Below are 56406 nucleotides of genomic sequence, written 5' to 3' on the forward strand. Positions count from 1 at the left end.
GTGAGCCGAATAGCTCACACAATCGGCTCATCAAATGAGCCGAATAACCTCCTTATTCGGCTCACACTCAAGAGCCCTTCCCCATGGACCATCCTCGTTGGATCTGGCAGCAGCCCGATTGGCCGCACTTTCACTGGCAAGCCGCACGTTTGGCGCCGCTGGTGCGTGAGTGCGTGCAGGCGCAAGGTCGTCTGCTGGGAATGTCCAGTTCGGCGGGGGGAGCGCTCAGTGCGCAAAGTGAGCTGGACTCGCTGCTGCAGAACATCGTGACCTCATCCGCCATCGAAGGCGAACAGCTTAATGCAGGTTCGGTGCACTCTTCGCTGGCCCGACGTCTGGGCCTGGAAAACGTAGGCGACAGTCGCGTGAGCAAGCGCAGTGAAGGGTTGGCGGAGTTGATGCTGGACGCCACCCAGCATTTCGCCGAGCCGCTGAACCTTGAACGTCTGCTGCGCTGGCATGAGTGGTTGTTCCCTGCTCAGGAAGAAGACTTCAGTGCACGAAATATCCGTGTCGGCGCCTTGCGTGGAGATGAGCCGATGCAGGTGGTTTCTGGTCGCCTGGACAAGCCGACCGTTCATTTCGAGGCCCCTGCGCGAGACGGCCTTGAGCAGCAACTGGATGCCTTCCTCGACTGGTTCAAGAGCAGCCATGCTGACACGCAACTCGATCCGCTGCTGCGTGCAGGCATCGCGCACTTCTGGTTTGTGACGCTCCATCCGTTCGACGATGGCAACGGTCGTTTAACCCGTGCCCTGACTGACTTGGCGCTCGCTCAAGGCGAGAACCAGGCCATCCGTTTCTACGCCATGTCCGCCAGTATCCTGGATGATCGCGCCGGTTATTACCGGGTGCTGGAGACCTCTCAGAAAGCCACGCTTGATATCACCGAGTGGCTGGAGTGGTTTCTGCAAACACTATTGCGCAGCCTTCAACAGGCTATGGTTCGTATCGACCGCGTGCTCGGCAAGGCGCGTTTCTGGCAGCAGCATCGAGAACATCCGCTGTCTTCAGAACAAGTCAAAGTACTCAATCGCTTGCTCGATGGCGGCGAGAACGGCTTTGAGAACGGCATCAGCGCCGCCCAGTATCAAGCCGTGGCAAAAGTATCCAAAGCCACCGCAACCCGACACTTGACGGAGTTGCTGGAGAAAGGCTGCCTGATGCGTTTGCCAGGGGGTGGTCGTAGTACTCGGTATCAGATCAGCTACCCTCCCCCTCACGGATAACTAAACGCCCGAACCAGCGTCAACTCCCCCACTGCCCGCATCGGCACGACAAACGTCTGCATCTTCTCGTCAGGCGTTCCCTCTTCTGTAATCACCGTCACCTGCGCCGTCGTCAGCGGCTGAACAGCATTCTCCTGGCCCTCCTCACCACTGCGATACCCGCCTCCAAAGTAATTCACATACACCAGGTATTGCCCCTTGATCGGCGCAGGCATGGAAAAAATCTCCGGTCCGTATCCGGTGGTGACGTCGACATCCAGCGCCGCACCGTTGGCCGCCACGCGATCGCCGTACCAGATGTGCGCGCCATCAGGGGTGATCAGGTGCAAATCCAGATCAGTGTTATCGCTGTCCCAGGACAACAGGACCCGCAGTTTGGCCGGGGTCGCACCGCCGCTGATGTGGAGGAATTGAGTGCGGTGGCGTTGTTGACCGTCCGGGCTGCGGACTTCGACGCTATTGCTGCCACTGGGGAATGAAAACGGGCGGTCGAAATGTCCGGCGGGGTCGAGCTTCAGCGGCATGCTGACGCCGTTGACGATGAGTTTTCCGGGCTCGTTGCGCTTGGGAGTGGCTTTGATTTGACCGGTAATGCGAGCGGTGTTGGCCTGGCCCACCGGGGTGTTGACCGAGGAAGCCGGGTAGTTGACGGTCTGACGGAAGTTTTCGCCTTCGCCTTCGGCGGCACCGATGCGCCAGCCGCCGACAGGGGTGTCGAGTTTGACGGCGTCGGCTGCCATCGCCATAGGCAACGCAGTCAAAGAGCAGAGGAACAGGATGACCTGTGGATAACAATGTTTCATGGCCTATTCCAGTAAAAGGTGGCGGGCGAGCCCTTCGATGTAGGTTTCGTCCTGGCCGTTGGGGTGTGCATCGAAGGCCAGGTGCAGGTATTCGTGAGTCAGGTCTAGGCGATCCTGTAGCGACAGCACGCCGCGCACGTAAATGCGCTGGCGTTCGCGGTCGACATAAGGGTGACCGAAAGCGAGGCGGCAGACCGCGAAGGTGCTGACTTCGTTGTAGCCGACTTCGCTTTCAAGGCGTTGGCGCCAGCCGCGGCGTTGGTTCTGTAGCCAGTCTTGCGCGGCGGGCAGGGCCTCGCAGGAGGCGACGGGATTGTCCCAACGGCTGAGGCTCGCGCGCGGGTAGGCGTGAAGCAGGATCGCGTCATAGCGCTGGCCGGCACTGGCTTGTTCAACGGCTTGCTGCCAGGAAAGTTTGTCTGTGCCGGGCTGATCGGAGTGGTAAGTGACGGTGCTGCCGGCGAGGACCAGGTCGCTGGTCCAGGCGGCAATGTTGCGCGACTCCGCCGCGGCCGGGCGTGGGGCGACGCGCTGACGGCTGCTGCTGTCGTCGATGCTCAGGCAGTCACCACTGCGGGTGGCATTTTGCAGCAGGTAGGTGCGGATCGCGACGGCCAGGGCTTTGGCAGCTTCGGCGGGCTCGGGCCTGGCTTCGCGCTGGAGGACGCGAGCGACGTATTCTTCGCGGTCCAGACGGGCGACCAGCTTTTGTGAAGGGCCGTCCTTCAATAGAAACAGCTCGCCATCGCTGTGGATGTCGAGTTGGTTACCGTTGACGAACTCGACGCGGTAGTCGCCCTGCAAGGGGCCGGGGGGCGCGACACGATCACCTGAGAGCACGCGTTGCAGTGGATAGCGGGAGAACAGGCTGACTTCGACGCATCGCCCCGCTTGCGCAGGCCAAGTGGACGGCAACACGCTGGACAGCGCCTCTGCGTAGTTGCGCAGGACCCTCTGGCTGGTGCCCCGCCCGCCGGCCCAGATAGGCGTTCCGTCCGCCAGCCATCCGGCGAACCCGCCCTGACGCGACGAAGGGTCCCGATCCCCCAGCCAACTCCAGGTTTTCACTCGCAGGCGGCCACCGAGTTCACCCACGGCATTGCCGTCAGCGGCGTTCAACACCACATCCAGCAACACTTGACGGGCCTGATCCTGCGCCGGCATCAGCGCCAGTGCCTTTAACAACTCAGCCACCGAAACCTGAGTTTGCGGCTGCAACGACGGCAGATCCAGCAACCACTCCGGCGCCTGACGCGTCTGCCAATATTCCCGCCAACCGGTGCCAGTAATGCCCAACCGCTGTGGATCGAAATACAGTCCGCAGGATTTCACCAACGCCTGATCCCGCCCAATACTCCCGCCAGCGGTGCAGCAATACACTTCTTCCTTTGACTGCCCGCGACACTCATAAACCGGCTCACGAGCGCCGGTATCGACCAGCCACCCATAAACGAACAGCTTCCACACACTACCCAGCGGTGTCTGCAACGTCTGCGGCAACGGCTCGCGCTCCATCACCTGGGTCCGACTCAAATGCAGCAACTCACCCTTCCAGGCCAGGCGCAGCGGTTTGTCCTGCGCCGTGGCCAGCGCAGGGATCAGGCACAGCAGCCACCAGACCAGAAGCCGGGTCATGTCATTTGACCGTGATCTGGCCGAGCGCCGGTTTCTGTTCCAGGGCCTGGTGCTGTGGCGCATAGACCTGTGTGAAGCGTACCGGCGGCAGGTTGAACTGACCTTTTTGCGAGAAACGCACCAGATGACGCAGACGCAATTCACCGCTCAGGGCATCCACCGGAATCGCGTAGGCCAATTGTCCCGGTTCGAAACGGGCCTTTTCCAACGCGCTCGGCTCGCTGCCGGCCTTGCCCACGAGCTTGATGCCCCAGGTCGTACGCTCAACATCCGCACCCGGTGGCAGCGGCACTTCGAGCATGCCGTAGCGCAGTGGCTTCGCGGCGTTGCTGGCGATGATCACTTCGTCCAGGTACAGACTGTCACTGGACAATGGCTGGGTGCCGACCGTTTCCAGCTTGAAGCTGAAGGCTTCGTCACCCGGCACCAGCCGCGACAGGCGACGTGTGATGGTCACAGCCATCGGATCGAATGCCGGTTGCTTGCTCTGGAAGCTCAACGCGGCCCGCAGCGGACGCTCCTGGGCGCCGGTCAGGGACAACATGCCAGGCACTTGCGCACCTTGCCACTGCCAGTAGATTTCGCCCGTAGCGCCCTGCTCTTGCTTCCAGCCCTCACCCGGTGTCAACGCAACGGCGGGTGAAGCCTGTTCGATGCTGCGTTGCAGCCAGGTCAGCGCCAAAGCACGCTCCAGAGTCGATTGCTGCGGCAACAGACGTTGCAACAACGCTGTCGCATGTGCCTGATCGAAGGGTTGCAGCGACAGGTTCAAGGCCTCGACAAACGACTGGGAGCTGACGGCCAGACGTTGCCTGGCATCCGCCAGTTGCCGATTGAAAGCGTCCGGCAGATTGACCTTCGCCTGCATGGCCATCGATGCGGTCAGCACGCGAGCACTGGCCAGACCCAGCGCCGAGTCCGGATCGCTCATGACAATGCTGTCTTCACCCTCGTCCATCAGGTTTGCAGCATTGCCCTCGCCTGCTTTCGCCAGATCATCCATCAAACCGCTGAGCAACGTGTTCACCGGCAAGTGCATCTGCCTGGCGAACGACACAATCAGCGCTCGCTGCAACAGCGGCGTGTCCTTCGCCTGCTTTGCGTAGATCTCCAGCACCTGCTGCCAGTGCTCTGGCGGCAGACTCAGATCCAGCGCCTTGCTGGCGTACCAGTCGGCGTAGTAGGCATACGCGGTGAGGAACGCATCCGGTTCGCCGTCCTGCCCCCACCAGGTGAAGCACGCAGAAGGCCCGGCCATTTGCACCAGTCGCAGACGGCTGTTCTGCATGATCAGCCGCAAGCGGTCGCGAATCCTCGGGGTCGACGACAAGGTCGGGTAAGCGATGCTTAGCGGCAGCAAACGACTGGCGGTCTGCTCGACGCCACCGTACGGGTAGCTCAACAGGTCGTCGAGGGCCGAACGGAACATCGCTTGCGGGCTGTCATCCAGCCGCAGGCGAATATCGCTGGCATCCGCCGGCAGGGTCAGCGGTGTATCGCCGCTCACCACATCCAGACTTTGGCTTTGAGTCACTTGCCAACCTTCGCCGGTCGCGGTCAGGCGCACGGCCAGGGCGTCTGCGGCTTTACCATCCTGCACCAACTCGGCGGTCCACTCGCCACTGGTCAATGCGAAGGCGGGTAGCGCGATGTAGTTGATGCCGTTGTTCAGGGTCACCGGCACACGCTGATCGACGCCGCCGTAATGGCTCACCAGCTCGGCCTTGACCGGTTTCTCGGACTGGCTGAAAGCGAACACCCCGAGATCCGGTTTGTCGCCGATGCGGAATTTGCTGGGGCCGCTCCATTTCAGGTACAGCGGTTTGTCCGAGCGCACGAATTGCTTCTTCTGACCGACCTGACCGTCATCGGCAATGGCACGGGCGGTGATGCGCCAGCGGGTCAGGGAGTCAGGCATCTTGAAGGTGAAGCGGGTCTTGCCGCTGGCGTCGGTCATCAATTCCGGCTGCCACGCTGCCGTATCAACGTCTTCGCGGCGTGGTCGCTCCAGCACTTTCACCCCGCGCTCGCTACGGTTGGCCTTGCCTGGTGCTCCAGGGCTGCCCGGCAAGGCCACGTCGTAGCTGATGAACGACAGGCTGGCGCTGGTGCGCACGTTGTTGCGCCGTGGGTGGTAGAAGAACTGGTCGATGGTCGGCGCGACTTCCGGTTGCAACGCGTAAACCATTTCATCCACCACGCTGACCGTCAGGTGCGCCGGAACAGGCTTGCCGGCGAAACGGGTGGTCAGGTCCACCGACACGGTATCGCCCGGCTGGTAGCTATCCTTGTCGGTGGCGATGGCCAAGTCGATCTGTGGCGCAACGACTTTGATGCCGATGTTCTGGAAGCTGTACTGGCCGCCCTTGGTGTAGAGCACGGAGAAGGTCAGGTTCGGGGCGAACGTGTCCTTCACCGGAATCCGCGCGCGGTACTGCGTGGGGCTGAGTTTTTCCATTCTCAGCCAGTCGCCGCCCTTGGACAGCAGCGCCGTGGCCTCGACTTTGTCGCGCTCCAGAGACAGCAGGGCATCACTGACCGGCTCAGGGAACGTAATCAATGCCAGCGCTTCATCGCCAGCCTTGTACTCGGGTTTGTCGAGAACGATTTCCACAGTGCCTGGCACGGCTTTGACGCCGTCGCCGGTGACCGAGTGGCCGGTGCCACCCAGCGCACGACCGTGGTCATCCTTCAACGTCAGGTTGTAGGTACCCGGGCGATCGAACGCCAGTTCAAAGCCTTTATCCGCGGCCGCGAGTTTGCCCTCGCCCTGGCTCTGGTCTTCCAGGCGCACCCAGCTGTAGGTGCTCGGGCTCAGCGCTTTGCTCTGCTCGCTGCCACCCTCGTTGACGTAGCTGAATGCAACCTTGTCGCCGACCGCACTGAAGCGCTGTGGCGCGCTCAAGCGGAAACTTGCGGCGCCGCGATCGATGAGGATTTCCTTGGTGGTCTTGACCCGATACGCCGCACCATCGCTGGCGAACACCGTGAGCATGTAGCGACTCGGTTTCTCGGCGGCCGGTAGGTCGAGTGTGGCGTTGCCCTTGGAATCGGTGGTCAGTTCGGTGCTGGTCAGCTCCACCGGGAATTGCCCGAGGTATTGCAGTTCGTTGTCGACCATCGACAGTTGCTGGGCACGCAGGCTCAGGCTCAACTTGGCGTTGGCCACGGGCTTGCCGTCCGGGTACAGCAACACGAGGCTACCCTTGACCGGTTCGCCGGTGCGGTAATCCTGTTTGGCCAGGTTCAGGGAAATTTCGAAGTGCGGCTTGATGTATTCCGCAACGCGAAAAGCACTGCTGTAAGCCTGATCCTTGTAGCTGAAGCGCAGCTCATAACCACCGGCCACGGCGTTTTCCGGCAACTGGAAGCGGCCCTGCGTACCGGCCTTGGAATCCAGCTTCAGCGCCAACGATTGCAGCGCGGTGCCGGTGGCATCCAGCACGCTGACGTTGACGTCGGCAGCAGCCGGCAGCACCGAATCCCGGGCGTTCTTGAACTCGCGACCAACGATTTTCAGCGACACCCAATCCCCCGGCCGATAGAGCGGACGGTCGGTGAATGCATAGAGTTTGGTGTCGTAGATCTCACTGTCGTAATAGAAGTTCTCGGAGACAAACACCCCGCCCTCTTCGTCCTCGCCGATCACGAAGGAACGCTCCGGGCTGACGTGCTTCAGACGCAGCAAACCATCGGCATCCGTGGTGCCACTGCTCATGACACCCAGGCCATCGGTCCACAGCACATTGACCTTGGGCACTGAACTACCTTCATGTTTGCGTGCGGCCCAGACCAGCAGTTCATCACCAGCAATCTTGCTCACGGCCACGGTGTTGGAGACGAACACCATGGTGGTCGCACGGTACTTGCCGATCAGGGCCTCCACCAGATACAGCCCCGGCTTCAGATGACCCAACGGGATGTAGACGTTACCCGGCGCGACACTGATGAACTCGCTGGAAGAACCCGCCAGGTTCACACCCGCAGGCGGCTGTATCGGCTTGGCCTCCCACAGCGGATAACGAAACTGGCTGACCACCGGCAAACCCGGAATCAGGGCAAATTGCGGCTGCGCGTCGTAAGGCGTTCGCGCGACGATGGCGGTGCCCATCTTCAGTTCCGGCACTTCCTCGGTGACCTGTTTGCGAGACTCGTAAGAAAACGCTCGCTGCATCACCCGACGGGATTTGCGGTACCAGCTGTCCCACAGGTAGGCGAGAGTGTTCGACAGGCCTTCGCCCTTGAACTGGCCGTCGCTGACCACGCGGTGCAAGTTCTTCTGACGCTTGAGGAAATCCAGCGGCTTGTCGATCCGATAGACCCGAATGTCCGCGCCGCCGTAGGGTTCCATGCGATACCGGCGATAGTCGCGGCCCGGCGCTTCGAGGCGAACCATCGCCTGCTCATCACTGGCAAAACTGCTGTCGGCCAGCAGGAAAAAACTTTCACCGGCCACCGCCGTATAGCCGCTGGGTTCGATGGAATCATCAGCATTGACCGTGGCCAAAGGGGCCAGCAATGCCAACAACAGAGGCAATCTTGAACACATGCGCAACATGCGGGCACCGATCATTGGGAGAGAAAGTTCAGTCGATAGACGCCGATGAAGTTGGGGTTGGCTGCGTCGGGAATCCATCGGGTGTCCTTCCATGTCATGAGTTGCTGCAGGCTTGCGGAGCGCATGCCGTTGTCGGTAGGGGTGGTGGTGCCGGTGTGATAGGCGATGTAGCGGCCCATCCAGATCATCAGGTGCTGGTCGTCGCCCTGATCGAAAAACATCAGATCACCAGGCCGGGCCTGGGCCAGGTCGCGGCCCACCCGATGGCTGTTGTACTGGATCAGCTTGATGGCGTTGACGTAAGGCCCGACCTTGCCGCCGCCCTGCTGCCATTGCTGGGCGAGGCCACGCTGGGCGTCGCTCAATTGCAGTTCCGGCGGCAGGTAGCGATTGGACAGGCCATTGCTACGCAGCCATTTGTCATCGTGGACTTTCAACGCTTCGTTGGCGGCGAAGCGCACCAGCCCGGCGCAGTCCTGCTGATACCAGCGCGGGCTCGGGCCCTGGGTCAATTGTTCCTGGGCGATGCGCACAAACCAGGCGCGAAATACCTGGGATTGCTGCGGGTCAAGCGGCGCGGCTTCGCTGGCAAATGCCCGCGTGCCGAGCAGCAGTGCCAGCAGGCCAAGGCCTCGGATGAGTGCCGTCACAGGGCTTTCCATTCCAGCGGAAGCCATTGCCAGTGGCCATCGGGCTCGCTGCCTTTGGGCAAGGTCAGGGCGTATTTTCCGTAGCCGCCGAGTGTGCGCAGTTTCGGAATCAGGTAGGTTTGCGCGGCGTTGTAGAAAACCGGCTCCATGTCTTGCGGCAGGCTATCCAGGGTTTCCCGTTGCATCAGTTGTGCCATGGAATCCGGGCCGAAGTAGAGCGGCGTCAGCTGATCTTTCGGCAACACGTCGGCCAGTGGCGGGAAACGTTTGTCGAGGGTGCCCAGGGCCTTGTCCACCAGTGTGTCGTCGAGGGAGAACAACAGCGTCGAGCCGTGGCGCGCCAGACTCACCCGCAGGAACGCCTTGCCGGTGATTGCTTCAGGCTGCTCGGCAGCCTTGGCCGGGTATTGGCCAAAGTTGGAGCTGACCTGGCGCTGCCACCGATGGGTTTCGCCTTGCTGTTTCTCGACCACTGCAAAGGCGTGTTCGGCGACATTGCTTTCATAGGCGCCCACCATCGAGCCAAACAGCTTGCCCAGATCGCCGTCGAGCTTGGCACTGCCCTTGTCATTCAGACTGGCGACCAGCAACGGCGTGTACAGCCGTGAGTCGGCGTACCAGCAGAGGCCGGCGGCACCGGCCACATGGTCGGTCAGGGCCTGGGCCACCGCTTCGTCGGCGCCGAGTTTCACCAGCAGCGGTTTTTGTTGTTCGGCGGCCAGCGGCAGGGCCACGCAGGCGCTGGCGCCTATGGGCATGGCTTGCCAGATCGGTTTGAAATCGAAGTCCGGCTGGTTTTCCAGTTCATCCATGGCCAGGAAACTGTGCCAGCCCTTATCGTCCATGTCGAAACGCAACCCGGCGAAGTTCGGGATGAAGCGCTGGTAACCCATGGCTAATACGCTGGAATTGACCGAGAGCCGTTGTTTGACCTCCGGGGCTTTAGGTTGCAGGCCGAAGGCTTCGGGGAAGAGCTTTTCGCCACCCAGCAGTGCTTCCAGCGCCTGGGTCGAGACCATGCCGTGCTCGTCGGTCGGACCATGGCCCATGTCATACAGCTTGCGCGGGTTGGACAGCACCACCAGTTTGTCGCCGTGAGAAGCGAACACCAGGGCTTTGCTGGCGTTGTAGGTGAGTTGATAAACCGGCACCACATCGCCGGCGACGCTAATCTCGCCAAGCTGGCTCAACTGCGAATCATCCAGCGCTACTTTAGCCAACGGCTCCAGTACCTTGGCCAGGCCACCGCGATCCATCACCAGCAGAAAGTCCTTCAGGCGACCATCCGCCCCACGCCACAGCGCCACGTCCGCCGGCTGATCGAATAGCTGTTCGATCAGGCTGTCCTGCAACTTGAGGTCATGCTCGTAAATGATCCGGCGCAGACTGCCGATCAGCCCGAGGCGATCCGCATGGGCTTCGTAGTAGAAGACGAAATCTTCGGTCAGGGTTTCCTTGAGAAATGGCACCGTCAGCAAGTCCTTGGGCAACTGGCTCAAGGAACGGGTTTCGAGCAAACCGTCCGGTCGGCTCATGCCCAGTTTGTCACTGGCCAACTGCTCAGGCGGCGCCTTGGGCTTGTGCATGAACCAGCCCAACCCGCCCGCCACGCCGACCACCAGGCACAGCCCGATCAGCAGCGCCGGCCAACGACGGGAGGCTTTAGCCGCGGGCGCGTCGGCGGCCGGGGAATCGGCCGGTGAAATCGTGTTATCGCTCATGTTCACGCTCATGTTCCCAAAGCTCAGCAATTCATCCGTGGTGCGGGATGTTCAATAGTTGAAAGTCTTGACCAGCAGCAGATCACCGATAGCCCGCAAGGGCACGATGAATGTTTCGCGTTTTTCGTCGACGGTGTTTTCGTTGAGCACCAGGTTGATTTGCGAGGTGATCACCTCGTTCTGATTGCTGGACTCATCGAAGTTATAGCCACCACTGCCGAAGTTGCCCCAATAGTTCACGTAAACCAGATAGGTGCCATGCATCGGTGCGGTCATGGTGAACATTTCCGGGCCCGGGCCATCGACACCATCCGGGTCGAGGCCGCCGCCGTTGGTCAACGTCGTGTGGGCGAAAAACGCATGCTGGCCGTCGGGGGTAATGATGTGCAGATCGAGTTCGGCCTTCGGATCGTCCCAACCCAGCACCACGCGAATCCGCGCCGGGGTGCGCAGGTTATTCGCCTCATAGAACTGCACGCGCTTGAGCGACTTACCTTCGGAACTGCGGACTTCGACGCTGTTGGAACCGGCGCCGAACGCATACGGCCGGGTGAAACGCCCGTTGTCATCGGTGTACAGGTTCAGGGGATTGCCGTTGACCGCGAGGGTGTGAGGCCCGCGCAGCGTGCCAATGGCCTTGAGCTGACCCTCGATCATCGTGCGATTGCGCTGCACGCCCCGATCGATGGGCGGTGTGGGGTAGGCGACTTGAGGGTTTTCACTGCGGTCCAGCAGGCCGTTATAGCGCCAGCCACCCACCGGTTCCGACACTTCGGCCGTGGGCCCCGCCCAGGCAGCCGATGCGCAGACCAGTGCGACCAGCAGTGAAAGAAAACAACGCATGTGACGCCTCCTGCCATGCATAACGAAACCTTGCGCCCGATCCTCGGCGCGTTACAGATCAAAAAACTGCGTTTCGTCAGAAAGACCCGTGGTTATTGGGTCGTAGAAAGCGCGAAGGTTAGCGATATGGACGGTTTTTAACAATCAGATACAACTAAATTTGCGGCGAGAATCACGCCCGCTGCCGGACGGTGAGCCTGATAGCGAGCTTATTTGGCCCACGAAAAGAGCCGAATAAGGGATAGATCGTCAGAGGGTCCTGACATCAACGTGGTTTCGCCCCATGACGGCGGCGCCAAATGCCCCCTCCATTTGCCCCTCTCCCCCCTATCTGCTAGTGTCGCGCCGGTTTAACGTCTACCGGAAATCGCCGCCATGGCCCGCAAAAAAGCTGCACTGGATTTCGAACAATCCCTCGCTGACCTGCAAACGCTGGTCGAGCGCCTGGAGAACGGCGAGCTGTCGCTGGAAGACTCGTTGACCGCTTTCGAGCAAGGCATCGGTTTGACCCGCGATTGCCAGGCTGCGCTGGCGCAGGCCGAGCAGAAGGTTCAGGTGCTGCTTGAGCGTGATGGCGAGCTGACCGAGGCTCCCTTTGACGCGGAACAGCCAGAATGATCGCGGCGTATTCGGCCAGCAGCCAGGCCCGAGTCAACGCGGCACTCGAAACCCTGTTCAACGCGCCGAGTGCTGAACTCGCACGCTTATATGAAGCGATGCGCTACAGCGTGATGAATGGCGGCAAACGCGTTCGTCCGTTGCTGGCTTACGCTGCGTGTGAAGCGCTGGGCGGTGACGTGGAGCAAGCCAACGGCGCGGCGTGTGCGGTGGAGTTGATCCATGCGTACTCGTTGGTGCACGACGACTTGCCGGCGATGGACGATGACGATCTGCGTCGCGGCCAGCCGACCACGCATAAAAAATTCGACGAAGCCTGCGCGATTCTCGCCGGTGACGGCCTGCAAAGCCTGGCTTTCAGCGCCCTGCTCGACCCGCATCTGAATGGCGCCGACACTGAAATCCGCCTGCAAATGGTCAGTGCCCTGGCGTTGGCGGCGGGCCCGGCCGGGATGGTCGGCGGTCAAGCCATCGACTTGGGTTCGGTCGGTTTGAAGCTCGATCAAAAAGCCCTCGAATACATGCATCGGCACAAGACCGGCGCGTTGATCGAAGCCAGCGTCAAACTCGGAGCCCTGGCCAGTGGCCGCGCCGAAAAAGACCAACTCAAATCCTTGCAGACGTATGCACAGGCCATCGGCCTGGCGTTTCAGGTGCAAGACGACATTCTCGACGTCGAAAGCGATACCGAAACCCTCGGCAAACGCCAGGGCGCCGATATTGCCCGGGACAAACCGACTTACCCGGCGCTGCTCGGCCTCGACGCGGCCAAGGCCTATGCCCTGGAACTGCGCGATCAGGCCCTGCACGCACTGCGACCGTTTGACGCGTCGGCCGAGCCGCTGCGTGACCTGGCGCGCTATATCGTCGAACGCCGCAGCTGATCACAGGCTCGCTGCCCACCGCATTTCGGCCAAGTTCCGAGCTCTGCGTGGGCAGCGTGCGATGCATCAGGTAAACTGCCGCATCTTTTATACCTATAACGATTCGCCTGATGCCCACGACGTTTCATGAGATTCCCCGCAAGCGCCCGACCACGCCCCTGCTCGACCGTGCCAACACGCCGGACGGCCTGCGCCGGTTAGGCGAAGCCGAGCTGGAAACCCTGGCGAATGAGTTGCGCCTGGAATTGCTCTACACGGTCGGTCAGACCGGTGGGCATTTCGGTGCCGGCCTGGGTGTTATCGAGCTGACTATCGCGTTGCATTACGTTTTCGACACCCCGGACGACCGGCTGGTGTGGGACGTAGGTCATCAGGCCTATCCGCACAAGATCCTCACCGGTCGCCGCGAGCGCATGGGCACCCTGCGCCAGAAGGACGGCCTTGCGGCTTTCCCGCGTCGTTCCGAGAGCGAGTACGACACCTTTGGCGTCGGCCACTCCAGCACCTCGATCAGCGCGGCGCTGGGCATGGCGATTGCTGCCCGCCTGCAAAACAGTGATCGCAAGGCGATCGCAGTAATCGGCGACGGCGCACTGACCGCGGGCATGGCGTTCGAAGCACTGAACCACGCGCCGGAAGTCGACGCCAACATGCTGGTGATCCTCAACGACAACGACATGTCGATCTCGCGCAACGTTGGCGGGCTGTCGAACTATCTGGCGAAGATCCTTTCCAGCCGCACGTACGCAAGCATGCGTGAAGGCAGCAAAAAGGTCCTGTCGCGCCTGCCCGGCGCCTGGGAAATTGCCCGTCGTACCGAAGAATACGCCAAAGGCATGCTGGTTCCCGGCACCCTGTTCGAAGAGCTGGGCTGGAACTACATCGGCCCGATCGACGGCCATGACCTGCCCACCCTGATCGCCACCCTGCGCAACATGCGTGACCTCAAGGGCCCGCAGTTCCTGCACGTCGTGACCAAAAAAGGCAAAGGCTTCGCCCCGGCGGAAGTCGACCCGATCGGTTACCACGCGATCACCAAGCTCGAACCGCTGGACGCTCCGGCTGCCGCGCCGAAAAAAGCCGGCGGGCCGAAGTACTCCGGCGTGTTTGGCGAGTGGCTGTGCGACATGGCCGCTGCTGACCCGCGTCTGGTCGGCATCACCCCGGCGATGAAAGAAGGCTCCGACCTGGTGGCTTTCAGCGAGCGCTTCCCGCTGCGCTATTTCGACGTGGCGATTGCCGAGCAACACGCTGTGACCCTCGCGGCCGGCATGGCCTGCGAAGGCGCCAAACCGGTGGTGGCGATTTACTCGACGTTCCTGCAGCGCGGCTACGACCAGCTGGTTCACGATGTCGCAGTACAGAACCTCGACGTGCTGTTCGCCATCGACCGTGCAGGTCTGGTGGGCGAAGACGGCCCGACTCACGCGGGCAGTTTCGACCTGTCGTTCCTACGGTGCATCCCCGGTATGGTGGTGATGACCCCGAGCGACGAAAACGAGCTGCGCAAAATGCTCAGCACCGGCCATCTGTACAACGGCCCGGCAGCAGTGCGTTACCCACGGGGTACGGGGCCGAACGCGACCATCGAGAAAAACCTCGAACCGATTGAAATCGGCAAAGGCGTGATTCGTCGTCAGGGCAGCACAGTCGCCCTGCTGGTGTTCGGCGTGCAATTGGCCGAAGCACTGAAAGTCGCGGAAAAAATCGATGCGACCGTGGTCGACATGCGCTTCGTCAAACCGCTGGATGAAGCATTGGTACGCGAGATCGCTGGCAGCCACGAGTTGCTGGTGACTATCGAAGAAAACGCCATCATGGGCGGTGCCGGTGGCGCCGTCAGCGAGTTCCTCGCCCGCGAAAACCTGCTCAAGCCTGTTTTGCACCTGGGCCTGCCGGACGTTTACGTCGAGCACGCCAAACCGGCGCAAATGCTCGCCGAATGCGGTCTGGATGAAGCGGGTATCGAAGCGGCTGTGCGTAAGCGCCTGCAGTTGCTGGGCCTCTAAACCCCTGATTCATGCAATACCCCTTGTGGGAGCGAGCCTGCTCGCGATAGCGGACTTTCAGTCAACTTAGATGTTGGCTGACGTACCGTCATCGCGAGCAGGCTCGCTCCCACATTTGTTTTTTGTGCCCTTCAAATTGTGTTCGCCCAAAATGCCAATGGACTGCCCATGAACTTCCCTCGCCTCGCTCTGACGTTGAGCCTTTTGCCTGCCGGACAGCTTTTGGCCGACACCTTCGAACGCGAGCAAGCCCTGAAACTGCCCGACGTGCTGATCAGCGCCAACCGCCAGGTCGAAGCACGCAACGACAGCAGCGCCGCCAACACCGTGTTCACCCGTGAAGACATCGACCGCCTGCAACCGAGCAGCGTGACAGACCTGCTGCGCCGGGTGCCGGGTGTACAGGTTGCGCAAAGCGGCGGACGCGGCAGCCTGCCGGGGATTTACATTCGCGGCACCAACTCAGCGCAGACTCTGGTGTTGGTGGACGGTCAGCGCATCGGTAACTCGACGTCCGGCGACAGCAACCTGCAACACCTGAATATCCAGCAGATCGAGCGCGTGGAAGTGCTGCGCGGTTCGCGCTCGGTGATTTACGGCAGTGATGCGATTGGCGGCGTGATTCAGATCTTTACCCGTCGCGGTACCGAGTCGGGTCTGCAACCGCGCTTGCACATGGGGTTTGGCAGCAACCAGACCTGGGAACGCAGCCTGGGCTTGTCCGGGGGGGATGCGCAAACCCGTTTCAACCTCGGTGCCAGCCTCGATGACAGCGCCGGAATCAATCGCACTCACCAGTCATACCCCAGCGATGACGACCACGATGCCTATCGCAACAACTCCGTCAGCCTGAGCCTGAGTCATGCCTTCAATGACGATATCGAGGCCGGCCTGAATATCCTCGATAACCGTGGCAAAAACGAGTTCGACAACCCGTTCGGTCGCTACGACATGAGCACCGGCAACAGCGTCCAGCAAAAGCCCTACAACGACTTCACCGTAAGCAGCGTCAGCAGCTATGTCGACGCCCACATCAACGATGCGTGGAAATCCCGCGTAGAGCTGGGCCATAGCGAAAACCGCGAAGAAACCTTCGACAAGCTCAGCGACGATCACAGCGTGTTCAATACCTACCGCAACTCGCTGAACTGGCAGAACGATCTGACGCTGAACCCGCAGAACAGCCTGATTCTTGGCGGTGATTGGTATGAAGATCGGGTCAACAGCAGCACGCCATTCGATGAAGACAGTCGCTGGAACCGCGCGGTGTTTATCCAGCATCGTTTCCAGGCTGAGAGTTTCTCCACCGAACTGGGTCTGCGTCGCGACCAGAATCAGCAGTTCGGCGGCCAGAACAGCTGGAGCGGCACCTTCACCCTGCCGCTGAACCCGGACAACGACGTGTTGCTGAGCTACAGCGAAGGTTTCCGCGCACCGACCTTCAACGACCTCTACTACCCGGATTTCAGCAACCCGAACCTGAAACCCGAAACCTCGAAAAGCTACGAAGTGCAGTGGCGCAGTCAGCTGAGCGAAACCAGTCGTCTGGAAGCCTCGCTGTACCGCACCGACCTTGAAGACGCGATCATCTTTGGCAGCCACTCACGTCCGGAAAACATCGCGTCGGCGCGGATCAATGGTTTCGAAGCGGCCCTCAAACAGGAGTTGTTCGGCTGGCAGAGCAACCTCGGTGTTGCGATCATTGACCCGCGAGATCGCGACAGCGGCCACACCCTGACCCGCCGCGCACGACGGACCTTGAGCCTGGATCTGGACCGTCAGTTTGATCGGCTTGGGCTCGGCGCCAGTTGGCAGGCGGTGAGCAGCAGCTATGACGACAAGGACAACCGTCAGCCGCTGGGCGGTTACGCCCTGCTCGGGTTACGCAGCAGTTGGGCGCTGAATCACCAGGTCACGCTGGAGATGAAAGTCGATAACCTGCTGAACAAGGATTACAGCCGCTCACTCTACGAACATGACGGTAGCCAGTACGGGTATCGCGAAGAAGGCCGGGCGTTGATGTTTGGCGCGAGCTGGATACCACAGATCTAACCAGAGATTGGCGGTGCTTAGACTGGCCCCATCGCGAGCAAGCTCGCTCCCACATTGGCTCTATGTCGAGCACAAAATGTGTGGCTGAACTCGATCTACTGTGGGAGCGAGCTTGCTCGCGATGGTCACGCCTCGGTCTCAGTGGTCCGGCGCGATTAACCGACATAACTTGGCGGTCGCCGCGATCATCTGCCCGCTCGGCCGCTCCAGGCCTTTATCCGTCACCAGCAGCAATTGCCCTTGAGCCACCGCCGTCACCTGCGGCCAGGCTTTCCAGGCGTCGAGCTGTGCCTGGCTGCTGGCGAGAATCGCCTGGGGATTACGCGAAAGCACTGACTCCACACTGACCTGCGGCGCCGGCAAGGTCATGTCGGCAAACACGTTGCGCGCACCGCACACCTCAAGCGCATCGCTGATGATCTGCCCGCCGCCCACGGTGTAGAGCGGTTGATCCCAGACCTGATAAAACACCCGAAGCGGTTCTGCTCGTTGATAGCGTTGGCGTAAATCGTCGAGTTGTTTGCGTAGATCAGCCGCAAGTGTACGCCCACGCTCCGGCCGGCCTAGCTGCTTGGCTATCGCTTCGATTTGGCGGGTCAGTTGTTTGAGGTTATGCGGTTCGGCGACGTAGGTCGGGATACCCAATCGACTCAGTTGCTCACGCTGCGCCGGGCCGATGCTGCCGGGCCAGAGCAACAGCAAATCCGGTTTGAGACTGAGCAGGCGCTCCATATCCAGCTGACCGTAACGGCCAACGGAAGGGATGGACTTGAGTTCTGCAGGACGCTCGCCAGCATCGAGCACGCCCACCAACAGGTCGGCCGAGCCCAGTTCAACGACGATTTCCGAGAGTGAGGGCGCGAGGCTGATGACTCGTTCGACCGCTGCCGCCGAGCCACTGATGGCCAGCAGCAGAACCGCCAGCCAGCGGCGCATCAGCCGAGTTGACGCGGAATACGGTAGAGGTAGAACAGCACCGTGGTCGACAGCGCCAGCAGCACCAAAGGCACCGCTTCAAGGCCGACGAATACCGCCAGTGCGCCGATCCAGGCCGGCAGGGCCGCGACGAGGAATGCCATACGGCGCTTAGCCGCCAGGGCAACCCAGGCTGCGGGCTCTTGCGGGGTGTCGAGGGCTTTCTGGGTGGCGATCAAGGCGTGTTTGAAGCCGCCGAAAAACCGCAGGCTGACAAACATCGAGGCTACCCCGGCAATGAAAAACGGCATCGCCAGCACCGGCAAAAACGCCTCGCTCTGACCGAACACGCCGTTAATCACCAGCAGCGGCAGCAAGGCCAGCGCAAAGTATTGCCACCAGTTGACGGACAGCCTCCGCCGGACCTGGCCGCGAGTCACGCCCGATCTGCCTCGCCCTGATGCTCGTTGCCCATCATGTGGTCGAGCTTGCTGGCCTTGGTCGCCAGGTAGAGTTTGTTGTGCGGATTATGGCCAGTGTGCAGCGGCACGCGCTCGGCGACCACGATGCCCATGTCAGTCAAGGCGTTGACCTTGCGTGGGTTGTTGGTCATCAGGCGCAGGGATTTCACGCCCAGGTGCTCAAGCATCGGCAGGCACATGGCGTAGTCGCGCTGGTCGGCGGCAAAGCCCAGACGCTCGTTGGCCTCAACGGTGTCGGCACCACCGTCTTGCAGTTCATAGGCGCGGATCTTGTTCAGCAGGCCAATGCCACGGCCTTCCTGACGCAGGTAAAGCAACACACCACGACCTTCGCGGGCAATCGCCTGCAACGCCGCCTCGAGTTGCGAACCGCAGTCGCAACGCTGGCTGAACAAGGCATCGCCGGTCAGGCATTCGGAGTGCAACCGGCCGAGTACCGGGGCACCGTCGGCAACATCACCCAGACTCAGTACGACGTGCTCGCGGCCAGTGGCCTCATCGAGAAAGCCATGCATGGTGAATTGCGCAAAAGGCGTTGGCAGCTTGGAAGCGGCGACAAAAACGACAGGCACCGGTGTGCTCCTGATCTGTATGTACTGGAGATTCGCAGAGGCGGCATTGTAACAGCAGGTTCCTACAGACGCTTAGGCTGAATTATCGGCCATAACGATCAAAATGTTCGATCACTGCCCTGCCGGCCTGACGTTCTCATCAAAGGGATAAGGTTGTTTCCAATGCTCGAAAATCGGTTTCAACTGGCCGCTTTTCACCAGCAACTCCATGCGTTTGTCGTACAACGCCATCAAGGCGCGGGCCTGAGGTGTATCGGCGAAACCGAGGAACAGCGGCAGTTCGGTCAAGTGAGTTCGCCGGTACTGGGACGGATCCTCGGCTTCTGCGAGCACCTCATTGATTTCCGTCAGCGCGTCGATGTAGAAATCCGCCCGAGCCTGCTTGAGCATCGGCAGGATCCCGGTGCGGCGCTCGATCTGGTTATAGCGGTGAATGTTCGGCAGGTAACTCTCGTAGCGGTAGCCACGGACCCAGACCAGTCGATACTTGCCCAACGTCGTCAGCGTTGGCTCCGGGTCGCTCGCAAGGCCCAGGGCATAAATATGATCGGTATCGAAATTCCAGTGGGGGTACAGCACCTGATCGACCTCGTTGGCATAGGAACCGACCAACGCATCCACTTCACGACGCTGCACCAGCCCCACCGAACGGGTGTAAGGCACGGTGCGAATATCCAGTTTCACCCCGGCCGGCTCGAACACTGCGCGCAAAATGTCCCAGGCCAGCCCATGACCATCGGCGGCGGTGTAGTCATCCCAGTCCTCGCTGGCCAGATGAATCACCGCCGGTGTCGTCGGCACATCCGCCGCACGGGCGACCGAACAGAACACAGCAAAAACCAGAACCCACAACCAGCGCCCCACCATCCCTTAGCCTCTCAATCTGCCCATCAGGCGAAATACCGGACCAGTCCCTGCAGCACCAACCAGGCAAACACCCCGGCGAGCACGTCATCGAGCATGATCCCGACACCGCCATGCACATGCCGGTCGATCCAGCGAATCGGCCATGGCTTGAGAATGTCGAAGAAGCGGAACAACAGGAATCCCGCCAACAACCAGTACCAACCCGCCGGTACCAGCCACAGGGTGATCCACATCCCGACCATTTCGTCCCAGACGATACCTTCGTGGTCGTGTACCCGCAGATCGTCGGCGACCTTGCCGCACAGCCAGAAGCCGAACAGCAGGGTGATGCCGAGCATCAGCCAGTAACCCCAGTCCGGCAACATCTGCCATAACGGGATAAAGGGTAGCGCAACCAGCGAGCCCCAGGTGCCCGGCGCTTTGGGCAAGGTGCCCGAGCCGAAACCGAAGGCCAGGAAATGCCAGGGATTGCTCCAGACCGATGGCTGCACGCGTGCTGCCGGGTCCTGTTTGGACTGATCTGTCACGGTGTCTCCCGAAAATGTTGATAGCCCCGGGTTTGCGGGGTGATGTCCTGCCCGTTCGCGTCCAGCAGCGTCACGCCCTGCCCGGCCACGACCTGGCCGATAACATGGATCGGCCAACCGTCGGCGAGCAATGCCGGCAATTGCGCGGGCGGCAAAGTGAAGGCCAGCACGTAGTCATCGCCACCACTCAAGGCCGCCATGCGGGCCGCATTCTCACCGAGAAAGCTCACCAGTGCCGTGGACAGTGGCAGTTTTTCGCTTTCGATCAGCAAGCCGACAGCTGAAGCCTTGGCGATATGCCCGCAATCGGCGAGCAAACCATCGGAGATATCCAGTGCCGAGGTGGCCTTGCCACGCAACGCCATCCCCAGATCAAGCTGCGGCTGCGGTGACCAATAATGCGCCAACAACGGCCCGGCAACATCGGCTGGCGCGACGCGCTCACCCAGCACCAACGACAGCGCGCCAGCCGCATTGCCCAATTCACCGCCCACACACACCAGGTCACCGGGTTGCGCACCGCTGCGTGTCAGGGCAAGGCCCGCCGGGACGCGGCCGAACACGGTCATGGTCAGGCTCAGCGGGCCGCGTGTAGTGTCGCCACCCACCAGCCGTACACCGCAGTTTTGTGCCATCGCGTTCAAACCACGGGCGAAGGCGTCCAGCCAATCGGCGGTTACCGTCGGCAGGGTCAGGGCAAGGGTAAAGGCAATCGGGGTGGCGCCCATGGCAGCCAGGTCGCTGACCGCGACAGCCAGCGAACGCTGACCGAGCAGGAACGGGTCGCAAGGGTCTGCGAAATGCACACCGGCCACGAGCGTGTCGGTGGAAATCGCCAGCTGCTCCCCTGCGGGAACAGCGAGCAAGGCGCAGTCGTCGCCGATGCCCAAGGCAACGCCTTCACCGCCCTGCGCACAAGGCGCGGCGGCGAAGTAATTGCGGATCAGCTCAAACTCGCCCATTGGCAGCTGTTCAAGCGCAATTCAGCGCTTGAACGCCTTCACTTCAGCTTCACGCAGGCGCGGGGCCAGTTTGTCGAGCACACCGTTGACGAACTTGTGACCGTCGGTGGAACCGTAGACTTTCGCCAGCTCGATACCTTCGTTGATCACCACACGGTACGGAACGTCGACGCGTTTGATCAGTTCCCAGGTCGACAGGCGCAGAACCGCCAATTCAACCGGATCGAGCTCATCAATGGTGATGTCCAGGCACGGGGCGAGCGCAGAGTCGATCTCGGTCTTGTGCGCCGGCACACCGTGCAGGATGTCGTGGAAGTAGGCGGCATCGACATCGCTGAAATCGTTATCGACCCGGAACTGCGCTTCAATCTCGTTCAGCGAAGTTTTGGCCATGTGCCATTGGTACAGAGCCTGAGTCGCGAGCTGACGGGCTTCGCGACGCTTGACGCTCTTGGATGGCTTGCCAGCGTCCGCAGGTTTCGGATCGCGCGGGTTGAAACGATCGCTTTCGTCGCTAATCACTTGGCCTCCAACTGCGCCAGCAGGCTGACCATTTCCAGAGCGGACAAGGCAGCTTCAGCACCTTTGTTGCCGGCCTTGGTGCCGGAACGTTCGATGGCTTGCTCGATCGAGTCGACAGTCAGTACGCCGAAAGCGACTGGAACGCCGAACTCCATGGACACCTGGGCCAGACCTTTGGTGCACTCGCCAGCCACGTATTCGAAGTGCGGAGTACCGCCACGAATGACCGCGCCCAGCGCGATGATTGCCGCGAACTCGCCTTTCTGAGCGACTTTCTGCGCAACCAGCGGGATTTCGAAGGCGCCAGGGGCACGGATGATGGTGATGTCGCTTTCGCTCACGCCATGGCGAACCAGGGCATCAACAGCACCGCTTACCAGGCTTTCGACAACGAAGCTGTTGAAACGGCCAACAACCAAAGCGTAGCGGCCTTTGGGGGCGATGAAGGTACCTTCGATGGTCTTCAGGGTCATTCGACAAATCTCTTAAAGAGCCGGGACGCGTTCAGTACGCGTCCCTCAGTGATATTTGAACCGCAAACAAAGGGGTGAAAAACACCGGCCTTTATTTGGAGGGCACGTATTCTACAACTTCCAGATCGAAACCGGATATCGCATTAAATTTCATTGGCGCACTCATCAGGCGCATTTTGCGTACGCCGAGGTCACGCAGGATCTGCGAACCGGCACCGACAATGCTGTAGGTGGTCGGTTTTTTCGGCTGCGCGTGGTCGGCTGTTTCGCGGATATGCGCCAGCAACACGTCACCATCGAGCGGGTGACCGAGCAACAGCACCACACCGCTGCCTGCCTCGGCAACCGCAGCCATGGCGGCGCGCAGGCTCCAGCGGCCGGGCTGTTTGACCATCAGCAGGTCGCGCAGCGGGTCCATGTTGTGCACGCGAACCAGAGTCGGTTCTTCGGCGCAAATGGTGCCCAGGGTCAGCGCCATGTGCACGTCACCTTCCACCGAATCACGATAGGTCACCAGATTGAACTGGCCCAGTTCGCTGTCCAGCGGCTGCTCGGCAATCCGCTGAACGGTACGTTCGTGGATCATCCGGTAGTGAATCAGGTCGGCGATGGTGCCGATCTTGATGTTGTGTTCAGCGGCGAAAGTTTCCAGCTCGGCGCGACGGGACATGGTGCCGTCGTCGTTCATCACTTCGCAGATCACCCCGCTCGGCTCGAAACCGGCCATGCGCGCCAGGTCGCAAGCGGCTTCGGTGTGGCCGGCGCGGGCCAGGGTGCCGCCGGCCTGGGCCATCAGCGGGAAGATGTGGCCAGGGCTGACGATGTCTTCGGCCTTGGCGTCTTTGGCTGCAGCCGCTTGCACGGTGCGCGCACGGTCGGCCGCGGAAATACCGGTGGTGACACCGACGGCGGCTTCGATGGACACGGTGAACTTGGTGCCGAAACCGGAGCCGTTACGCGGCGCCATCAAGGGCAGCTTGAGCAGCTCGCAGCGCTCGCGGCTCATCGGCATGCAGATCAGGCCACGGGCGTGCTTGGCCATGAAGTTGATGTGTTCAGGCTGGCAGCACTCGGCGGCCATGATCAGGTCGCCTTCGTTCTCGCGGTCTTCGTCATCCATGAGGATGACCATCTTGCCTTGGCGGATGTCTTCAACCAGTTCTTCGATGCTATTGAGCGCCACGCGGCACCCCCCTTCTTTCAAAAATTGAGTTTCAGGAATTGAGGTAGCCGTTCTCGGCCAGAAAGCTTTCGGTAATGTTGCCCTTCGAGGATTCTGCGGCCTTGTCACCCAGCAACAGACGCTCCAGGTAACGGGCCAGCAAGTCCACCTCGAGGTTCACCCGGCGACCTGGCTGGTAAGAGGCCATGATGGTTTCGCTCAGGGTGTGCGGAATGATCGTCAGCAAGAACTCGGCGCCATCGACCGCGTTCACCGTCAGACTGGTGCCGTCGACGGTGATCGAGCCTTTATGGGCGATGTACTTGGCCAGGTCTTTCGGCGCACGAATGCGGAATTCCACGGCACGGGCATTTTCGGTCCGGGCAACCACTTCGCCGACACCGTCGACATGACCGCTGACCAAATGCCCACCAAGGCGGGTGGTCGGGGTCAAGGCTTTTTCCAGATTGACCGGGCTGCCGCTTTTGAGGTCATTCATGGCGGTGCAGTCGAGGGTTTCGCGACTGACGTCCGCCGCAAAGCCATTGCCCGGCAGTTCAACCGCCGTCAGGCAGACGCCGTTGACCGCGATGCTGTCGCCGAGTTTGACGTCGCTCAGGTCGAGCTTGCCGGTTTCTACGTGGACCCGCACATCGCCACCTTTGGGGGTCAATGCACGGATGCTGCCGATGGATTCGATGATGCCGGTAAACATGGAGTCCTCCTCGAGAACTGGGCCAGTGCTGTAGCAATGGCCGAGAATTATACGCTCGCCGATGGCATGGGGATGGCAATGACTCGCCAGTCATCGCCCACCGCGCGAATTTCTGTGATTTTCAGCTCCGGCGCATCCTTCATTTGTGCGAGTGGCCAGTCCAGCAATGGTCGCGCCGTGGAGCCGAGGAACTTGCCCGCGATGAAGATCTGGAATTCGTCCACCAACCCTTGCTGGGCAAACGCTCCAGCCAGACGCGGGCCGGCTTCCACCAGCACTTCGTTGACGCCCCGGGCGGCGAGTTCGAGCAGCAGCTTGCGCAGGTCGACCTGGCCATCATCGCCCGGCACGATCAGGCATTCAGGGCCGTTGGCGTATTGTTCTTCCACCGCGACACAGGTGGCGACCAGCGCCGGGCCAGCCTTGAAAAACGGCGCATCGAGCGGCACGCGCAGGCGGCCGTCGATCAGCACGCGAAGCGGCGGGCGGCTCATGGCGAGCGCAGTTTGCTCGGCATCCAGACCCAACTCGTCGGCACGCACGGTCAAGCGCGCATCATCGGCCAGCACCGTGTCGGCACCGGTCAACACGACGCTGGCCTGAGCCCGCAGACGCTGCACCGCAGAGCGGGCGGCGGGACCGGTGATCCATTGGCTTTCGCCGCTGGCCATGGCGGTACGACCGTCGAGGCTCATCGCCAACTTCACCCGCACGAACGGCAAGCCCTGCTCCATGCGCTTGAGAAAACCTTCATTGAGCTTGCGCGCCTCGCCTTCGAGCACACCGCTACGGGTCTCGATGCCCGCCTGTTCCAGACGCTGCAGACCGCGGCCGGCAACCTCCGGGTTCGGGTCCTGCATCGCCGCAACCACTCGCGCCAGGCCGGCATTCACCAGCGCATCGGCGCACGGCGGCGTGCGGCCATGATGGCTGCACGGTTCGAGGGTCACGTAGGCGGTGGCGCCCCGGGCGTTTTCACCGGCGGCGCGCAGGGCGTGGACTTCCGCATGCGGTTCGCCGGTACGCACATGCCAGCCTTCGCCGACAATCTGCCCGTCACGCACAATCACGCAGCCCACCCGAGGGTTGGGATGGGTGGTGTAGTGACCTTTGCGCGCCAGTTCCAGCGCACGCGCCATGTAATGGGCGTCGAGGACCTGTTGTTCCGGGGAGAGGCTCATTCTTTTACCGGCTCACGGGCCAGGCGATCGATCTCTTCGCGGAACTCGTTGAGGTCCTGGAAGCGGCGATACACCGAAGCGAAACGAATGTAGGCGACTTCATCGAGCTTTTGCAGCTCGGCCATCACCAGTTCACCGACCACGAGGGATTTGACCTCGCGCTCGCCGGTGGCGCGCAGTTTGTGTTTGATGTGTACCAGCGACGACTCCAGGCGCTCGACGCTCACCGGGCGCTTCTCCAGCGCACGCTGCATGCCGGCGCGAAGTTTTTCTTCGTCGAACGGCTGACGGCTGCCGTCGGTTTTGATCAGGCGCGGCAACACCAGTTCGGCGGTTTCGAACGTGGTGAAACGTTCGCCGCAGGCCAGGCATTCGCGCCGACGGCGCACCTGTTCGCCCTCGGCGACCAGACGCGAGTCGATGACCTTGGTGTCGTTGGCACCGCAGAAGGGACAGTGCATGGTGGCAGGCAACAAAAAAAGGGAGGGCCATGGTAGCGCATCCCACTGGCAAGACAAGCCATAGGGTTTACGGTATACAGACGGGCTACACTGCCTGATCCATGGATTTCACTTTGCTGGAGCCGCAAATGCCGCTACGACCGCTTGTTTTACTCAGTCTCGTCGGCCTGTTGGTCGCGTGTAGCAGTCATCCCAAACCGGCGGCACCGACCCCAGGCCCTGCGCCCGAGATGGCTCAGAAGAAAGCCCAGGCCTCGGCCACCCTCGGCCCGCTGCCGGCATATCAACGGGAATTGAGCGGCACCTTGCAGGGCGTACCGGCCGGCGCCGAGGTTGAATTGGCGCTGCTGGTGATCGACGAACGCTCGCGGCCGCAACAGTTGCTCGCCAGCGCCAACCTGATCGGCAACAACAAGATTCTGCCGTTCCATCTGCGGTTCAATCCCGACTCGTTCCCGGTCGGTGCACGCGTCGAACTGCGGGGTCGCGCCAGCCAGTCCGGGCAGTTGATCCTGCACCTGCCGGCGCAACGCATCTTTGAGCCGAAGACCCAGGCCCTGGGCCAGTTGCAGTTCCTCAAAGCGCCATGAATGCACCGCTCGACCTGCAACAGGCGTTAAGTGAACTGCTCGGCGACGCACAGCTTGTGCCCTGCCCGCTGCCCGAGACCGCACTGAAACTCTGGCTGATCGATGGCGACAACATGGACCGTGCCTTCAGCCCGGAAGAAACCCGGCGCATCCTGCACGAGCCGCCGTACTGGAGCTTTTGCTGGGCCAGCGGCCTGGCGATGGCGCGTTACCTGGCGGAGCATCCGCAGTGGGTTGCCGGCAAGCGAGTGCTGGACTTCGGCGCCGGTTCCGGGGTGGCGGGGATTGCGGCGGTCAAGGCCGGGGCGCTGGAAGTGGTGGCCTGTGATCTCGATCCATTGGCAATTGCGGCCTGCCGGGCGAATGCCGAACTCAATGACGTCGAACTCAGCTACTCAACGGACTTTTTTGCCGAAGCCGATCGCTTTGATCTGATTCTGGTGGCCGACGTGTTGTACGACCGGGCCAACCTGCCGCTTCTCGATGAGTTTCTCAGCCGTGGCCGCGAAGCGTTGGTGGCCGATTCGCGAGTTCGGGATTTCCGTCATCCGTTGTATCTGCGGTTGGAAATGCTTGAGGCGATGACACTGCCGGACCTGGCCGAACCGGAAGAGTTTCGGCATGTGAGCCTGTACCACGCACAGCGCGGCTGAAAAGCATCGCGAGCAAGCTCGCTCCCACAGGGATCAATGCCCGCCACAAAATCTGTGCTCGACACAAAACCACTGTGGGAGCGAGCTTGCTCGCGATGACGGCTTATCAGACACCTGAGGACTTACTGCCGCCCCCCACCAAGCCTTATAGTTGCCCCATTCACGTTTCTTCGAGATGCCCCATGAGTCAAGACACGCCGTATATCTTCGACGCCACTACTGCCGATTTCGACCAGTCGGTGATCGAGAATTCGTTCCACAAGCCGGTGCTGGTGGATTTCTGGGCTGAATGGTGCGCACCGTGCAAGGCGCTGATGCCGATGCTGCAAACCATCGCCGAAAGCTATCAGGGCGAACTGCTGCTGGCCAAGGTCAACTGTGACGCTGAGCCGGACATCGTTTCGCGCTTCGGCATTCGCAGCCTGCCGACCGTGGTGCTGTTCAAGGACGGTCAGCCGGTGGACGGTTTTGCCGGTGCACAGCCTGAGTCTGCCGTCCGCGCACTGCTTGAGCCGCATGTGCAGATGCCACCGCCGGCCGCTGCCGACCCGTTCGAGCAGGCTCAGGCGCTATTCGACGAAGGCCGATTCGCTGACGCCGAGGCCACGCTGAAAGTGCTGCTGGGTGAGGACAACACCAACGCTCGCGCGCTGATCCTCTATGCCCGCTGCCTGACCGAACGCGGCGAACTGGGTGAAGCCCAGATCGTGCTCGATGCGGTGAAAAGCGATGAGCACAAAGCGGCACTGGCGGGCGCCAAGGCGCAGATCAAGTTTCTCGGTCAAGCCGCTGACTTGCCGGATGTCGCCGACCTGAAATCGCGCCTGGCGCAAAACCCGCAGGACGATGAAGCGGTCTATCAACTGGCGATCCAGCAACTGGCCCGCCAGCAGTACGAGCCGGCGCTGGACTCCCTGCTCAAGCTGTTCATCCGCAATCGCAGTTACAGCGAAGGGTTGCCGCACAAGACCCTGCTGCAAGTGTTCGAACTGCTGGGCAACGATCACCCGTTGGTGACCGTTTATCGCCGTAAGCTGTTTGCTGCGTTGTATTAACCCGTAGCTGGCTCGCGCCAGCTGTAGAGCGGCGTATCCCCGCCGCTCACGACCTTGACCTCGGCGCTGTGACGCAAGCGCACCAGCAAGCGTTTGCCGGCGACAGTGTTGCCGGTCAAACCCTCCAGCCGCTCCAGCAAATCCGGCCCTGTCAGTTGCCCCGACTGGCGCAGCAGATCCTTGGCCAGCTGCCACAGCATTTCATCCTGATTCACCGGTTTGACCAGCGGATCGGCCACTGCCGCACTGTGTTCTGCTTTGCTTACCTGCAACTGCGCGCCGAGCCGCGCCCAATCCCCATCATCCAGTTCCAGGGTCAAATCCACCGGCCAGTCGCCGATACTTCCACGAATGCGCAACATTGGGGTTTCCTCAGGTTTATGACGAACATGCTCCCACGCGTCTTGCGCAACACCAAGCGGACAGTCAAACTCTCACCACTCTTGTTATAAGATTACATAACAAACTTTTCATGTTCCTCCCCGGAGACTCTCCAATGCGCCGTCTGCTTCTCGCTCTGCCGTTTGCCCTGTTGCCGCTGGCTATCGCTCAAGCCGCGGAAGTTCATGATCACGAGCATGAACACGGCAGCCTGGGCGCCCACGAACACGGCGTCGGGCGTTTGAACGCGGCGCTCGATGGTCAGACGCTGGAGTTGGAACTGGAAAGCCCGGCAATGAATCTGGTGGGCTTTGAACACGTTGCCAGCAGCGATGCAGACAAGGCCAAAGTTGCCGCCGCCCGTGCGCAGCTGGAGAAACCGCTGGTGCTGTTCAGCCTGCCAAAAGCGGCCAACTGCGTAGTCAGCCAGCAAGAACTGAACAGCCCGCTGTTTGGTGACAAACCGGACGCCGATGATCACGACGACGATGACGACCATGCCACCGACGGGAAAGGCGCCGCCGCCGAAGAGCATCATCACGATCACAGTGAAATCCACGCGCACTACCAATTCACCTGCGCCGCCCCTGGCGCGTTGAAAACCCTGGATTTGTCGCAGGTGTTCACAACCTTCCCCGCCACTCAGAAAATTCAGGTACAACTCATCAGCCCAAGCGGCCAGCAAGGGGTTGAAGTGACCTCGAAGGCGCCTGCGCTGAAATTTTGACCCAACCCAAATCAAATGTGGGAGCGAGCTTGCTCGCGATGAGGCCAGCACATTCAACATTGATGTGATTGTAAGACCGCTATCGCGAGCAAGCTCGCTCCCACAGGGTTCACCATCAACCTGACCGGTTTCACATGACCCAAGCACTCATCGAACTGTCAGACCTGGGCTTCAACTGGCCCGGTCATCCGCCATTACTGGATATCCCGGCGTTTCGCCTGGAACCCGGTGAAACGCTGTTTCTCAAAGGCCCCAGCGGCAGTGGCAAGACCACCCTGCTCGGCCTGCTCGGTGGTGTGCAGAAACCCAATCGCGGGAGCATTCGGCTGCTCGGCCAGGAGTTGACCGAGCTCTCGGCCGGCGCCCGCGATCGCTTTCGGGTCGACCACACCGGCTACATTTTCCAGCAGTTCAACCTGCTGCCGTTTCTCTCGGTTCGCGAGAACGTCGAACTGCCGTGTCACTTCTCCAAACTGCGCGCCAGCCGCGCGATTCAGCGCCACGGCAGTGTCGATCAAGCCGCCGCGACCTTACTCGCGCACCTGGGGCTCACGGATGAAAACATGCTGGGCCGCCGCGCCGACTCGCTGTCCATCGGCCAACAGCAGCGGGTCGCCGCCGCCCGCGCGCTGATCGGTCAGCCAGAGTTGGTGATCGCCGACGAACCGACTTCAGCGCTCGACTACGACGCCCGTGAGGCGTTTATCCGTTTGCTGTTCGCCGAGTGCCGCGAAGCCGGTTCCAGCCTGCTGTTCGTCAGTCACGACCAGAGCCTGGCGCCGCTGTTCGATCGTCACCTGTCGCTGGCCGAACTCAATCGCGCCGCCACGCCGCTCGAGGTCTGAAATGTATTTGTTTCGTCTAGCCATGGCCAGCCTGGCTAACCGCCGTTTCACCGCGATCCTCACCGCGTTCGCCATCGCCCTGTCAGTCTGCCTGTTGCTGGCGGTGGAGCGCGTGCGCACCGAAGCCAAGAGCAGTTTCGCCAGCACTATCAGCGGCACCGACCTGATCGTCGGTGCGCGCTCAGGCTCGGTGAACCTGCTGCTGTACTCGGTGTTTCGCATCGGCAACGCCACCAACAATATCCGTTGGGACAGCTTCGAGCACTTCGCCAACAACCCGAAAGTGAAATGGGCGATCCCGATTTCCCTCGGCGATTCTCATCGCGGTTATCGGGTCATGGGCACCACCGACGCCTACTTCCAGCATTACCAGTACGGCCATCAGCAAAGCCTGCAACTGGCCAGCGGCCGGGCGTTTGCCACGGATCCGTTCGAAGTGGTTCTCGGCGCTGAAGTGGCCGATGCACTGCATTACAAACTCGGCGACAAACTGGTGCTGGCTCACGGCGTAGCGGTGATCAGCCTGGTCAAGCACGACGACAAACCGTTCACCGTGGTCGGCATCCTGAAACGCACCGGCACCCCGGTCGACCGTACGTTGCACATCAGCCTCGGCGGTATGGAAGCGATTCACATCGACTGGCACAACGGTGTGCCGGCTCAGGGCAGCGGTCGCATCAGTGCCGATCAGGCGCGCAACATGGACCTCACGCCGCAAGCCATCACCGCGTTCATGCTCGGTCTCAACAACAAGATTTCAACCTTCGCCGTGCAACGCGAGATCAATGAATTCCGTGGCGAGCCGATGCTGGCGATCCTGCCGGGCGTGGCCTTGCAGGAACTCTGGAGCCTGATGGGCACCGCTGAAAAAGCCTTGTTCGTGGTCTCGCTGTTCGTCGTGCTGACGGGGTTGATCGGCATGCTCACGGCGATTCTCACCAGCCTCAACGAACGCCGCCGCGAGATGGCGATCCTGCGTTCGGTCGGCGCAAGGCCGTGGCACATCGCGACGCTGCTGGTGCTGGAAGCCTTTGCGTTGGCGCTGTCCGGGGTGATTGCGGGCGTGGCGCTGCTGTATGTCTGCATCGCCGCGGCCCAGGGGTACGTGCAATCGACCTACGGCTTGTACCTGCCGCTGGCCTGGCCAAGCGAGTATGAATGGACGCTGCTCGGTGGCATCCTGATCGCCGCGCTGCTGATGGGCAGCGTGCCGGCCTGGCGCGCCTATCGCCAATCGTTGGCCGATGGTCTGTCGATCCGTTTATGAGGACATTGAAGATGCTCCGCGCTCTGCCTGCGCTGTTGATGCTGGTCGCCCTGCCCCTGTGGGCGGCCGCGCCGAAAGACCTGACCTGGGCGGAGATGATCCCGCCGGACGCTCCGGCAGAAGTGCCGAACATGAAACCGCTGCACGACCTGTCGCAGATGAGCAGCGCGCTGTCCGCCGAATCTGCTCCGGCGGCCAAGCAAGACATGCCCAATGCGCCGGTGGTGAAGAGCCTCGACGGCAAGAATATTCGCCTGCCGGGTTACATCGTGCCGCTGGAAGTCAGCGAGGAAGGTCGCACCACCGATTTTCTGCTGGTGCCGTATTTCGGCGCGTGCATCCACGTGCCACCACCGCCGTCGAACCAGATCGTCCACGTCAAAAGCGCGGTTGGGGTGAAGCTCGACGAGCTGTATCAGCCGTACTGGATCGAAGGTGCATTGCAGGTCAAAGCGTCGACCAGTGAATTGGCGGATGCCGGGTATCAGATGGATGCGGACAAGATCTACGTGTACGAATTGCCGGAGTGAAACCGCCAGTTATTCGTCGCCTGCAAGATAGCCATCGCGAGCAGGCTCGCTCCCACAGTGGATTTGTGTTGATACACAAATCACATACACACCGCAGATTAAATGTGGGAGCGAGCGTGCTCGCGATGAGGCCCTCGAAGGTTACGCAAAGACGAGCCCCATCCCACTTTCATTGAGCTGAGTCAAAAGCCGCGTTCCTGACGCTTCGTACCATTGGACATAGAGAATTTGAATCGTCCTTTGGAGCCCCCATGCACAAGTCATTGCTTAGCGCTTCCCTCATTGCATTCGCGCTTGCAGCCCCGTTCGCCCAGGCCCATGAAGCCGGTGACATTATCGTTCGGGCCGGTGCGATCACCGTCAACCCGAAAGCCGACAGCTCCAGCGTCAAGGTCGATCAAGGCCCATTGGCCGGCACCAACCTGGGTGGCAAGGCCACCATGAACAGCAACACGCAGTTGGGCCTGAACTTCGCATACATGCTCAGCAACAATATCGGCATCGAGCTGCTCGCCGCCTCACCGTTCGAGCATGACGTGAACCTCAAAGGTACCTCCTTGGGCGCGGCCAACGGCAAGCTCGGCACCCTCAAACACCTGCCGCCGACTCTGAGCGTGGTTTACTACCCGCTGAACAACAAGTCCGCATTCCAGCCGTATGTGGGCGCCGGCATCAACTACACCTGGATCTACGACGAAAAGCTCAGTAACGAAGCGCAAGCCAACGGCTTCAGCAACTTCAAGGCGAAAAATTCCTGGGGTATGGCGTTCCAGGTCGGTGCCGACTACATGATCACCGACAACATCATGCTCAACGCCCAGATGCGCTACATCGACATCAACACCCGTGCAACCGTGGAAAACGACGCCGTGGCGCCGGGCACTCGGGCCAGGGTCAACGTGGATGTGGACCCGTTCGTGTACATGGTGGGTCTGGGTTACAAGTTCTAAACCTGAGTGGCCCTCTTGAGGCCGATACCAGAACCTGTGGGAGCGAGCTTGCTCGCGATGACGGAGTGACATTCAACATCGATGTTGACTGACACACCGCCATCGCGAGCAAGCTCGCTCCCACATGGGTTTAGCCAGGTTTTCATGGCTGCGAAAAACTCAGCGCCCCAACAGCCGCGCCAGTCCGACGCTCATCGGTGTCTGCTCGGGAAAGGTGAAGCGCTGCAACAGACGCTGGTTATTCGCCCGCGAATGGCGGATATCACCGGAGCGCGCCGGGCCGTAGGTAATCGGTGGCAACTCACCCACCACCTCGCCCAAAGCCTGGAGCATTTGCTTGAGGGTCGTCGCCTGATTCCAGCCGACATTGACCGCGCCCACTTCAAGCGCCGGCACTTCGATGGCTTGCACCAGCAGGTCGACCAGGTCTTCGACGTAAACGAAATCGCGGGTCTGTTCGCCGTCACCGAATACGGTGATCGGCAGGCCTTTCTGCGCACGCTCGCTGAAAATGCTGATCACCCCGGAGTACGGCGATGACGGATCCTGACGCGGACCGAAGATGTTGAAGAAACGGAAAATCGCTGGTTCCAGACCGTGCTGACGACGGTAGAAATCGAAGTAATATTCGCCCGCCAGCTTGTCCGAAGCGTACGGCGTGAGCGGCGCCTTGGTGGTGTCTTCGTCGATCGACTGACCTTCACCGTTATTGCCGTAGACCGCTGCGCTTGAAGCGAACAGCACACGCTTGACCCCAGCCTGACGCATCGCTTCGCAGACGTTCAAGGTGCCGATAAAATTGCTCTGATGCGTGCGCACCGGATCGTCCACCGATGCCTGCACCGAAGCCACGGCGGCCAAATGCGCCACGGCGCTGCAACCGATCATCACCTGGGCCACTAGCGTGGCATCAGCAACGTCGCCCTCGATCAGCTCGATCCGAGGATTGTCCAGCGGCAGGTTGCTGCGTTTACCGGTGGACAGGTCATCGAGGATCCGTACCGAGTGCCCCTTGGCGAGCAAGGCGTCAGCAAGATGCGAACCAATGAAACCGGCACCGCCGGTGATCAAAACAGGGCCATCAGCCATGACGATAAAACCTATCCAGTAAGCCCGGGAGCGCTGCGCGCCAGGCGCGCGGCTTGATCCCGAAAGTGTGCAGAATTTTCTTGCAGGCCAGTACCGCGTGCTGCGGTTCTTCGGCGGCATCCGGACGCGCGGCATGGGCCTGCGCGGTCGGAGCTTCGATGGCCAGCGGGTGCAGAGTGCGCGCTTCCGTGAGGATCGCCTGCCCCAGCGCCAGCGGTGTGGTCGCCTCATGCCCGGCGTAGTGGTAAGTGCCCCACAGCGGCGCTGCGCAATCGAGTTGCTTGAGCACCGAAATGATCACCCGCGCGGCATCGTCCACCGGCGTCGGGTTGCCGCGCCGGTCGTCGGCCATCAACAGTTCTTCAGGCAGTTCGGCGCGCGCAAGAAAACGCCCGAGCGTGCCGTCGACGCTGTCATCGAGCAACCAGCCAAAACGCAGCATCACGTGTTGCGGGCAAGTCGCGCGCACGCTTTGCTCTATACGCCACAAGGCCTGACCACGCAGGCCCAGCGGTACGGGTTCGTCTTTTTCGCTATAGGCGGTCGCCCGCGAGCCATCGAACACCCGATAGCTGGAAGGTTGCACCAGGACAATATTGTGATGCTGGCACAGTTCGGCCAGCCGCTCGACCGCCCGCTCCTGTGCAGCGAGGCGCGCTTCGGCCACGCTCTCCGCCTGAAACCAGTCGAAGTAGTAGGCGAGATTGATCAGCGCGTCCGGACGCGTGTCGTCGAGCAGTTGCGTCAGGCTCGCGGCGTCCCAGCCGTCTTGCGGTGGACGGGGGGCGAGGAAACCGATGTCTTCCTCCGCACCGAGGCGAATCAGCGCCTGCCCAAGGGCATTTCCGCCACCCAGTAACATAAGGCGCATTCGCATAGAGTCAGCAGGCCCAGTCTGTTTGGAACGATGATTTTATCGACAGAGCCCGCAGGCTTTGCCGTTGAGAATTGCCAGAATCGTTGCATTTTGCGGGTTTAAAGCGCAACCGTCACCCGTAAAGTGTAGATACCCTGGACACAGGGTGCTGCTACTGGCCCCATCGCGAGCAAGCTCGCTCCCACATGGGGTCTGCGGTGGGCCGGGATTTTGTGATCCAGACACATCCCCTGTGGGAGCGAGCTTGCTCGCGATGGCGTACTAAGGACCGCGGAAGATCTTGAGCGGTACTTGCATCTTCAGCCCCCCAGCCGCATAAATTACCCCATGAATCTCCCCGAATCCGCGGACAACGCCCTGAGCGGCTTTCACCCTGCCGTCAGCGCCTGGTTCAACAGCACCTTCCCGGCGGTCACCGCCGCTCAAGCCGGCGCGTGGCCGTTGATTCGCCAGCGTCGCTCGACGCTGGTCGCCGCGCCTACCGGCTCTGGCAAAACCCTCACGGCGTTTCTCGCGGTGATCGATGATCTGGTCCATCAAGGCCTGGCCCAAGGTGGCGAGTTACCCGACGAAACCCTGGTGGTCTACGTCTCGCCCCTCAAGGCGCTGTCCAACGACATACAGATCAACCTGCAAAATCCGCTGGCGGGAATCACCGAGCAACTGCAGCGACTGGGCTTCCCCGAATTACAGATCAACACCGCCGTGCGCACTGGCGATACGCCGCAAAAGGACCGTTTGGCAATGCGCAAAAGCGCGCCGCACATACTGGTCACCACCCCGGAATCGCTGTACGTGCTGCTCGGCTCCGACTCTGGCCGGCGCATGCTCGCCAGCACCCGCACGGTGATTGTCGACGAAATCCACGCCATCGCCGGCAGCAAACGCGGCAGCCATCTGGCCCTGAGCCTGGAGCGCTTGCAGGCGCTGACCTCAAGTAAGACGGGCGGCGAGCCGCTGATGCGCATCGGCCTGTCCGCCACGCAGAAACCCATCGAAGCGGTTTCGCGCTTTCTGGTGGGCACCGACCGCCCGTGCGAGATCGTCGATATCGGCCATGCCCGTCCACGGGACCTGGGCATCGAAGTGCCGCCGGTGCCGTTGTCGGCGGTGATGGCCAACGATGTCTGGGAGCTGGTTTACGACCGTATCGCCGCACTGGCGCGCGAACACCGGACCACGCTGATTTTCGTCAACACCCGACGTTTGGCCGAGCGACTAAGCCGCCATCTCAGCGAGCGCCTGGGCAAAGACGCAGTCGCCGCCCACCACGGCAGCTTGGCCAAGGAGTTTCGCCTCGATGCCGAACAGCGGCTCAAGCGTGGCGACCTGCAAGTATTGATCGCCACCGCGTCGCTGGAGCTGGGCATCGACATCGGCGACGTCGACCTGGTCTGCCAGATCGCCTCGCCGCGCTCGATTGCCGGGTTTCTGCAACGGGTCGGACGCTCCGGGCATCAGGTCGGCGGCACACCCAAGGGCCGCCTGTTCGCCACCACCCGCGACGACCTGATCGAATGCGCCGCCCTGCTCGACTGCGTGCGCCGGGGCGAACTCGACACCTTGCTGATCCCGCAAGCGCCGCTGGACGTGCTGGCGCAGCAGATCATCGCCGAGGTCAGTTGCCAGGAATGGCAGGAGCAAGCACTGCTCGACATGTTGCGCCGCGCATCGCCCTATACCGAGCTCGACGACACACACTATCAAGCGCTGCTGCAAATGCTCGCCGAAGGCTACAACGGCCGCCAGGGAATCCGCAGCGCTTACCTGCACCGTGACGCGGTCACGCGTACCTTGCGCGGCCGACGCGGCGCCAAGCTGACGGCGGTGACCAGCGGCGGGACGATTCCCGACAACGCCGATTACGCCGTATTGCTGGAGCCGCAAGGGTTGAACATCGGCAGCGTCAACGAAGACTTCGCGGTGGAGAGCATCGCTGGCGATGTCTTTCAATTGGGCAACACTTCTTACCGGATCCTGCGGGTCGAAACCGGCAAGATCCGCGTCGAAGACGCTCAAGGCCAGCCGCCGACCATCCCCTTCTGGCTCGGCGAAGCACCGGGGCGCAGTGCCGAATTGTCGCTCGCTGTAGCCCGCCTGCACGCGCACCTCGATGAGCTGCTGAGCGCCACGCCCGGCGATGTACAGCCGAGCATCGACTGGCTGACCGAGACCCTCGGTCTGAACCTTGCCAGCGCCGAGCAACTGGTGGACTACCTCGCCCGCGCCCGCCTAGCGCTCGGCGCACTGCCGTCTCAGGACACGCTGCTGATGGAGCGGTTTTTCGATGAGTCCGGCGGCACTCAACTGATCATCCACACCCCGTTCGGCAGCCGCATCAACCGCGCCTGGGGCCTGGCCCTGCGCAAGCGTTTTTGCCGCACCTTCAACTTCGAATTGCAGGCCGCCGCCAGCGAAGACGCGATCGTCTTGTCGCTGTCCACCAGCCACAGTTTCGAGCTGGATGAAGTCTGGCGTTATCTGCACAGCAACAGCGCCGAACAGATCCTGATTCAGGCCGTGCTCGACGCGCCGTTATTTGGCGTGCGTTGGCGTTGGAATGCCGGTCTTGCACTGGCACTGCCGCGTTACAGCGGCGGACGCAAAGTGCCGCCGCAGATCCAGCGGATGAAAAGCGAGGACCTGATCGCCAGCGTGTTTCCCGACCAGATCGCCTGCCTGGAAAACCTCGCCGGCGAGCGCGAAATTCCCGATCACCCGTTGGTCGAGCAAACCCTCGACGATTGCCTCCACGAAGCCATGGACTGCGATGGCTGGCTGGCGCTGTTGCGGCGCATGGAGCGCGGTGAGGTGCGCTTGATCAGCCGCGACTTGCCGGCGCCCTCGCCGCTGGCGGCGGAAATCCTCAGCGCCCGGCCTTACACTTTTCTCGACGACGCGCCGCTGGAAGAACGCCGTACCCAAGCGGTGCTCAACCGGCGCTGGAGCGACCCGCAATCGACCGATGACCTCGGTGCCCTGGATGCCGAGGCCATTCAATCGGTGCGCGAAGAGGCCTGGCCGCAGCCCGCCAACGTCGATGAAATGCATGAAGCGTTGATGAGCCTCGCCGCCATCAGCGACGCCGAAGCGCAGGCCAATCCGCAGTGGTCGGGTTGGCTGCAAGCCCTGGCGGATGGGGGTCGCGCCAGCCGTTTGCAGATCAACGCGAATCAAGCGTTATGGCTGGCGCTGGAACGGCTGACCTGCCTGCAAGCGATCTATCCACACGCTGCGTTACAGCCACCGTTGCAGGCCTTGGCGGGGTTCGATGAAACCTGGGACGTCGAAGAGGCGCTGGTTGAACTGATCCGCGCGCGTCTCGGTGCATTTGGTCCTCTGCCGACTCAGGCGATTGCTCAACCACTGGGACTTTCGACGACTCACGTCACGCAAGCCCTGGCGCATCTGGAGCGCGAAGGTTACGTAATGCGTGGGCGTTTCAGCCCTGCCGACACGCAAGAAGAATGGTGCGAACGGCACTTGCTGGCGCGTATTCATCGCTACACGGTCAAACGCCTGCGGCGGGAAATCGAGCCCGTGACGTTGCAGGATTTCATGCGTTTTCTGTTTGACTGGCAGCATCTGTCGTCGGCAACGCAAGGCCAGGGCAATGCGGTATTACCGGCGATTGTCAGTCAGTTCGAAGGCTACCCGGCCGCCGCGTCGGCCTGGGACAGCGATCTTCTGCCGGCGCGGCTCAAGGGCTATTCATCGACGTGGCTGGATGAACTGTGCCGCAGCGGCAAACTGGTCTGGACCCGGCTGACCGCCCGCAACAAGGCCGCTGGCGTGGCGCTGCGCAGCACACCGATTGTGTTGCTGCCACGGGCGCAGGTGGCGCTCTGGAGCAGTCTGACCGAGCTACCGGACGTCAGCGAATTGTCACCCAAAACCCAGAAAGCCCATCAAGCGCTGAGCCAACATGGCGCTCTGTTTTTCGATGAATTACTGCACGAAGCCCATCTGCTGCGCAGTGAACTGGAGATCGCCTTGCAGGAACTGGTCGGCGCCGGACTGGTCAACGCCGACAGCTTCGCCGGCCTGCGTGCGTTGATTACGCCCGCCAGCAAACGCCAGGCGCGCAGCAGCCGACGTGGACGCGGGGCGTTTGTCGGTGGAATGGACGATGCCGGACGCTGGGCTTTACTGCGACGTCAATCGACGCCAGCGGTTGTGGATAACCGCGGCACGGCGAACGACACTCTCGAACACATCGCCCGAACCTTGCTCCGGCGCTATGGCGTAGTGTTTTGGCGTTTGCTGGAACGCGAGGCCGACTGGCTGCCGAACTGGCGTGAATTGCTGCGCACTTTTCATCGACTGGAAGCTCGTGGAGAGATTCGTGGCGGGCGCTTTGTCAGCGGTCTGGCGGGCGAACAATTCGCCTTGCCCGAAGCGATCCCGTTACTGCGCGAAGTACGCCGCCGCCCGCATGACGGCAGCCTGATCGGCGTCTGCGGCGTCGACCCACTGAACCTCGCCGGCACCCTGCTGCCGGGGCACAAAGTCCCCGCCCTCGCCGGCAACCGACTGGTGTACCGCGATGGCCTGCCGGCCGCCGCCGAAATCGCCGGCACGCAGCATTACTGGCTGGAACTGGATCAGGCAGCGGCGACCGAAGTTCGCAGAAAGCTGATACAACACTGATCTACAGACCGATTGTTCCCACGCTCTGCGTGGGAATACCTCAATGGACGCTCTGCGTCCGCTTTGTGACGCGGAGCGTCATGGGCTGCATTCCCACGCAGAGCGTGGGAACGATCGAGCAACGCAGGCTGCTACGGGGGCCGTGTTGCTTATACCCGCGCAGGAGCCGTCACCCCAAACCGTGCTCGATAATCACTCGGTGCCAGGCCGGTGATTTTCTTGAACGTGGCGCGAAACGCGCTCGGGTCCGAATACCCGACGTTCCAGGCGATGTGATCGATGGTGCCGTTGGTGAACTCGAGCATTTCCCGGGCCTTGCCGACTCGCAGGTGCTGGCAGTACTCGGTCGGTTTCAAACCGGTCGCGGCTCGAAAGCGCCGCAGGAATGTCCGCTCCTCCAGCCCCGCCTGCTGCGCCATCACGCTCAGCGACACCTCCACCGCCCCGTTGGCTTGCAGCCAGTGCTGAACCTTGAGAATCGCTGCATCGCCATGACTCAGAATCGGCGCGAAGTTACTCCCGCATTCGCTCGCACTGTCACTGTGCTCGATCACCAGAAAACGCGCGGTGCTGGTGGCGATGCTTGGCCCCATCAGACGATCGACCAGGCGCAACCCCAGCTCCGACCAGGCCATCAACCCGGCCGTGGTAATCAGGTCACCGTCGTCAACAATGGGCTTGTCGGCGTTGAGTGTGATCTTCGGGTAACGCTCGACGAATTTTTTCGCCGAGGTCCAGTGAGTGGTGGCGCTGCGACCGTCGAGCAGACCGCTTTCGGCCAACAAAATCGAGCCCACGCACACCCCACCGAGGGTCGCGCCGGCCGCGTGTTGCTGGCGAATCCAGCGAATCAGCGCCGGCGGGGCCTGGTCTTCGGAAAAACCGCCAATCGACGGCGGGATCAACAGCGCGATCAGTGCGCCGTCGGCAACGGGATGACTGTCGTAAATGCGTTGAGGCGCGCGTTCGGCATCGGCCTGCCAGTGGCTGACCCGCAACAATGGCAGCTGCGCGCTCTGGTGCTCGGCGGCGATACGATTCGCCACACCGAACAGATCCGTCAAACCGTGTACCGCCGCCATCTGCGCGCCGGGATAGATCAGCACGCCCAATTCGGCGACTGCGCGTTCTATGCCCATTGTCAGTTTTCCCCCTTCTATTGTCGGTGCGGCCAATCCTCGAACGGCCGGCGAAACCCAATACTTCGTTCCACACCAACCCATCCGAGGAAGCACCCATGGCCAAGCAAGCACTCATCGTAGTCGATATCCAGAATGACTACTTCCCTCAAGGCAAGTGGCCCCTGGTCGGTGCCGATGCAGCTGCCGACAACGCAGCGCGGGTGATCCAGGCCTTCCGTGATGCCGGCGATCAGGTGGTGCATATCCGCCACGAATTCACCTCTGACGCCGCGCCGTTCTTCACGCCGGGTTCGGAGGGCGCGAAGCTGCACCGCAAAGTCCTCAACCGCAGCGATGAGCCAGTGCTGCTCAAACACTTCGTCAACGCGTTCCGTGAAACCGAACTACAGTCGATACTCGACCACCACGGAATCAAAAATCTGGTGATCGTTGGCAGCATGAGCCACATGTGCATCGACGGCGTCACTCGAGCCGCAGCCGACTTTGGCTACAGCGTCACGGTGATCCACGACGCCTGTGCCACCCGTGACCTGGAGTTCAACGGTGTTGTGGTTCCGGCTGCCCATGTACATGCGGCCTTCATGTCGGCCCTGGGTTTTGCCTACGCAACAGTGCTGTCCACCGATGACTTCCTGGCGGCCAGTCACTGAATCTGCCCCCAGCAAAACCCGAAGGCCCGCAGCGCTGACACGCTACGGGCCTTTTTTCGTGATGAAAATCAGTCGATTAAAAATCTCACGCGTGAGTTGTTGAGTGCGCTTGAATTTATCTGTAGTGTTCTCACGCGTGATACAAATAAAAGCGGAGCCACTGCTATGAAACGTCGCTCTCCACCCGCCTCAGACACAACACCCGCGAGCAGCCAGGGAGAGCGCTCGAAACCTTCCGCGAAAAAACCATCGAGCTTCTACATGAAGCAGATGCGCGGAGGACTTAGCGCCGCCGGCTATGTGAAACATGAAACTTGGGTGCTTCCCGAAAACCGGAGCCTGCTCAAGCAAATGGAGAAACAGCTACGCCAGCCGATCCTGGCTGGTTCATTCATGTTGGAGGATTACATGAGCGCAGGTAACAACTGGAACATCGATCGCCTCTTCAGCGCCCTGCAGGCCCTCGATGAGGTGACATCCAATGAAATCACCCCGACGCTGATTCAAGGCTCCGAGCAAAGCATCAAGCTGGAAATGAACGAGTTTGGCGGGCTGCCGATTTACATCGCCGTCGTCGGCGAGCAAATCATTGTCGACACCGTGCTGGTCGATCTCGAATCCATCAAGGATGTGCAGCGCTTCAACGATGCCGTGCTGCGTAGCCGGGAAATGTTCCCGCTGTCGTCGATCGGTATCGAATCCATGCCCAACGGCCAGACCGTCTACAGCATGTTCGGTGCGCTCAGTTCCGAGTCCAGCCTGACCAACGTCGTGACCGAAATCAAAACCCTCGTCGACAACGTTCAGCGCGCCAGCGAAGCCTTCGAAGGCTTCTTCAACTAATTTGCGGGAGTACCGAGTCATGCAAAACCAATCGATCTGGAGCAAGTTGTTCACCGCACTGCGCGGCGGCGCCAGCGAAGCCGGCGAAGCCATCGCCGACCAACAGGCCCTGCGCATCCTCGACCAGGAAATCCGCGACGCCGACAACGCTCTGGCAAACGCCAAGCGCGAACTGGTCACAATCATGGCCAAGCACAAACTCTCGGCCGAGCGCGTGGCGCAGTACAACGCCAAGATCAAGGACCTGGAATCCAAGGCCATGGCCGCGATCCAGGCCAACCGTGAAGACCTGGCACTGGAAGTGGCCGAAGCCATTTCGACCCTGACCAACGAACACGACGCCGAACAGAAACAAACCACCGAGTTCGGCGCCTACGCCGACAAAATGCGCAAGGACATCACCAAGGCCGAAGCCCGCATCAAGAGCCTGCGCCAGCAAGTGGACATGGCCAAGGCCCGTGAAAGCGTACAGAAAGCGCAGGTCAGCGCCTCCATCGCCAGCGGCGGCGCCAACGGCAAGCTGGAAACCGCGGTCAGCACCTTGAATCGCCTGCAAGCCAAGCAGGAACAACGTGCAGCCGAGCTGGAAGCGAGTGACGAACTGGCGGACGCGTCCACCGGTAACGACCTGGAGCGCAAGCTGCGCGAAGCCGGCATCACCCCGGACCAAGGCAGCGCGAACGCGATTCTGGACCGTCTGAAAAAGCAATCGGCCGAGTAACCGATTCACGCATGTACTCAAAAGGAAGGGCACCGGCATGCCTAATGCCGATCAGTTAAGGCACAAACCTGTGGGAGCGAGCCGGCTCCGGGCGGCGTTCCGACGATGACGGCATCACATTCAACATCAACGTTGACTGACCCACCGCTATCGCGAGCAGGCTCGCTCCCACATGGATTTCGCTTAACTGATCGGCATTAACCGGTGCGCCCTTCTTTTTGTTGATTCGAGGACAAGGATGGACAGGGTAACCGGCTTCAAGATCATCGCAGGCTTGGCCATGTTGATGGTCGCGATACACCTGCTGAACATGCTGACAGGCTACAGCCTGACGATGTACGGTCTGGTCCCCCGAACCGCCCACGGCCTCGTCGGAATTGTGACCTCACCGTTTCTGCACGTATCCTTTGCGCACTTGATCGCCAACCTGGTGCCATTCCTGGTGCTGGGAACCCTGGTGATCGCCGAGGGCTTCAAACGCTTTGCGGCGGTCAGCGCAATCATCATTCTGCTCGGCGGCTCGCTGGTCTGGCTGTTTGGTTTCAACGGCGTTCATGTGGGCGCCAGCGCCTGGGTCTTTGGCCTCTGGGCGTACCTTCTGGGACGCGCCTGGTTCCACCGCAGCTGGAGCAACGTGCTGATCGCGGGCATTGTCGCCCTCCTCTACGGCGGTCTGATTTTCGGCTTTATCCCACGCCAGGGCGTTTCAGTCGAAGGGCATATTGGCGGCGCATTCGCCGGCTTTATTGCAGCCAGACTACTTCTCTCTGCGCCACCCGCGTCCAGGGCGGCGAACTCATCTAAATTGCCTCCACCCGCCTGAAGGAAATCACCAAATGGGATGGTTTAAACAGTTGATGGGCCTTGAGGCCCCGCCCCCCAAGGACAGTGCGCCGGTTGCCGGCCCTCTCGGGCTCGGCCAGGGAAAAGCGCTGATATTCGACACCACTCTTAAGCTATTGCTCGACGAAAAAACCAGCGTGGTCATTCCCGGCACCCAGCAGATCTGGAGCGTCGGCACTGTCGACCTCGGCCAGTCGACGTGGCTTTCGCGCTACTACATGGACGACGAAGACTTCTGGCTGCAGGTTCACACCACCGGCGCCATCGCCGGCCAGGTCGAGTCGGTGATCCTGTTCAACTATCAAAGCTACGTCACCCTCAACAGTGAAGCCGAATTGCGCAGGCTCGCGGGGCCGGACAGCCTGATCGGCCTGCCGACCTACACCCATGACGGCGTCGAATACACCCGTGAATGGGGCACCGAGGCCGGGCAGACCGAGCTGGTGGCCTTCACTGAGCAGGTCAGTAATCCGGATCAGTCCTACGTCGTGGAACATCGTTCGATGCTCTACGCCCGCGAGACCGGCCTGACCGATCGCCGCGAATTCCTGCTGTTCTCGGTGGAAGAGGACGCCGAAGGCAGCATCAGCCTGAGCACCTCTTTGGGCATCTCGCTGTACACCACCGACCTCACTACTCTTTAAAAAGGAACAGCCCATGCTAGAAGCACTCTCCGTCTCGCTGAACAAAGCCGCCGTCCTGGGATTTGTTTCGTACATCATCGGTGCCGCCCTGCTGTTCGCGATTTTCCAGTTCGTCTACACCCGCATCACGCCGCACAAAGAGTTCGAACTGATTCGCTCCGGCAACACCGCGGCCGCCATCGCCCTGTCCGGCGCCATCATCGGTTTCGCGATCCCGGCGAGCAATGTGATTGCCTACTCGGTCAGCCTGCTGGACTTCGCCGTGTGGGCGCTGATTGCCGCCGTGGTGCAACTGCTGGCATTCCTGATGACCAGCCTGGTGCTCAAAGGCACCTCCGAGCGCATCCGTAACGGTGAAATCGCCGCAGCGATCTACGTCGCAGCTGTCGCCATCAGCGTTGGCCTGCTCAATGCCGCGTGCATGACCCCTTCCCAGAACTGACTGCGACACGGAGACGTCGATGAAACGAAGCAAGTACGTTCAACTGTCCCTGGCAGCATCGGTCGCCATCGCGATATCAGGTTGCGGGCCGACAGAAAAAACCTACGCAGTGAATCAAAAGTTCAACTTTCAATCCGTGCAGCAGTGCGTGGATCAAAAGTTTCCGGTGAATGTCTGCTCCGATGCCTACATGACCGCCATCGCCGAACACCGTCGCCTCGCGCCGCTGTACGACAGCCAGGCCGATTGCGACGCCGACTTTGTCGCCGACTGGTGCCAGCAGGACTCCACCGGCAAGTTCATTCCGAAGCTCGGCGGCTTCGAGTTGGCAGCCAATGGCCAGGTCACGCAGACCCAACTGGACGCCGCCAACGCACAACTGCCCGCCTCCGCAGCGAGCTCTGGCGGTTCAGGAGGAATGGTAAACGGTCTACTGGCCGGCATGCTGATCAGCAACATGTTGAACAGCAACCGGGGCAGCTACTCCTCCGAACCGGTTTACCGCTACCGCGATTCACGCGGTGACTTCTCATCCTCGACGCTCAGCCAGCGCATCGCCACGGGCTCGAGCTTCACCAGATCGGACCAGGCGAAATACGGCAACGGCTACAACAGCTCCACGTTCAAGTCGAGCAGCTCCAAGCCCATCTCGGTGGCGTCGTCCACATCCCGGGGCGGATTTGGTAGCCAGGCCAGCGCCCGCAGCGGCTGGGGTGGCTCGAGCAGTTTCGGTCGATCGAGCAGCTAAGGAGCGAGCGCCATGAAGAAAATCCTCTGCCAGGAACGTCACGACTGGAAGCAGACCGCCGAAAACCTCGGCTTCATGTTTCACACCATCGACGACGAACCCTACTGGGACGAGAGCGCGTATTACCAATTCACGCTCAAGCAGATCGAGAACGATCTCGAAGACCCCACCACCGAGATCCATGAGATGTGCATGGACCTGGTCGAGCGGGTGGTGCAGAGCGAAGAACTGCTGGAACGCCTGAGCATTCCGGCGCCCTTCTTCGACATGATTCGTACGTCATGGCGCGAAGGCCATCCACACCTTTACGGTCGCCTGGACTTCTCCTACAACGGCACCGGCCCCGCCAAATTGCTGGAACTCAACTACGACACGCCCACCAGCCTGTACGAGGCGTCGGCGTTTCAGTGGGGCTGGCTGGAGCAATGCATCGAGCGCGGCTTGCTGCCCAGCCATGCCGATCAGTTCAACAGCATCGACACCAAGCTGCATCAGGCCTTTGCGCAATTGCAGATCAAGCAGCCTTTCTACTTCGCCTCGATGAAAGCCTCGATCGAAGACAAGGGCACCACCGACTACTTGCGACTGATCGCCGAAAAAGTCGGGATCGAGTCACGCCACATCGATATCGAAGACATCGGCCTCAACAGCGAAGGACGCTTCGTCGACCTCGAAGAGCGCTGGATCCCTCACCTGTTCAAACTGCACGCCTGGGAATTCATTTTCCACGAGCCGTTTGGTGAAGCCATCGCCGCAAGTGACACGCAGTTTTTCGAGCCTGCCTGGAAATCGATCATCTCGAACAAAGGCATCCTGCCCCTGCTGTGGGAATTCAACAAAGGGCACCCGAACCTGCTCGCCAGCCATCTGGACCCCGAGCCCGGCAAAGCGCTGCCGAAAGGCTGGGTGCGCAAGCCGTTCTTCTCCCGCGAAGGCGCCAACATCGAACTGCACACCCTGGATGGACAAGTCGTGAAGGAAGACGGGCCGTACACCGATGCACCGTTCATCCTTCAGGAGTTCGCCCCGCTGCCGAAGTTCGGTGACAGCTACACGCTGATCGGCTCCTGGGTGATTGGCGATCAGGCCGCCGGCATCGGCGTGCGCGAGGACAACAGCCTGATCACCAAAGATTCAAGCCGCTTCCTGCCGCATCTGATACTCGACTGAAAACGTTGCCCGTCAGGCTAATGCCAGTCAGTTAAGCGCAATCCATGTGGGAGCGAGCCTGCTCGCGATAGCGGTGGGTCAGTCAACATTGATGTTGAATGTTATGCCGTCATCGCGAGCAGGCTCGCTCCCACAGGTTTGTGCCTTAACTGACTGGCATTGGCCCGGCAGGCTGCTTTGTTCTCCCGAACAACTCCCACAAAAAAAGGCCCATCGCATCAAGCGACGGGCCTTTTTATTTAGAGCGGATGCAGCGACAAATCAGAACGGAATATCGTCATCAAAGCTGTCGAAATCCGGAGCCGGTTGCGGTGCGGCTTGCTGTGGTGCCGGAGCCGAACGCTGTTGCGGAGCCGACTGCTGCGGACGCGGGGCCTGCTGACGCGGAGCGGGTTGCTGGTAGTTGTTACCGCCGCCCTGGCCTTGTTGGTCGCCCTGTGGACGGCCGCCCAGCAGTTGCATGGTGCCTTGCATGTCGACCACGATTTCAGTGGTGTAACGCTTGATACCGTCTTTTTCCCACTCGCGGGTTTGCAGCTTGCCTTCGATGTAGACCTGCGAACCTTTACGCAGATATTCGCCGGCGATTTCCGCAACCTTGCCGAACATCGATACACGGTGCCATTCGGTCTTTTCGACTTTCTGACCGGTTTGCTTGTCGGTCCATTGTTCGCTGGTCGCCAGACTCAGGTTGGTCACGGCATTACCGTTAGGCAAGTAGCGAACTTCGGGATCCTGGCCGCAAGTGCCGACCAATATGACTTTGTTAACCCCACGGGCCATAACGTTCTCCTAGGCTTCGCACGCTGTCGGGGCCGGGTTGTTGACCAGGCTCTCGAGGGTCGTGCGATCCAATAGTTCGGTGTCCAATTTGATGTAAATGGCCGCTTCATCAGCAACCACCACTGCATCTGTTACCCCAACGACGGCCAGCAGGCGCTCGACCAGACCAGCCTCGCGGATCGCTTCAGGCGATAACGGCAAGCGCAGGCTCGTCACATAGGGAGGTTCACGCATGGTAACAGCAAAGGCCAACCAGAGGGCAGCCAGTCCTGCGCATCCAAGGAACACAACCGACAAACCGCCGTGCTGGAACATCCAGCCACCCATGATCCCGCCCAGTGCCGAACCGAGGAACTGACTGGTGGAATAAACCCCCATCGCCGTGCCTTTGCCGCCTGCCGGTGAAACCTTGCTGATCAGCGACGGCAACGAAGCTTCGAGCAGATTGAACGCGGTGAAGAACACCACCGTACCAATCACCAGCGCCCGCAAGCTGTCGCCGAACTGCCAGAAGAATAGCTCAGTGAGCATCAGCGTACTGACCGCACCGAGTAAAACTCGTTTCATTTTGCGTTTTTTCTCGCCGTAGATAATGAACGGGATCATGGCGAAGAACGAAATCAGCAGCGCGGTCAGGTACACCCACCAGTGCTGCTCCTTGGGCAGCCCGGCTTTCTCGACCAGCGCCAACGGCAACGCGACGAAGCTCGACATCAACATCGCGTGCAACACAAAAATCCCCAGGTCCAGACGCAGCAGGTCGGGATGTTTGAGCGTCGGGATCAGCGCCTGACGGGCAACGCCGGATTCGCGGTGCTGCAACGGACCGGTAGAGTGCGGCACCATGAACATCACAATCACTATGCCGAACAACGCCATACCGCCAGTGGCGAGGAACAGTCCGGACAGACCAAAGGCGCGGGTCAGCAATGGTCCGACCACCATGGCCACGGCGAACGACAGACCGATGGTCATGCCGATCATTGCCATGGCTTTGGTGCGGTGCTGTTCGCGGGTCAGGTCTGACAGCAAAGCCATGACCGCCGCCGAAATCGCCCCAGCGCCTTGCAGGATTCGTCCGGCGATCACGCCCCAGATCGAATCGGCATTGGCGGCCAAAACGCTACCGAGCGCGAAGACGATCAGCCCCAGGTAAATCACCGGGCGGCGGCCGATACGGTCGGAAATGATCCCGAACGGAATCTGAAAAATCGCCTGAGTCAGGCCGTAAGCGCCGATCGCCAGACCGATGAGGGCCGGGGTCGCTCCTGCGAGATCCATTCCATAGGTCGCCAATACCGGCAACACCATAAACATGCCAAGCATACGGAAGGCGAACACCAGGGCCAGACCGCTTGCTGCGCGGGTCTCGCCACCACTCATGCGTTCGCTGTGGGGATCGTGCATGGAATAACCTCATGTGAACCGGCGGCGATTCTACCAGTCCCATCGGTTGACGGGGTATAGGGCGACGCTTTGTCGCGAGCCTGCCTCGCGCACTTGTCAGGCGCCGTTCAGCAAGCGTCATTTGATAGTGTGCATCCATCCAGTATTTGCCCGTATACTCCTACGTTTTCGACGCCCGCCAAGCGAGGCCACCTTGGACAAGATCCTGATTCGTGGGGCTCGAACCCACAACCTGAAGAACATCGACCTGACCCTGCCGCGGGACAAACTGATCGTCATCACCGGCTTGTCCGGGTCCGGCAAGTCTTCCCTGGCATTCGACACCCTGTACGCCGAGGGTCAGCGACGCTATGTCGAATCGCTGTCGGCCTACGCCCGGCAGTTCCTGTCGATGATGGAAAAACCTGACGTCGACACCATCGAAGGTCTGTCGCCAGCGATCTCCATCGAACAGAAGTCGACCTCGCACAACCCGCGCTCGACGGTCGGCACCATCACCGAAATCTACGACTATCTGCGCCTGCTTTACGCTCGCGTGGGTATTCCGCGCTGCCCGGATCACGACATTCCGCTGGAAGCGCAGACCGTCAGCCAGATGGTCGACCTGGTCCTCGCCGAGCCTGAAGGCAGCAAGTTGATGCTGCTGGCGCCGGTGATCCGCGAGCGCAAGGGCGAACACCTTTCGGTCTTCGAAGAACTGCGCGCCCAGGGCTTTGTCCGGGCTCGGGTCAACGGCAAGCTCTTCGAACTGGACGAGTTGCCGAAGCTGGATAAACAGAAGAAACACTCGATCGATGTCGTGGTCGACCGCTTCAAGGTCCGCGCCGACCTGCAACAGCGGCTGGCCGAGTCGTTCGAGACTGCGCTGAAGCTGGCAGACGGGATTGCCCTGGTCGCGCCGATGGACGACGAGCCGGGCGAAGAAATGATCTTTTCCGCACGCTTCGCCTGCCCGATCTGCGGCCACGCGATCAGCGAGCTGGAACCCAAGCTGTTCTCCTTCAACAACCCGGCCGGCGCCTGCCCGACCTGCGACGGTTTGGGGGTTAAACAGTTCTTCGACATCAAGCGTCTGGTCAATGGCGAACTGACCCTGGCCGAGGGTGCGATTCGCGGCTGGGACAGGCGTAATGTCTATTACTTCCAGATGCTTGGTTCACTGGCTTCGCATTACGGCTTCAGCCTGGAAGTGCCGTTCAACCAGCTGCCGGCCGACCAGCAGAAAGTCATCCTGCACGGCAGCGGCACGCAGAACGTCGACTTCAAGTACCTGAACGACCGTGGCGATATCGTCAAACGCTCACACCCGTTCGAAGGCATCGTGCCGAACCTGGACCGTCGCTATCGCGAAACCGAGTCCGCTTCGGTACGCGAAGAACTGGCCAAGTTCCTCAGCACCCAGCCTTGCCCGGATTGCCGCGGCACTCGCCTGCGTCGTGAAGCGCGGCATGTGTGGGTTGGTGAAAAAACACTGCCAGCGGTGACCAACCTGCCGATTGGCGATGCGTCCGATTACTTCGGCACGCTGAAACTGACCGGTCGACGCGGCGAAATTGCCGACAAGATTCTCAAGGAAATCCGTGAGCGTTTGCAGTTCCTGGTCAACGTCGGCCTCGACTACCTGTCGCTGGACCGCAGCGCCGACACGCTGTCTGGCGGTGAAGCACAACGTATTCGTCTGGCCAGCCAGATCGGCGCCGGTCTGGTAGGCGTGTTGTACATCCTCGACGAACCGTCGATTGGCTTGCACCAGCGTGACAACGATCGACTGCTGGGGACGCTCAAGCACCTGCGGGATATCGGCAACACGGTGATCGTGGTCGAGCACGACGAAGATGCGATTCGTCTGGCCGACTACGTAGTGGACATCGGCCCGGGTGCCGGTGTACACGGCGGACATATCGTCGCCGAAGGCACACCCGCCGAGGTCATGGCGCACCCTGATTCGCTGACCGGCAAATACCTGTCCGGCCGCGTGAAGATCGAAGTCCCGGCCAAACGTACGCCGCGCAATAAGAAGCTCTCGCTGTCGCTCAAAGGCGCTCGGGGCAACAACTTGCGCGATGTCGATCTGGACATTCCGATTGGCTTACTGACCTGCGTGACCGGCGTGTCCGGTTCGGGCAAGTCGACGCTGATCAACAACACCCTATTCCCGCTCAGCGCCACCGCACTGAACGGTGCGACCACCCTGGAAGCCGCAGCCCACGACAGCATCAAGGGCCTTGAGCACCTGGACAAAGTCGTCGATATCGACCAAAGCCCGATCGGCCGTACGCCGCGCTCCAACCCGGCGACCTACACCGGGTTGTTCACACCGATTCGCGAACTGTTTGCCGGCGTGCCGGAATCCCGCTCACGCGGCTACGGTCCGGGGCGTTTCTCCTTCAACGTCAAGGGCGGACGCTGCGAGGCCTGCCAGGGCGACGGCCTGATCAAGGTAGAAATGCACTTCCTGCCGGACATCTATGTCCCGTGCGACGTCTGCAAGAGCAAGCGCTACAACCGCGAAACCCTGGAGATCAAGTACAAGGGCAAGAGCATCCACGAAACCCTGGAAATGACCATCGAAGAAGCGCGAGTGTTCTTCGATGCGGTTCCGGCCCTGGCGCGCAAGCTTCAGACGTTGATGGATGTTGGCCTGTCGTACATCAAGCTGGGGCAATCGGCGACCACCCTGTCGGGCGGTGAAGCGCAACGGGTCAAGCTATCCCGCGAGCTGTCCAAGCGCGATACCGGCAAAACCCTGTACATCCTCGATGAGCCGACCACCGGCTTGCACTTCGCAGATATTCAGCAACTGCTCGATGTACTCCACCGCCTGCGCGATCACGGCAACACTGTCGTGGTAATCGAGCACAACCTGGATGTGATCAAGACTGCTGACTGGCTGGTGGACCTTGGGCCGGAAGGCGGTTCCAAGGGCGGACAAATCATTGCCGTGGGTACGCCGGAAGAAGTCGCCGAGATGAAACAGTCGTATACCGGTTACTACCTCAAGCCGCTGCTGGAGCGCGACCGGGCTTAACGTCGGGGCATAAAAAAGCCCCGGTCACTTCATCAGTGACCGGGGCTTTTTGCTTTTGTGGGAGCGAGCTTGCTCGCGATAGCGGTGTAATAGTCGACATCGATGTCGAATGTTATGGCCTCATCGCGAGCAAGCTCACTCCCACACTCAATCGCCGTTAGAACTGCGATTGCAGGTAGTTTTCCAGACCGACCAGCTTGATCAGACCCAACTGCTTCTCCAGCCAGTAAGTGTGATCTTCTTCGGTGTCGGCCAGTTGAACCCGCAGGATCTCGCGGCTGACGTAGTCCTTATGCAGCTCGCAGAGCTCGATGCCCTTGCAAAGCGCGGCACGGACCTTGTACTCCAGTCGCAAGTCGGCAGCGAGCATCTCAGGCACCGTGGTGCCGATGTCCAGATCGTCTGGACGCATACGTGGCGTGCCTTCGAGCATGAGGATCCGACGCATCAGCGCATCAGCGTGCTGGGCTTCTTCTTCCATCTCGTGATTGATGCGCTCGTAGAGCTCGGTAAAGCCCCAGTCCTCATACATCCGCGAATGGATGAAATATTGATCACGTGCTGCCAGTTCGCCCGTGAGCAACGTGTTGAGGTAATCGATTACGTCTGGGTGGCCTTGCATCGCCCTACATCTCCCTGCTTGAAAGGCTGTAGTTTGAACCAAGCCGACCGATTGGTCACTCGAATAGCGCGATAAAATCGAAGATATTCTGAGAAAAGTGGTTCAAATAACGCAAAAACCGCCCAAATGAGGGCGGTTCTGCTTATCGTTTAGACTTAGTTAAGCTGTACACCCAAGGCCTTTGCAATGCCTTCTCCGTAAGCAGCATCTGCCTTGTAGAAGTGCTGCAACTGACGCTGAACCACATCGCTTGAAACGCCCGACATTGCACCGGCAATGTTGTTGATCAGCAGGGCTTTCTGCTCATCGTTCATCAAGCGGAACAACGCACCGGCATGACTGTAGTAATCAGTATCTTCACGGTGATCGTAACGATCGGCCGCGCCTCTCAGGGCCAGTGCTGGCTCTGCGTATTGTGGAGCTTGCTTCGGCGCACCGGCGTAGCTGTTAGGCTCGTAGTTCGGTGTACTGCCACCGTTGCTGCCAAATGCCATGGAGCCGTCGCGCTGATAGCTGTTGACCGGGCTACGTGGCGCATTCACCGGCAATTGCTGGTGATTGGTACCAACACGGTAGCGATGCGCATCAGCGTAGGCGAATACCCGACCTTGCAGCATACGGTCCGGCGACAGACCTACACCCGGCACCATGTTGCTTGGACCAAACGCCGCCTGCTCGACTTCAGCAAAGTAGTTCTGCGGGTTGCGATTGAGCTCAAGCTCACCCACCTCGATCAACGGGAACTCTTTCTGCGACCAGGTTTTGGTCACATCGAACGGGTTCTCGTAATGCACCGCGGCCTGGGCCTCGCTCATGATCTGAATGCACACGCGCCATTTCGGGAAGTCACCGCGCTCGATCGCACCGAACAAGTCGCGTTGAGCGTAATCAGGATCAGTACCGGCCAGGCGTGCAGCCTCTGCCGGCGCAAGATTCTTGATGCCTTGTTTGGTCTTGTAGTGCCACTTCACCCAGTGACGCTCGCCTTTGGCGTTGATCAGGCTGTAGGTGTGGCTGCCGAAGCCGTGCATATGACGGTAGCCGTCAGGGATACCGCGATCGGAAAACAGAATGGTGACCTGGTGCAGCGCCTCAGGCGAATGCGACCAGAAGTCCCACATCATCTGCGCGCTTTTCAGGTTGCTTTGCGGCAGACGTTTTTGGGTGTGGATAAAGTCCGGGAACTTCAGCGGATCACGAATGAAGAACACTGGCGTGTTGTTGCCAACGATGTCCCAGTTGCCTTCTTCGGTGTAGAACTTCAACGCAAAACCACGCGGGTCGCGCTCGGTATCTGCCGAACCGCGCTCACCGCCGACAGTGGAGAAACGCAAAAAGGTCGGGGTTTGCTTGCCAACGGATTCAAACAGCTTGGCGCTGGTGTACTGGGTAATGTCGCGGGTCACGGTGAACGTACCGTAAGCACCCGAGCCCTTGGCATGTACACGGCGCTCCGGGATGTTTTCACGGTTGAAGTGGGCAAGCTTCTCGATCAGGTGAAAGTCGTCGAGCAACAGCGGGCCACGAGGGCCGGCGGAACGGGAATTCTGGTTGTCGGCGACGGGCGCGCCACTGGCGGTAGTAAGCGTTTTACTCTGGCTCATGCTCAATCTTCCTCTTCCGTCTTGGAAACTGCCGGCTAATCGGCTGGGAGGGAGTATTGACCATGAGCATGGCACCATCAAATTCATTAAATTATCGGGATCGATAGAAATTAACTAATGATCAGCCCTTGCAGACAGTAAGGGTATCGGCATAACGCTTCAGTGCACTTTTCTTGCAGGCACAAAAAACCGGGCACTAGGCCCGGTTCTTCGTTTCAGACTGACGTCTTACTCAGCGGATACAGCTTCACCGCCGACAGCACGATCAACCAACTCGACGTACGCCATAGGCGCGTTGTCGCCAGCGCGGAAACCGCACTTGAGGATGCGCAGGTAGCCACCCTCACGGGTAGCGTAACGCTTGCCCAGGTCGTTGAAGAGCTTACCAACGATAGCTTTCGAACGAGTACGGTCGAAAGCCAGACGGCGGTTAGCCAGGCTGTCTGTCTTGGCCAAAGTGATCAGCGGCTCAGCAACGCGACGCAGTTCTTTAGCTTTTGGCAGTGTAGTTTTGATCAGCTCGTGCTCGAACAGCGACACCGCCATGTTTTGAAACATGGCCTTGCGGTGCGAGCTGGTGCGGCTCAGGTGACGACCACTTTTACGATGACGCATGGTTCATTCCTTACCAAACACAACGTTCGGTGATTACGACGATCAGGCAGTCGCCTTGTCGTCCTTCTTAAGACTTGCAGGCGGCCAGTTGTCGAGGCGCATGCCGAGGGACAGACCGCGGGAGGCCAGAACGTCCTTGATTTCAGTCAAGGATTTCTTGCCAAGGTTCGGAGTCTTCAACAGTTCTACTTCGGTACGCTGAATCAGGTCACCGATGTAGTAAATGTTTTCCGCCTTAAGGCAGTTAGCCGAACGTACAGTCAGTTCCAGATCGTCAACCGGGCGAAGCAGGATCGGATCGATCTCGTCTTCTTGCTCGATTACCACTGGCTCGCTGTCACCTTTGAGGTCGACGAACGCAGCCAACTGCTGTTGCAGAATGGTTGCAGCGCGGCGGATAGCCTCTTCAGGATCCAGAGTACCGTTGGTTTCCAGATCAATAACCAGCTTGTCCAGGTTAGTACGCTGCTCGACACGGGCGTTTTCCACCACGTATGCGATACGGCGAACCGGGCTGAACGAAGAGTCAAGCTGCAAGCGACCAATGCTGCGGCTTTCGTCTTCATCGCTCTGACGCGAGTCGGCCGGTTCATAACCACGACCACGAGCTACTACTAGCTTCATGTTCAGGGCGCCGTTAGACGCCAGGTTAGCGATTACGTGATCGGGATTAACGATCTCGACATCATGATCCAGCTGAATATCGGCAGCGGTAACCACCCCCGAACCCTTCTTCGACAAGGTCAGCGTAACTTCGTCACGGCCGTGCAGCTTGATAGCCAGACCTTTAAGGTTCAACAGGATTTCAATTACGTCTTCCTGTACACCTTCGATGGCGCTGTACTCGTGGAGCACACCGTCAATCTCGGCCTCGACTACTGCACAGCCGGGCATTGAGGACAACAGGATGCGGCGCAGCGCGTTGCCCAGGGTGTGGCCAAAACCACGCTCGAGAGGCTCGAGAGTGATCTTGGCGCGGGTTGGACTGACAACCTGCACATCAATATGGCGGGGTGTCAGGAACTCATTTACCGAAATCTGCATGGATGCACCTATTTTCTAGCCCTTACTTGGAGTAGAGCTCGACAATCAGGCTTTCGTTGATGTCGGCGGACAGATCACTGCGAGCTGGAACGTTCTTGAAAACGCCCGACTTCTTCTCAGTGTCTACTTCTACCCATTCTACGCGGCCACGTTGGGCACACAGATCGAGAGCTTGGACAATGCGAAGTTGGTTCTTTGCTTTCTCGCGAATCGCGACCACGTCACCAGCACGAACCTGGTAGGACGGAACGTTTACGGTCTGACCGTTAACGCTGACGGATTTGTGCGATACCAGCTGACGGGATTCGGCACGAGTCGAACCAAAGCCCATACGGTATACAACGTTGTCCAGACGGCATTCGAGCAGCTGCAACAGGTTTTCGCCAGTTGCGCCTTTCTTGCCAGCAGCTTCTTTGTAGTAGCCGCTGAATTGACGCTCGAGAACGCCGTAGATACGACGGACCTTCTGCTTTTCACGCAGTTGGGTGCCGTAATCGGACTGGCGACCGCGGCGTTGGCCGTGGATACCAGGTGCTGCTTCAATGTTGCACTTCGATTCGATCGCGCGCACGCCGCTCTTCAGGAAGAGATCGGTGCCTTCGCGACGAGCGAGTTTGCATTTTGGACCAATGTAACGAGCCATTC

Annotated in this window: 53 protein-coding genes; 24 read left to right on the forward strand and 29 right to left on the reverse strand. The window is 60.6% G+C overall.

Annotated elements, in window-relative coordinates; translation table 11 throughout:
* Positions 1–83: 83 nt before the first annotated feature.
* Entirely contained in the window at positions 84–1229 is a 1146-nt protein-coding gene (locus tag AC1RKH_RS17890; protein WP_493063541.1) for a Fic family protein, read from the forward strand.
* Here AC1RKH_RS17890 and AC1RKH_RS17895 read toward each other — a convergent pair.
* From AC1RKH_RS17895 to AC1RKH_RS17920, 6 genes are read right to left on the reverse strand one after another with little or no spacing between them, the layout of a single operon-like run.
* On the reverse strand, positions 1220–2032 hold the full coding sequence (locus AC1RKH_RS17895; protein ID WP_493063540.1) for a YfaP family protein: 813 nt from the start codon (positions 2030–2032) through the stop codon (positions 1220–1222). The two genes, AC1RKH_RS17890 and AC1RKH_RS17895, sit on opposite strands and share 10 nt — an antisense overlap.
* Positions 2033–2035: 3 nt before the next feature.
* Complete coding sequence (locus AC1RKH_RS17900) at positions 2036–3667, reverse strand: DUF2300 domain-containing protein (protein ID WP_493063539.1); 1632 nt, start codon at positions 3665–3667, stop codon at positions 2036–2038.
* A gap of 1 nt (position 3668) precedes the next feature.
* Positions 3669–8240, reverse strand: a complete 4572-nt coding sequence (locus AC1RKH_RS17905; protein ID WP_493063538.1) for an alpha-2-macroglobulin family protein — start codon at positions 8238–8240, stop codon at positions 3669–3671.
* Positions 8237–8887 carry a DUF1175 domain-containing protein gene (locus AC1RKH_RS17910; protein WP_493063537.1) on the reverse strand — a complete coding sequence of 217 codons (651 nt, stop codon included), beginning with the start codon at positions 8885–8887 and terminating at the stop codon, positions 8237–8239. Before AC1RKH_RS17910 ends, AC1RKH_RS17905 begins: the two co-directional genes overlap by 4 nt.
* Positions 8872–10596 carry a DUF2138 domain-containing protein gene (locus AC1RKH_RS17915; RefSeq protein WP_493063536.1) on the reverse strand — a complete coding sequence of 575 codons (1725 nt, stop codon included), beginning with the start codon at positions 10594–10596 and terminating at the stop codon, positions 8872–8874. Before AC1RKH_RS17915 ends, AC1RKH_RS17910 begins: the two co-directional genes overlap by 16 nt.
* A 51-nt stretch (positions 10597–10647) precedes the next feature.
* A complete protein-coding gene (locus AC1RKH_RS17920; protein ID WP_493063535.1) occupies positions 10648–11439 on the reverse strand; it encodes a YfaP family protein in 792 nt (263 codons plus the stop codon).
* A gap of 15 nt (positions 11440–11454) precedes the next feature.
* Here AC1RKH_RS17920 and AC1RKH_RS17925 point away from each other — a divergent pair, with 15 nt between their 5' ends.
* From AC1RKH_RS17925 to AC1RKH_RS17945, 5 genes are all read left to right on the forward strand, one after another.
* Positions 11455–11580, forward strand: a complete 126-nt coding sequence (locus AC1RKH_RS17925; RefSeq protein WP_493063534.1) for a hypothetical protein — start codon at positions 11455–11457, stop codon at positions 11578–11580.
* A 234-nt stretch (positions 11581–11814) separates the two neighbouring features.
* Positions 11815–12057, forward strand: coding sequence for an exodeoxyribonuclease VII small subunit (locus AC1RKH_RS17930; RefSeq protein WP_019693836.1), 243 nt, complete (start codon positions 11815–11817; stop codon positions 12055–12057).
* Positions 12054–12941 carry a (2E,6E)-farnesyl diphosphate synthase gene (gene ispA, locus AC1RKH_RS17935; RefSeq protein WP_493063533.1) on the forward strand — a complete coding sequence of 296 codons (888 nt, stop codon included), beginning with the start codon at positions 12054–12056 and terminating at the stop codon, positions 12939–12941. Before AC1RKH_RS17930 ends, ispA begins: the two co-directional genes overlap by 4 nt.
* A gap of 110 nt (positions 12942–13051) precedes the next feature.
* Positions 13052–14950, forward strand: a complete 1899-nt coding sequence (dxs, locus tag AC1RKH_RS17940) for a 1-deoxy-D-xylulose-5-phosphate synthase (protein WP_493063532.1) — start codon at positions 13052–13054, stop codon at positions 14948–14950.
* Between the two features lie 168 nt (positions 14951–15118).
* Positions 15119–17002, forward strand: coding sequence for a TonB-dependent receptor domain-containing protein (locus tag AC1RKH_RS17945; RefSeq protein WP_493063531.1), 1884 nt, complete (start codon positions 15119–15121; stop codon positions 17000–17002).
* A 138-nt stretch (positions 17003–17140) separates the two neighbouring features.
* Here AC1RKH_RS17945 and AC1RKH_RS17950 read toward each other — a convergent pair whose 3' ends face one another.
* The 12 genes from AC1RKH_RS17950 to nrdR all read right to left on the reverse strand — a co-directional run bounded on the left by AC1RKH_RS17950 (position 17141) and on the right by nrdR (position 25841).
* Entirely contained in the window at positions 17141–17938 is a 798-nt protein-coding gene (locus tag AC1RKH_RS17950; RefSeq protein WP_123423467.1) for a cobalamin-binding protein, read from the reverse strand.
* On the reverse strand, positions 17938–18357 hold the full coding sequence (locus tag AC1RKH_RS17955; protein ID WP_493063530.1) for an MFS transporter: 420 nt from the start codon (positions 18355–18357) through the stop codon (positions 17938–17940). The genes AC1RKH_RS17950 and AC1RKH_RS17955 overlap by 1 nt, the downstream gene beginning before the upstream one ends.
* Entirely contained in the window at positions 18354–18971 is a 618-nt protein-coding gene (ribA, locus tag AC1RKH_RS17960) for a GTP cyclohydrolase II (protein WP_123423465.1), read from the reverse strand. Before ribA ends, AC1RKH_RS17955 begins: the two co-directional genes overlap by 4 nt.
* Positions 18972–19082: 111 nt before the next feature.
* Positions 19083–19838 carry a substrate-binding periplasmic protein gene (locus tag AC1RKH_RS17965; protein ID WP_493063529.1) on the reverse strand — a complete coding sequence of 252 codons (756 nt, stop codon included), beginning with the start codon at positions 19836–19838 and terminating at the stop codon, positions 19083–19085.
* A gap of 23 nt (positions 19839–19861) precedes the next feature.
* Positions 19862–20365: a phosphatidylglycerophosphatase A family protein gene (locus AC1RKH_RS17970; protein ID WP_493063528.1), complete on the reverse strand. Its 504-nt coding sequence runs from the start codon at positions 20363–20365 to the stop codon at positions 19862–19864.
* The gene (gene thiL, locus AC1RKH_RS17975; RefSeq protein WP_493063527.1) at positions 20362–21327 is read right to left on the reverse strand and encodes a thiamine-phosphate kinase; all 966 of its coding nucleotides are present in this window, start codon (positions 21325–21327) and stop codon (positions 20362–20364) included. Before thiL ends, AC1RKH_RS17970 begins: the two co-directional genes overlap by 4 nt.
* Before the next feature lie 21 nt (positions 21328–21348).
* Positions 21349–21849: a transcription antitermination factor NusB gene (gene nusB / locus AC1RKH_RS17980; protein WP_123423461.1), complete on the reverse strand. Its 501-nt coding sequence runs from the start codon at positions 21847–21849 to the stop codon at positions 21349–21351.
* Positions 21846–22322 (reverse strand): 6,7-dimethyl-8-ribityllumazine synthase, encoded by a 477-nt coding sequence (gene ribH, locus AC1RKH_RS17985; RefSeq protein ID WP_003228649.1) that lies wholly within the window; start codon positions 22320–22322, stop codon positions 21846–21848. Before ribH ends, nusB begins: the two co-directional genes overlap by 4 nt.
* 91 nt (positions 22323–22413) lie before the next feature.
* Positions 22414–23505: a bifunctional 3,4-dihydroxy-2-butanone-4-phosphate synthase/GTP cyclohydrolase II gene (ribBA, locus tag AC1RKH_RS17990; RefSeq protein ID WP_123423460.1), complete on the reverse strand. Its 1092-nt coding sequence runs from the start codon at positions 23503–23505 to the stop codon at positions 22414–22416.
* 31 nt (positions 23506–23536) lie between these two features.
* Positions 23537–24199 carry a riboflavin synthase gene (locus tag AC1RKH_RS17995; RefSeq protein WP_054594247.1) on the reverse strand — a complete coding sequence of 221 codons (663 nt, stop codon included), beginning with the start codon at positions 24197–24199 and terminating at the stop codon, positions 23537–23539.
* Positions 24200–24246: 47 nt separating this feature from the next.
* The gene (gene ribD / locus AC1RKH_RS18000; protein ID WP_493063526.1) at positions 24247–25380 is read right to left on the reverse strand and encodes a bifunctional diaminohydroxyphosphoribosylaminopyrimidine deaminase/5-amino-6-(5-phosphoribosylamino)uracil reductase RibD; all 1134 of its coding nucleotides are present in this window, start codon (positions 25378–25380) and stop codon (positions 24247–24249) included.
* The gene (gene nrdR, locus AC1RKH_RS18005) at positions 25377–25841 is read right to left on the reverse strand and encodes a transcriptional regulator NrdR (RefSeq protein ID WP_003228656.1); all 465 of its coding nucleotides are present in this window, start codon (positions 25839–25841) and stop codon (positions 25377–25379) included. The genes ribD and nrdR overlap by 4 nt, the downstream gene beginning before the upstream one ends.
* 128 nt (positions 25842–25969) lie before the next feature.
* Here nrdR and AC1RKH_RS18010 point away from each other — a divergent pair, with 128 nt between their 5' ends.
* From AC1RKH_RS18010 to trxA, 3 genes are all read left to right on the forward strand, one after another.
* A complete protein-coding gene (locus AC1RKH_RS18010) occupies positions 25970–26431 on the forward strand; it encodes a hypothetical protein (RefSeq protein ID WP_493063525.1) in 462 nt (153 codons plus the stop codon).
* The gene (locus AC1RKH_RS18015) at positions 26428–27084 is read left to right on the forward strand and encodes a class I SAM-dependent methyltransferase (RefSeq protein WP_493063524.1); all 657 of its coding nucleotides are present in this window, start codon (positions 26428–26430) and stop codon (positions 27082–27084) included. The genes AC1RKH_RS18010 and AC1RKH_RS18015 overlap by 4 nt, the downstream gene beginning before the upstream one ends.
* Before the next feature lie 182 nt (positions 27085–27266).
* Positions 27267–28139, forward strand: a complete 873-nt coding sequence (trxA, locus tag AC1RKH_RS18020; protein ID WP_123423455.1) for a thioredoxin — start codon at positions 27267–27269, stop codon at positions 28137–28139.
* On the opposite strand, the gene AC1RKH_RS18025 is transcribed toward trxA, so the two are convergent.
* Positions 28136–28501: a hypothetical protein gene (locus tag AC1RKH_RS18025; protein WP_493063523.1), complete on the reverse strand. Its 366-nt coding sequence runs from the start codon at positions 28499–28501 to the stop codon at positions 28136–28138. The two genes, trxA and AC1RKH_RS18025, sit on opposite strands and share 4 nt — an antisense overlap.
* A 134-nt stretch (positions 28502–28635) precedes the next feature.
* Between AC1RKH_RS18025 and AC1RKH_RS18030 the strand changes: the two genes are divergently transcribed.
* From AC1RKH_RS18030 to AC1RKH_RS18050, 5 genes are all read left to right on the forward strand, one after another.
* Positions 28636–29247 carry a DUF2796 domain-containing protein gene (locus AC1RKH_RS18030; protein ID WP_123423453.1) on the forward strand — a complete coding sequence of 204 codons (612 nt, stop codon included), beginning with the start codon at positions 28636–28638 and terminating at the stop codon, positions 29245–29247.
* A gap of 134 nt (positions 29248–29381) precedes the next feature.
* Complete coding sequence (locus AC1RKH_RS18035) at positions 29382–30092, forward strand: ABC transporter ATP-binding protein (protein WP_493063522.1); 711 nt, start codon at positions 29382–29384, stop codon at positions 30090–30092.
* A gap of 1 nt (position 30093) precedes the next feature.
* Positions 30094–31359, forward strand: a complete 1266-nt coding sequence (locus tag AC1RKH_RS18040; RefSeq protein WP_493063521.1) for an ABC transporter permease — start codon at positions 30094–30096, stop codon at positions 31357–31359.
* Positions 31360–31370: 11 nt separating this feature from the next.
* On the forward strand, positions 31371–31889 hold the full coding sequence (locus AC1RKH_RS18045) for a DUF3299 domain-containing protein (protein WP_401119739.1): 519 nt from the start codon (positions 31371–31373) through the stop codon (positions 31887–31889).
* 251 nt (positions 31890–32140) lie between these two features.
* Complete coding sequence (locus AC1RKH_RS18050) at positions 32141–32839, forward strand: OmpW/AlkL family protein (RefSeq protein WP_493063520.1); 699 nt, start codon at positions 32141–32143, stop codon at positions 32837–32839.
* Positions 32840–32998: 159 nt separating this feature from the next.
* On the opposite strand, the gene AC1RKH_RS18055 is transcribed toward AC1RKH_RS18050, so the two are convergent.
* Positions 32999–33928: an NAD-dependent epimerase/dehydratase family protein gene (locus AC1RKH_RS18055; protein WP_493063519.1), complete on the reverse strand. Its 930-nt coding sequence runs from the start codon at positions 33926–33928 to the stop codon at positions 32999–33001.
* On the reverse strand, positions 33921–34805 hold the full coding sequence (locus tag AC1RKH_RS18060) for a sugar nucleotide-binding protein (RefSeq protein WP_493063518.1): 885 nt from the start codon (positions 34803–34805) through the stop codon (positions 33921–33923). The genes AC1RKH_RS18055 and AC1RKH_RS18060 overlap by 8 nt, the downstream gene beginning before the upstream one ends.
* Positions 34806–35132: 327 nt before the next feature.
* Here AC1RKH_RS18060 and AC1RKH_RS18065 point away from each other — a divergent pair, with 327 nt between their 5' ends.
* Entirely contained in the window at positions 35133–39455 is a 4323-nt protein-coding gene (locus tag AC1RKH_RS18065; RefSeq protein ID WP_493063517.1) for a DEAD/DEAH box helicase, read from the forward strand.
* A gap of 149 nt (positions 39456–39604) precedes the next feature.
* Here AC1RKH_RS18065 and AC1RKH_RS18070 read toward each other — a convergent pair whose 3' ends face one another.
* Positions 39605–40594 carry a GlxA family transcriptional regulator gene (locus tag AC1RKH_RS18070; RefSeq protein WP_493063516.1) on the reverse strand — a complete coding sequence of 330 codons (990 nt, stop codon included), beginning with the start codon at positions 40592–40594 and terminating at the stop codon, positions 39605–39607.
* A gap of 98 nt (positions 40595–40692) precedes the next feature.
* On the opposite strand from AC1RKH_RS18070, the gene AC1RKH_RS18075 reads away from it, so the two are divergent.
* The 8 genes from AC1RKH_RS18075 to AC1RKH_RS18110 all read left to right on the forward strand — a co-directional run bounded on the left by AC1RKH_RS18075 (position 40693) and on the right by AC1RKH_RS18110 (position 46658).
* Entirely contained in the window at positions 40693–41247 is a 555-nt protein-coding gene (locus AC1RKH_RS18075) for a cysteine hydrolase family protein (protein ID WP_123423444.1), read from the forward strand.
* Positions 41248–41412: 165 nt separating this feature from the next.
* The gene (locus tag AC1RKH_RS18080) at positions 41413–42090 is read left to right on the forward strand and encodes a YjfI family protein (protein WP_123423443.1); all 678 of its coding nucleotides are present in this window, start codon (positions 41413–41415) and stop codon (positions 42088–42090) included.
* A 19-nt stretch (positions 42091–42109) separates the two neighbouring features.
* Positions 42110–42811: a PspA/IM30 family protein gene (locus AC1RKH_RS18085; protein ID WP_123423442.1), complete on the forward strand. Its 702-nt coding sequence runs from the start codon at positions 42110–42112 to the stop codon at positions 42809–42811.
* Between the two features lie 238 nt (positions 42812–43049).
* Positions 43050–43634, forward strand: coding sequence for a rhomboid family intramembrane serine protease (locus AC1RKH_RS18090; protein ID WP_493063515.1), 585 nt, complete (start codon positions 43050–43052; stop codon positions 43632–43634).
* A gap of 13 nt (positions 43635–43647) precedes the next feature.
* Positions 43648–44298 carry a DUF2491 family protein gene (locus AC1RKH_RS18095; protein WP_493063514.1) on the forward strand — a complete coding sequence of 217 codons (651 nt, stop codon included), beginning with the start codon at positions 43648–43650 and terminating at the stop codon, positions 44296–44298.
* A 13-nt stretch (positions 44299–44311) separates the two neighbouring features.
* Entirely contained in the window at positions 44312–44740 is a 429-nt protein-coding gene (locus AC1RKH_RS18100) for a DUF350 domain-containing protein (RefSeq protein ID WP_123423439.1), read from the forward strand.
* A 19-nt stretch (positions 44741–44759) separates the two neighbouring features.
* Positions 44760–45488, forward strand: a complete 729-nt coding sequence (locus tag AC1RKH_RS18105; protein WP_123423438.1) for a DUF1190 domain-containing protein — start codon at positions 44760–44762, stop codon at positions 45486–45488.
* Between the two features lie 12 nt (positions 45489–45500).
* Positions 45501–46658 carry a glutathionylspermidine synthase family protein gene (locus AC1RKH_RS18110; RefSeq protein ID WP_493063513.1) on the forward strand — a complete coding sequence of 386 codons (1158 nt, stop codon included), beginning with the start codon at positions 45501–45503 and terminating at the stop codon, positions 46656–46658.
* A 261-nt stretch (positions 46659–46919) separates the two neighbouring features.
* Here AC1RKH_RS18110 and AC1RKH_RS18115 read toward each other — a convergent pair whose 3' ends face one another.
* Both AC1RKH_RS18115 and AC1RKH_RS18120 read right to left on the reverse strand, forming a co-directional pair.
* Positions 46920–47441: a single-stranded DNA-binding protein gene (locus AC1RKH_RS18115; RefSeq protein ID WP_123423436.1), complete on the reverse strand. Its 522-nt coding sequence runs from the start codon at positions 47439–47441 to the stop codon at positions 46920–46922.
* Between the two features lie 9 nt (positions 47442–47450).
* A complete protein-coding gene (locus AC1RKH_RS18120; RefSeq protein ID WP_123423435.1) occupies positions 47451–48848 on the reverse strand; it encodes an MFS transporter in 1398 nt (465 codons plus the stop codon).
* A 193-nt stretch (positions 48849–49041) separates the two neighbouring features.
* On the opposite strand from AC1RKH_RS18120, the gene uvrA reads away from it, so the two are divergent.
* On the forward strand, positions 49042–51876 hold the full coding sequence (gene uvrA / locus AC1RKH_RS18125; protein WP_123423434.1) for an excinuclease ABC subunit UvrA: 2835 nt from the start codon (positions 49042–49044) through the stop codon (positions 51874–51876).
* 157 nt (positions 51877–52033) lie between these two features.
* Here uvrA and bfr read toward each other — a convergent pair whose 3' ends face one another.
* The 5 genes from bfr to rpsD form a co-directional block, all read right to left on the reverse strand.
* Positions 52034–52498 (reverse strand): bacterioferritin, encoded by a 465-nt coding sequence (gene bfr / locus AC1RKH_RS18130; RefSeq protein ID WP_123423433.1) that lies wholly within the window; start codon positions 52496–52498, stop codon positions 52034–52036.
* A gap of 155 nt (positions 52499–52653) precedes the next feature.
* Positions 52654–54102 (reverse strand): catalase, encoded by a 1449-nt coding sequence (locus AC1RKH_RS18135; protein WP_493063512.1) that lies wholly within the window; start codon positions 54100–54102, stop codon positions 52654–52656.
* Positions 54103–54330: 228 nt separating this feature from the next.
* Positions 54331–54717, reverse strand: a complete 387-nt coding sequence (gene rplQ / locus AC1RKH_RS18140) for a 50S ribosomal protein L17 (RefSeq protein ID WP_007924175.1) — start codon at positions 54715–54717, stop codon at positions 54331–54333.
* Positions 54718–54759: 42 nt separating this feature from the next.
* Positions 54760–55761, reverse strand: coding sequence for a DNA-directed RNA polymerase subunit alpha (locus tag AC1RKH_RS18145; RefSeq protein ID WP_007924176.1), 1002 nt, complete (start codon positions 55759–55761; stop codon positions 54760–54762).
* Between the two features lie 22 nt (positions 55762–55783).
* Positions 55784–56404, reverse strand: coding sequence for a 30S ribosomal protein S4 (gene rpsD, locus AC1RKH_RS18150; protein WP_003210056.1), 621 nt, complete (start codon positions 56402–56404; stop codon positions 55784–55786).
* Positions 56405–56406: the final 2 nt, after the last annotated feature.

The organism is Pseudomonas sp. GW822-FHT06B12, from assembly GCF_058799675.1.

Bases quoted from the DNA above. Each gene is read 5' to 3' on its own strand.
- AC1RKH_RS18145 (WP_007924176.1), bottom strand. From the start codon at position 55,761: ATGCAGATTTCGGTAAATGAGTTCCTGACACCCCGCCATATTGATGTG.
- AC1RKH_RS17910 (WP_493063537.1), bottom strand. From the start codon at position 8,887: ATGGAAAGCCCTGTGACGGCACTCATCCGAGGCCTTGGCCTGCTGGCA.
- AC1RKH_RS18100 (WP_123423439.1), top strand. From the start codon at position 44,312: ATGCTAGAAGCACTCTCCGTCTCGCTGAACAAAGCCGCCGTCCTGGGA.
- AC1RKH_RS18065 (WP_493063517.1), top strand. From the start codon at position 35,133: ATGAATCTCCCCGAATCCGCGGACAACGCCCTGAGCGGCTTTCACCCT.
- bfr (WP_123423433.1), bottom strand. From the start codon at position 52,498: ATGCAAGGCCACCCAGACGTAATCGATTACCTCAACACGTTGCTCACG.
- AC1RKH_RS18090 (WP_493063515.1), top strand. From the start codon at position 43,050: ATGGACAGGGTAACCGGCTTCAAGATCATCGCAGGCTTGGCCATGTTG.
- ispA (WP_493063533.1), top strand. From the start codon at position 12,054: ATGATCGCGGCGTATTCGGCCAGCAGCCAGGCCCGAGTCAACGCGGCA.
- AC1RKH_RS17965 (WP_493063529.1), bottom strand. From the start codon at position 19,838: ATGGTGGGGCGCTGGTTGTGGGTTCTGGTTTTTGCTGTGTTCTGTTCG.
- AC1RKH_RS18040 (WP_493063521.1), top strand. From the start codon at position 30,094: ATGTATTTGTTTCGTCTAGCCATGGCCAGCCTGGCTAACCGCCGTTTC.
- AC1RKH_RS17925 (WP_493063534.1), top strand. From the start codon at position 11,455: ATGCATAACGAAACCTTGCGCCCGATCCTCGGCGCGTTACAGATCAAA.
- AC1RKH_RS18080 (WP_123423443.1), top strand. From the start codon at position 41,413: ATGAAACGTCGCTCTCCACCCGCCTCAGACACAACACCCGCGAGCAGC.
- AC1RKH_RS17950 (WP_123423467.1), bottom strand. From the start codon at position 17,938: ATGCGCCGCTGGCTGGCGGTTCTGCTGCTGGCCATCAGTGGCTCGGCG.
- AC1RKH_RS18070 (WP_493063516.1), bottom strand. From the start codon at position 40,594: ATGGGCATAGAACGCGCAGTCGCCGAATTGGGCGTGCTGATCTATCCC.
- AC1RKH_RS17895 (WP_493063540.1), bottom strand. From the start codon at position 2,032: ATGAAACATTGTTATCCACAGGTCATCCTGTTCCTCTGCTCTTTGACT.
- AC1RKH_RS18095 (WP_493063514.1), top strand. From the start codon at position 43,648: ATGGGATGGTTTAAACAGTTGATGGGCCTTGAGGCCCCGCCCCCCAAG.
- AC1RKH_RS18120 (WP_123423435.1), bottom strand. From the start codon at position 48,848: ATGCACGATCCCCACAGCGAACGCATGAGTGGTGGCGAGACCCGCGCA.
- thiL (WP_493063527.1), bottom strand. From the start codon at position 21,327: ATGGGCGAGTTTGAGCTGATCCGCAATTACTTCGCCGCCGCGCCTTGT.
- AC1RKH_RS17890 (WP_493063541.1), top strand. From the start codon at position 84: ATGGACCATCCTCGTTGGATCTGGCAGCAGCCCGATTGGCCGCACTTT.
- AC1RKH_RS18045 (WP_401119739.1), top strand. From the start codon at position 31,371: ATGCTCCGCGCTCTGCCTGCGCTGTTGATGCTGGTCGCCCTGCCCCTG.
- AC1RKH_RS17995 (WP_054594247.1), bottom strand. From the start codon at position 24,199: ATGTTTACCGGCATCATCGAATCCATCGGCAGCATCCGTGCATTGACC.
- AC1RKH_RS17945 (WP_493063531.1), top strand. From the start codon at position 15,119: ATGAACTTCCCTCGCCTCGCTCTGACGTTGAGCCTTTTGCCTGCCGGA.
- ribH (WP_003228649.1), bottom strand. From the start codon at position 22,322: ATGACCCTGAAGACCATCGAAGGTACCTTCATCGCCCCCAAAGGCCGC.
- AC1RKH_RS18050 (WP_493063520.1), top strand. From the start codon at position 32,141: ATGCACAAGTCATTGCTTAGCGCTTCCCTCATTGCATTCGCGCTTGCA.
- AC1RKH_RS17915 (WP_493063536.1), bottom strand. From the start codon at position 10,596: ATGAGCGATAACACGATTTCACCGGCCGATTCCCCGGCCGCCGACGCG.
- AC1RKH_RS18015 (WP_493063524.1), top strand. From the start codon at position 26,428: ATGAATGCACCGCTCGACCTGCAACAGGCGTTAAGTGAACTGCTCGGC.
- AC1RKH_RS18055 (WP_493063519.1), bottom strand. From the start codon at position 33,928: ATGGCTGATGGCCCTGTTTTGATCACCGGCGGTGCCGGTTTCATTGGT.
- AC1RKH_RS17900 (WP_493063539.1), bottom strand. From the start codon at position 3,667: ATGACCCGGCTTCTGGTCTGGTGGCTGCTGTGCCTGATCCCTGCGCTG.
- AC1RKH_RS18030 (WP_123423453.1), top strand. From the start codon at position 28,636: ATGCGCCGTCTGCTTCTCGCTCTGCCGTTTGCCCTGTTGCCGCTGGCT.
- AC1RKH_RS18105 (WP_123423438.1), top strand. From the start codon at position 44,760: ATGAAACGAAGCAAGTACGTTCAACTGTCCCTGGCAGCATCGGTCGCC.
- AC1RKH_RS17920 (WP_493063535.1), bottom strand. From the start codon at position 11,439: ATGCGTTGTTTTCTTTCACTGCTGGTCGCACTGGTCTGCGCATCGGCT.
- rplQ (WP_007924175.1), bottom strand. From the start codon at position 54,717: ATGCGTCATCGTAAAAGTGGTCGTCACCTGAGCCGCACCAGCTCGCAC.
- dxs (WP_493063532.1), top strand. From the start codon at position 13,052: ATGCCCACGACGTTTCATGAGATTCCCCGCAAGCGCCCGACCACGCCC.
- AC1RKH_RS18135 (WP_493063512.1), bottom strand. From the start codon at position 54,102: ATGAGCCAGAGTAAAACGCTTACTACCGCCAGTGGCGCGCCCGTCGCC.
- AC1RKH_RS18110 (WP_493063513.1), top strand. From the start codon at position 45,501: ATGAAGAAAATCCTCTGCCAGGAACGTCACGACTGGAAGCAGACCGCC.
- AC1RKH_RS18035 (WP_493063522.1), top strand. From the start codon at position 29,382: ATGACCCAAGCACTCATCGAACTGTCAGACCTGGGCTTCAACTGGCCC.
- rpsD (WP_003210056.1), bottom strand. From the start codon at position 56,404: ATGGCTCGTTACATTGGTCCAAAATGCAAACTCGCTCGTCGCGAAGGC.
- AC1RKH_RS18060 (WP_493063518.1), bottom strand. From the start codon at position 34,805: ATGCGAATGCGCCTTATGTTACTGGGTGGCGGAAATGCCCTTGGGCAG.
- AC1RKH_RS17905 (WP_493063538.1), bottom strand. From the start codon at position 8,240: ATGATCGGTGCCCGCATGTTGCGCATGTGTTCAAGATTGCCTCTGTTG.
- AC1RKH_RS18085 (WP_123423442.1), top strand. From the start codon at position 42,110: ATGCAAAACCAATCGATCTGGAGCAAGTTGTTCACCGCACTGCGCGGC.
- ribD (WP_493063526.1), bottom strand. From the start codon at position 25,380: ATGAGCCTCTCCCCGGAACAACAGGTCCTCGACGCCCATTACATGGCG.
- AC1RKH_RS17930 (WP_019693836.1), top strand. From the start codon at position 11,815: ATGGCCCGCAAAAAAGCTGCACTGGATTTCGAACAATCCCTCGCTGAC.
- AC1RKH_RS18010 (WP_493063525.1), top strand. From the start codon at position 25,970: ATGCCGCTACGACCGCTTGTTTTACTCAGTCTCGTCGGCCTGTTGGTC.
- trxA (WP_123423455.1), top strand. From the start codon at position 27,267: ATGAGTCAAGACACGCCGTATATCTTCGACGCCACTACTGCCGATTTC.
- AC1RKH_RS18115 (WP_123423436.1), bottom strand. From the start codon at position 47,441: ATGGCCCGTGGGGTTAACAAAGTCATATTGGTCGGCACTTGCGGCCAG.
- nrdR (WP_003228656.1), bottom strand. From the start codon at position 25,841: ATGCACTGTCCCTTCTGCGGTGCCAACGACACCAAGGTCATCGACTCG.
- AC1RKH_RS18075 (WP_123423444.1), top strand. From the start codon at position 40,693: ATGGCCAAGCAAGCACTCATCGTAGTCGATATCCAGAATGACTACTTC.
- AC1RKH_RS18025 (WP_493063523.1), bottom strand. From the start codon at position 28,501: ATGTTGCGCATTCGTGGAAGTATCGGCGACTGGCCGGTGGATTTGACC.